This is a genomic window from Saccharopolyspora tripterygii (genome assembly GCF_054778355.1).
In genome coordinates this window covers 1-56,397 of record NZ_BAAGZP010000036.1, presented here as the reverse complement: position 1 = coordinate 56,397, position 56,397 = coordinate 1, and the positions used below count along the sequence as shown (strand labels likewise).

At 66.5% G+C, this 56,397-nt stretch carries 52 protein-coding genes and 1 tRNA gene (1 of these 53 only partly in view); 32 read left to right on the top strand and 21 right to left on the bottom strand.

Features of this window, described 5'->3' with window-relative positions:
• The 3 genes in view from ACYVF3_RS25335 to ACYVF3_RS25325 are tightly spaced (at most 19 nt apart) and all read left to right on the top strand, a layout consistent with a single transcriptional unit that may run on beyond the window.
• Positions 1–1,221, top strand: the 3' portion of a protein-coding gene (locus tag ACYVF3_RS25335) for an NAD(P)/FAD-dependent oxidoreductase (protein WP_461156741.1). It extends 24 nt beyond the left edge of the window; the window shows 1,221 of its 1,245 coding nt (coding positions 25–1,245); its start codon lies off the left edge, out of view; its stop codon occupies positions 1,219–1,221.
• Positions 1,218–1,379, top strand: coding sequence for a hypothetical protein (locus tag ACYVF3_RS25330; RefSeq protein WP_461156740.1), 162 nt, complete (start codon positions 1,218–1,220; stop codon positions 1,377–1,379). Before ACYVF3_RS25335 ends, ACYVF3_RS25330 begins: the two co-directional genes overlap by 4 nt.
• Positions 1,380–1,398: 19 nt before the next feature.
• A complete protein-coding gene (locus ACYVF3_RS25325) occupies positions 1,399–1,548 on the top strand; it encodes a hypothetical protein (RefSeq protein WP_461156739.1) in 150 nt (49 codons plus the stop codon).
• An 84-nt stretch (positions 1,549–1,632) separates the two neighbouring features.
• On the opposite strand, the gene ACYVF3_RS25320 is transcribed toward ACYVF3_RS25325, so the two are convergent.
• On the bottom strand, positions 1,633–1,899 hold the full coding sequence (locus ACYVF3_RS25320) for a hypothetical protein (protein WP_461156738.1): 267 nt from the start codon (positions 1,897–1,899) through the stop codon (positions 1,633–1,635).
• A gap of 220 nt (positions 1,900–2,119) precedes the next feature.
• On the opposite strand from ACYVF3_RS25320, the gene ACYVF3_RS25315 reads away from it, so the two are divergent.
• The 6 genes from ACYVF3_RS25315 (at position 2,120) to ACYVF3_RS25290 (ending at position 10,709) form a co-directional block, all read left to right on the top strand.
• Positions 2,120–3,922, top strand: coding sequence for a flavin-containing monooxygenase (locus tag ACYVF3_RS25315; RefSeq protein ID WP_461156737.1), 1,803 nt, complete (start codon positions 2,120–2,122; stop codon positions 3,920–3,922).
• A gap of 195 nt (positions 3,923–4,117) precedes the next feature.
• The gene (locus ACYVF3_RS25310; RefSeq protein WP_461156736.1) at positions 4,118–4,597 is read left to right on the top strand and encodes an Lrp/AsnC family transcriptional regulator; all 480 of its coding nucleotides are present in this window, start codon (positions 4,118–4,120) and stop codon (positions 4,595–4,597) included.
• 318 nt (positions 4,598–4,915) lie between these two features.
• A complete protein-coding gene (locus ACYVF3_RS25305; RefSeq protein ID WP_461156735.1) occupies positions 4,916–8,362 on the top strand; it encodes an indolepyruvate ferredoxin oxidoreductase family protein in 3,447 nt (1,148 codons plus the stop codon).
• Positions 8,363–8,386: 24 nt separating this feature from the next.
• Entirely contained in the window at positions 8,387–9,043 is a 657-nt protein-coding gene (locus tag ACYVF3_RS25300) for an SDR family NAD(P)-dependent oxidoreductase (protein WP_461156734.1), read from the top strand.
• A 77-nt stretch (positions 9,044–9,120) separates the two neighbouring features.
• Positions 9,121–9,495 (top strand): cupin domain-containing protein, encoded by a 375-nt coding sequence (locus ACYVF3_RS25295; RefSeq protein ID WP_461156733.1) that lies wholly within the window; start codon positions 9,121–9,123, stop codon positions 9,493–9,495.
• Between the two features lie 182 nt (positions 9,496–9,677).
• Positions 9,678–10,709 carry an aldo/keto reductase gene (locus ACYVF3_RS25290; RefSeq protein WP_461156732.1) on the top strand — a complete coding sequence of 344 codons (1,032 nt, stop codon included), beginning with the start codon at positions 9,678–9,680 and terminating at the stop codon, positions 10,707–10,709.
• A 281-nt stretch (positions 10,710–10,990) separates the two neighbouring features.
• Here ACYVF3_RS25290 and ACYVF3_RS25285 read toward each other — a convergent pair whose 3' ends face one another.
• Together ACYVF3_RS25285 and ACYVF3_RS25280 are read right to left on the bottom strand one after the other, a co-directional pair.
• Positions 10,991–11,947 (bottom strand): carbohydrate kinase family protein, encoded by a 957-nt coding sequence (locus tag ACYVF3_RS25285; RefSeq protein WP_461156731.1) that lies wholly within the window; start codon positions 11,945–11,947, stop codon positions 10,991–10,993.
• 25 nt (positions 11,948–11,972) lie between these two features.
• A complete protein-coding gene (locus ACYVF3_RS25280; RefSeq protein ID WP_461156730.1) occupies positions 11,973–12,968 on the bottom strand; it encodes a LacI family DNA-binding transcriptional regulator in 996 nt (331 codons plus the stop codon).
• 181 nt (positions 12,969–13,149) lie between these two features.
• Between ACYVF3_RS25280 and ACYVF3_RS25275 the strand changes: the two genes are divergently transcribed.
• Together ACYVF3_RS25275 and ACYVF3_RS25270 are read left to right on the top strand one after the other, a co-directional pair.
• Positions 13,150–14,148 carry a zinc-dependent alcohol dehydrogenase family protein gene (locus ACYVF3_RS25275; RefSeq protein ID WP_461156729.1) on the top strand — a complete coding sequence of 333 codons (999 nt, stop codon included), beginning with the start codon at positions 13,150–13,152 and terminating at the stop codon, positions 14,146–14,148.
• Positions 14,149–14,273: 125 nt separating this feature from the next.
• A complete protein-coding gene (locus tag ACYVF3_RS25270; protein WP_461156728.1) occupies positions 14,274–15,692 on the top strand; it encodes a sugar porter family MFS transporter in 1,419 nt (472 codons plus the stop codon).
• Positions 15,693–15,749: 57 nt separating this feature from the next.
• On the opposite strand, the gene ACYVF3_RS25265 is transcribed toward ACYVF3_RS25270, so the two are convergent.
• From ACYVF3_RS25265 to ACYVF3_RS25255, 3 genes are read right to left on the bottom strand one after another with little or no spacing between them, the layout of a single operon-like run.
• Positions 15,750–16,445: an alpha/beta fold hydrolase gene (locus ACYVF3_RS25265; RefSeq protein ID WP_461156727.1), complete on the bottom strand. Its 696-nt coding sequence runs from the start codon at positions 16,443–16,445 to the stop codon at positions 15,750–15,752.
• A gap of 16 nt (positions 16,446–16,461) precedes the next feature.
• Positions 16,462–17,499: an esterase/lipase family protein gene (locus tag ACYVF3_RS25260; RefSeq protein WP_461156726.1), complete on the bottom strand. Its 1,038-nt coding sequence runs from the start codon at positions 17,497–17,499 to the stop codon at positions 16,462–16,464.
• A gap of 55 nt (positions 17,500–17,554) precedes the next feature.
• Positions 17,555–18,406 carry an SAM-dependent methyltransferase gene (locus tag ACYVF3_RS25255; protein WP_461156725.1) on the bottom strand — a complete coding sequence of 284 codons (852 nt, stop codon included), beginning with the start codon at positions 18,404–18,406 and terminating at the stop codon, positions 17,555–17,557.
• 335 nt (positions 18,407–18,741) lie between these two features.
• On the opposite strand from ACYVF3_RS25255, the gene ACYVF3_RS25250 reads away from it, so the two are divergent.
• Positions 18,742–18,815, top strand: a tRNA-Pro gene (locus ACYVF3_RS25250).
• Positions 18,816–19,455: 640 nt separating this feature from the next.
• On the opposite strand, the gene ACYVF3_RS25245 is transcribed toward ACYVF3_RS25250, so the two are convergent.
• The 3 genes from ACYVF3_RS25245 to ACYVF3_RS25235 all read right to left on the bottom strand — a co-directional run bounded on the left by ACYVF3_RS25245 (position 19,456) and on the right by ACYVF3_RS25235 (position 22,328).
• Positions 19,456–19,704, bottom strand: a complete 249-nt coding sequence (locus tag ACYVF3_RS25245; RefSeq protein ID WP_406690584.1) for a hypothetical protein — start codon at positions 19,702–19,704, stop codon at positions 19,456–19,458.
• Positions 19,705–19,897: 193 nt separating this feature from the next.
• Positions 19,898–21,718 carry a cytochrome c oxidase assembly protein gene (locus ACYVF3_RS25240; RefSeq protein WP_406690585.1) on the bottom strand — a complete coding sequence of 607 codons (1,821 nt, stop codon included), beginning with the start codon at positions 21,716–21,718 and terminating at the stop codon, positions 19,898–19,900.
• Positions 21,719–21,827: 109 nt separating this feature from the next.
• Positions 21,828–22,328 (bottom strand): copper resistance CopC family protein, encoded by a 501-nt coding sequence (locus tag ACYVF3_RS25235; RefSeq protein WP_461156964.1) that lies wholly within the window; start codon positions 22,326–22,328, stop codon positions 21,828–21,830.
• A gap of 359 nt (positions 22,329–22,687) precedes the next feature.
• Between ACYVF3_RS25235 and ACYVF3_RS25230 the strand changes: the two genes are divergently transcribed.
• From ACYVF3_RS25230 to ACYVF3_RS25210, 5 genes are all read left to right on the top strand, one after another.
• A complete protein-coding gene (locus ACYVF3_RS25230) occupies positions 22,688–23,071 on the top strand; it encodes an ArsR/SmtB family transcription factor (protein WP_461156963.1) in 384 nt (127 codons plus the stop codon).
• Positions 23,068–25,029, top strand: a complete 1,962-nt coding sequence (locus tag ACYVF3_RS25225; RefSeq protein ID WP_406690588.1) for a heavy metal translocating P-type ATPase — start codon at positions 23,068–23,070, stop codon at positions 25,027–25,029. Before ACYVF3_RS25230 ends, ACYVF3_RS25225 begins: the two co-directional genes overlap by 4 nt.
• A complete protein-coding gene (locus ACYVF3_RS25220; RefSeq protein ID WP_406690589.1) occupies positions 25,026–25,529 on the top strand; it encodes a signal peptidase II in 504 nt (167 codons plus the stop codon). The genes ACYVF3_RS25225 and ACYVF3_RS25220 overlap by 4 nt, the downstream gene beginning before the upstream one ends.
• The gene (locus ACYVF3_RS25215) at positions 25,526–25,669 is read left to right on the top strand and encodes a hypothetical protein (protein ID WP_406690590.1); all 144 of its coding nucleotides are present in this window, start codon (positions 25,526–25,528) and stop codon (positions 25,667–25,669) included. Before ACYVF3_RS25220 ends, ACYVF3_RS25215 begins: the two co-directional genes overlap by 4 nt.
• Positions 25,670–26,516: 847 nt before the next feature.
• Positions 26,517–27,128 carry a M23 family metallopeptidase gene (locus ACYVF3_RS25210; RefSeq protein WP_406690591.1) on the top strand — a complete coding sequence of 204 codons (612 nt, stop codon included), beginning with the start codon at positions 26,517–26,519 and terminating at the stop codon, positions 27,126–27,128.
• A 265-nt stretch (positions 27,129–27,393) separates the two neighbouring features.
• On the opposite strand, the gene ACYVF3_RS25205 is transcribed toward ACYVF3_RS25210, so the two are convergent.
• From ACYVF3_RS25205 to ACYVF3_RS25190, 4 genes are all read right to left on the bottom strand, one after another.
• Positions 27,394–28,317, bottom strand: coding sequence for a cation diffusion facilitator family transporter (locus ACYVF3_RS25205; protein WP_406690592.1), 924 nt, complete (start codon positions 28,315–28,317; stop codon positions 27,394–27,396).
• Between the two features lie 136 nt (positions 28,318–28,453).
• Complete coding sequence (locus ACYVF3_RS25200; protein WP_406690593.1) at positions 28,454–29,728, bottom strand: Nramp family divalent metal transporter; 1,275 nt, start codon at positions 29,726–29,728, stop codon at positions 28,454–28,456.
• On the bottom strand, positions 29,725–30,165 hold the full coding sequence (locus tag ACYVF3_RS25195; protein WP_406690594.1) for a metal-dependent transcriptional regulator: 441 nt from the start codon (positions 30,163–30,165) through the stop codon (positions 29,725–29,727). Before ACYVF3_RS25195 ends, ACYVF3_RS25200 begins: the two co-directional genes overlap by 4 nt.
• A gap of 116 nt (positions 30,166–30,281) precedes the next feature.
• Positions 30,282–31,172, bottom strand: a complete 891-nt coding sequence (locus ACYVF3_RS25190; protein ID WP_406690595.1) for a M56 family metallopeptidase — start codon at positions 31,170–31,172, stop codon at positions 30,282–30,284.
• A 330-nt stretch (positions 31,173–31,502) separates the two neighbouring features.
• On the opposite strand from ACYVF3_RS25190, the gene ACYVF3_RS25185 reads away from it, so the two are divergent.
• Positions 31,503–31,955 carry a hypothetical protein gene (locus tag ACYVF3_RS25185; RefSeq protein WP_406693280.1) on the top strand — a complete coding sequence of 151 codons (453 nt, stop codon included), beginning with the start codon at positions 31,503–31,505 and terminating at the stop codon, positions 31,953–31,955.
• Positions 31,956–32,399: 444 nt separating this feature from the next.
• Here the strand turns inward: ACYVF3_RS25185 and ACYVF3_RS25180 are convergent, their stop codons facing one another.
• Entirely contained in the window at positions 32,400–32,810 is a 411-nt protein-coding gene (locus ACYVF3_RS25180; protein ID WP_406690596.1) for a hypothetical protein, read from the bottom strand.
• A 999-nt stretch (positions 32,811–33,809) separates the two neighbouring features.
• On the opposite strand from ACYVF3_RS25180, the gene ACYVF3_RS25175 reads away from it, so the two are divergent.
• Positions 33,810–35,096 (top strand): aminotransferase class V-fold PLP-dependent enzyme, encoded by a 1,287-nt coding sequence (locus tag ACYVF3_RS25175; RefSeq protein ID WP_406690597.1) that lies wholly within the window; start codon positions 33,810–33,812, stop codon positions 35,094–35,096.
• A gap of 69 nt (positions 35,097–35,165) precedes the next feature.
• On the opposite strand, the gene ctaD is transcribed toward ACYVF3_RS25175, so the two are convergent.
• Complete coding sequence (gene ctaD, locus ACYVF3_RS25170; RefSeq protein ID WP_406690598.1) at positions 35,166–36,887, bottom strand: aa3-type cytochrome oxidase subunit I; 1,722 nt, start codon at positions 36,885–36,887, stop codon at positions 35,166–35,168.
• Between the two features lie 539 nt (positions 36,888–37,426).
• Here ctaD and ACYVF3_RS25165 point away from each other — a divergent pair.
• From ACYVF3_RS25165 to ACYVF3_RS25125, 9 genes are all read left to right on the top strand, one after another.
• Positions 37,427–37,933: a C40 family peptidase gene (locus ACYVF3_RS25165; protein ID WP_406690599.1), complete on the top strand. Its 507-nt coding sequence runs from the start codon at positions 37,427–37,429 to the stop codon at positions 37,931–37,933.
• Positions 37,934–38,104: 171 nt separating this feature from the next.
• On the top strand, positions 38,105–38,884 hold the full coding sequence (locus tag ACYVF3_RS25160) for a DUF3105 domain-containing protein (RefSeq protein ID WP_406690600.1): 780 nt from the start codon (positions 38,105–38,107) through the stop codon (positions 38,882–38,884).
• A 56-nt stretch (positions 38,885–38,940) separates the two neighbouring features.
• Complete coding sequence (locus ACYVF3_RS25155) at positions 38,941–39,555, top strand: DUF305 domain-containing protein (protein ID WP_406690601.1); 615 nt, start codon at positions 38,941–38,943, stop codon at positions 39,553–39,555.
• 433 nt (positions 39,556–39,988) lie between these two features.
• Positions 39,989–40,669 (top strand): DsbA family protein, encoded by a 681-nt coding sequence (locus tag ACYVF3_RS25150; protein WP_406690602.1) that lies wholly within the window; start codon positions 39,989–39,991, stop codon positions 40,667–40,669.
• Between the two features lie 129 nt (positions 40,670–40,798).
• Positions 40,799–41,410, top strand: coding sequence for a TlpA disulfide reductase family protein (locus ACYVF3_RS25145; protein ID WP_406693281.1), 612 nt, complete (start codon positions 40,799–40,801; stop codon positions 41,408–41,410).
• Complete coding sequence (locus ACYVF3_RS25140) at positions 41,407–42,192, top strand: cytochrome c biogenesis CcdA family protein (protein WP_406690603.1); 786 nt, start codon at positions 41,407–41,409, stop codon at positions 42,190–42,192. The genes ACYVF3_RS25145 and ACYVF3_RS25140 overlap by 4 nt, the downstream gene beginning before the upstream one ends.
• A 194-nt stretch (positions 42,193–42,386) precedes the next feature.
• A complete protein-coding gene (locus ACYVF3_RS25135) occupies positions 42,387–43,019 on the top strand; it encodes a zf-HC2 domain-containing protein (RefSeq protein WP_406690604.1) in 633 nt (210 codons plus the stop codon).
• Positions 43,020–43,684: 665 nt separating this feature from the next.
• Positions 43,685–44,524, top strand: a complete 840-nt coding sequence (locus ACYVF3_RS25130) for a C39 family peptidase (protein WP_406690605.1) — start codon at positions 43,685–43,687, stop codon at positions 44,522–44,524.
• 409 nt (positions 44,525–44,933) lie between these two features.
• On the top strand, positions 44,934–45,593 hold the full coding sequence (locus tag ACYVF3_RS25125; RefSeq protein WP_406690606.1) for a class I SAM-dependent methyltransferase: 660 nt from the start codon (positions 44,934–44,936) through the stop codon (positions 45,591–45,593).
• 142 nt (positions 45,594–45,735) lie between these two features.
• On the opposite strand, the gene ACYVF3_RS25120 is transcribed toward ACYVF3_RS25125, so the two are convergent.
• Together ACYVF3_RS25120 and ACYVF3_RS25115 are read right to left on the bottom strand one after the other, a co-directional pair.
• On the bottom strand, positions 45,736–46,554 hold the full coding sequence (locus ACYVF3_RS25120; protein ID WP_406690607.1) for a M56 family metallopeptidase: 819 nt from the start codon (positions 46,552–46,554) through the stop codon (positions 45,736–45,738).
• Between the two features lie 26 nt (positions 46,555–46,580).
• Positions 46,581–46,949: a BlaI/MecI/CopY family transcriptional regulator gene (locus ACYVF3_RS25115; RefSeq protein ID WP_406690608.1), complete on the bottom strand. Its 369-nt coding sequence runs from the start codon at positions 46,947–46,949 to the stop codon at positions 46,581–46,583.
• Between the two features lie 504 nt (positions 46,950–47,453).
• On the opposite strand from ACYVF3_RS25115, the gene ACYVF3_RS25110 reads away from it, so the two are divergent.
• Both ACYVF3_RS25110 and ACYVF3_RS25105 read left to right on the top strand, forming a co-directional pair.
• Entirely contained in the window at positions 47,454–48,944 is a 1,491-nt protein-coding gene (locus tag ACYVF3_RS25110; RefSeq protein WP_406693282.1) for a UDP-N-acetylmuramoyl-L-alanyl-D-glutamate--2,6-diaminopimelate ligase, read from the top strand.
• Positions 48,941–50,404: a UDP-N-acetylmuramoyl-tripeptide--D-alanyl-D-alanine ligase gene (locus ACYVF3_RS25105; RefSeq protein ID WP_406693283.1), complete on the top strand. Its 1,464-nt coding sequence runs from the start codon at positions 48,941–48,943 to the stop codon at positions 50,402–50,404. The genes ACYVF3_RS25110 and ACYVF3_RS25105 overlap by 4 nt, the downstream gene beginning before the upstream one ends.
• Positions 50,405–50,644: 240 nt before the next feature.
• Here the strand turns inward: ACYVF3_RS25105 and ACYVF3_RS25100 are convergent, their stop codons facing one another.
• The 3 genes from ACYVF3_RS25100 to ACYVF3_RS25090 form a co-directional block, all read right to left on the bottom strand.
• On the bottom strand, positions 50,645–51,532 hold the full coding sequence (locus tag ACYVF3_RS25100) for a F510_1955 family glycosylhydrolase (protein ID WP_406690609.1): 888 nt from the start codon (positions 51,530–51,532) through the stop codon (positions 50,645–50,647).
• A gap of 378 nt (positions 51,533–51,910) precedes the next feature.
• A complete protein-coding gene (locus ACYVF3_RS25095; protein ID WP_406693284.1) occupies positions 51,911–52,552 on the bottom strand; it encodes a DUF305 domain-containing protein in 642 nt (213 codons plus the stop codon).
• Positions 52,553–52,628: 76 nt separating this feature from the next.
• Complete coding sequence (locus ACYVF3_RS25090; RefSeq protein ID WP_461156724.1) at positions 52,629–53,069, bottom strand: DUF6153 family protein; 441 nt, start codon at positions 53,067–53,069, stop codon at positions 52,629–52,631.
• A 236-nt stretch (positions 53,070–53,305) separates the two neighbouring features.
• Here ACYVF3_RS25090 and ACYVF3_RS25085 point away from each other — a divergent pair, with 236 nt between their 5' ends.
• Together ACYVF3_RS25085 and ACYVF3_RS25080 are read left to right on the top strand one after the other, a co-directional pair.
• Entirely contained in the window at positions 53,306–53,698 is a 393-nt protein-coding gene (locus tag ACYVF3_RS25085; protein ID WP_406690611.1) for a metal-sensitive transcriptional regulator, read from the top strand.
• A complete protein-coding gene (locus ACYVF3_RS25080; protein WP_406693285.1) occupies positions 53,670–54,188 on the top strand; it encodes a DUF4396 domain-containing protein in 519 nt (172 codons plus the stop codon). Before ACYVF3_RS25085 ends, ACYVF3_RS25080 begins: the two co-directional genes overlap by 29 nt.
• Positions 54,189–54,428: 240 nt before the next feature.
• On the opposite strand, the gene ACYVF3_RS25075 is transcribed toward ACYVF3_RS25080, so the two are convergent.
• Positions 54,429–56,397 (bottom strand): MFS transporter (locus tag ACYVF3_RS25075; RefSeq protein ID WP_461156723.1); only part of this gene is annotated, 1,969 nt, incomplete at its 5' end.

Genomic DNA, 56,397 nt, shown 5'->3' with positions numbered 1-56,397 from the left:
CCGGAATCGGTCGTCGTCGTGGGTGCCGGCGTGGTCGGACTGTCGACCGCGTGGTTCTTGCAGGAGCACGGCGTCGAGGTGACGGTCGTGGATCGCCGAGGCGTCGCCGCCGGCGCGTCCTGGGGCAACGCGGGCTACGTCGCCCCTGCCTTCAGCGTGCCGCTTCCCGAGCCGGAGGTGCTGCGCTACGGCTTGCGCTCGCTCTTCGACCGAGGCGCCCCGCTGTACGTGCCCCGGACCGTGGACCCCGGTCTGTGGGCGTTCCTCCTGCGCTTCGCGAGCAACTGCCGGCGCGGCGCCTGGCAGAAGTCCATGCGCGCCCTGGTCGGGCTCAACGACGATTGCCTCGACGCCTTCGACGAGCTGGCCAAGGGCGGGGTGACCGCTCCGACCCCGACGGCGCCGGTGGTCGCGGCGTTCGAGAAGCGCGAGCAGGCCGAGGAACTCCGCAGCGAGTTCGAGCGGACCCGCCGCAGCGGTCAGGACACGGTGTTCACCGAAGCGGCCGGGCTGGACGTCCCGCAGCTGTCCTCGCGGGTCGGCACCGTCCTGCAGATCGAGGGCCAGCGCCACGTCGACCCGGGCGAGTTCACCCGGTCCCTGGCTGAGGCCGTCGAAAGCCGAGGGGCTCGGATCCACTCCGGGTTCGACGTCCGCGACGTGGTGCGCGACGGCCGCAGGCTGATCGTGAAGTCCGCGCAGCACGAGTACGTCCAGGCGGATTCGGTCGTGCTGGCCTCGGGCGCCTGGTTGCCGGAGCTCGCGGCCGGTGCCGGGGTCACGCGGTCCGTGCGGGCCGGGCGCGGGTACTCGTTCACCGTTCCCACCGAGCAGCCCGTTCCGTGCCCGATCTACTTGCCTGCTGTCCGGGTCGCCTGCACTCCGTACCAGGGCGCGCTGCGCGTGGCGGGCACGATGGAGTTCCGCGGACCTGACGCGGATCTCGACCGGCACCGCATCGAGGCGATCGTGCGGTCCGCGCGCCCGTTCCTGCGGGGCGTCGACTGGGACGCCCGGCACGACGAATGGGTCGGCCCCAGGCCGGTGACCACCGACGGCCTCCCGCTGATCGGACCGACGAAGCTGCCCGGCGTCCACGTCGCGGGCGGGCACGGCATGTGGGGCCTGACGCTCGGGCCGATCACCGGGAGCCTGCTGGCCGAGCAGATCGTCACCGGCGAGCGTCCCGCCGCCCTCCGTCCGTTCGACCCGTTGCGATGACGACGGGCGAACTCTCCACGGCCGAACGCCGCGAGCTCGAATGGCTGCGCAAGGAGAACAAGCTCCTGCGCACGGAGAAGGACATGCTGCTCCGGATCGCCACCGAGTACGCGCTGGAACACCGCAAACCCGGCCTGCCGATCGAAGTCGACGGCTGACCGGACACCCATGGAGGTCATGTTGCCGGAGTGGACCTACCTCGGCCTCGCCGTGCTCGCGTTCGTGCTTCTGGCGGTGAACCACTGGTTGACCCGACGCGCCCACGGCCTGCGCGAGCGTCGGGCCGAATCCGATGCGGCGCAGTGGAAAGGATCGCGAGTCGGATAGCGAGGACTGAGAAGCGCTGCCCGGTAGCGCTTCTCGAAGTCCGCTGAGGATCGTCTCCTCAGCGGCCGGAACGCTCGCGGTCGTCTAGTCGCCGCCGTGCTGCGGAGCCGTCGTGCGCACCGGGGAGAACGCGGTTCGCAGTGCGTTCGGGTCGCCTCGGAACTCGCCCGCGGCGATGGCCTGCTCGACGCTGATAGCTCCAGCGGCCAGCGCGACGACCACATCGGGAGCGGCGGTGAACACCGAGGCGGGCGCGTGATCGGGCACGAATGCGCTCGGCCCGTCCTCGTCGACTCTCAGGACCGTGAGGAAGCCGCCCGCCTCGATGCCGAGTTCGACGGGACTCGACACGGTCGCGCCTCGGAGCTGCAGTAGCGGCGCGTGCAGTACGAGCAGTCCCGAGGGGTGTCGCAGTCGCCCGCTCGCCTCGCCTGGTCGGCGTCACTGGGTGCATGGACGCAGACGGCTAGCGCTCTTTCGTGGGGCGGCGTGCTAACTTGGAATAAGTCAGCTGATTTAAAACCAAGGCCGCCGCTCCCGTGGACGCAGGCGCGCAGCGAGAAAGGCCGCGATGTCGACGCATCCTCCCTCGATCCCCGACTTCTCCGACGCCGAGGTCGCAGCGCTGCGCGAGCGCTACAGCGCCGAGCGCGAGCGCCGGGTCCGGCCGGACGGCAGCGCGCAGTACCGCCGCGCGGAGGGCGAGTTCGGCTACTACGCCCAGGACCCCTACGTCGACGAGCTCACCAGGCAACCGATGCACGACCGCGTCGACGCCATCGTGCTCGGCGGCGGATTCGGTGGCTTGTGCGCCGGCGCGCGGCTGCGCCAAGCGGGCCTGGAGCGCATCCGGATCATCGAGAAGGGCGGCGACTTCGGCGGAACCTGGTACTGGAACCGCTACCCGGGCATCCACTGCGACATCGAGTCCTACGTCTACCTCCCGCTGCTGGAGGAGGTGGGGCACGTTCCGGAGTGGAAGTACTCGCCGGGCGAGGAGATCCGCCAGCACGCGATGGCGATCGGCCGCACCTTCGACCTCTACCGCGACGCGTGCTTCCAGACCGGAGTCACCGAGCTGCGCTGGGACGACGGCGAGTGGGTCGTGCTCACCGACCGCGGCGACGAGATGCGCGCCACCTACGTCGTGGTCTCCAACGGCACGCTCGACCACCCGAAGCTGCCGGGCATCCCGGGGATCGAGTCCTTCACCGGGCACACCTTCCACACGAGCCGCTGGGACTACGGCTACACCGGGGGAGGACCGGGCGGCGACCTGACCGGGCTGGCCGACAAGCGGGTGGCGATCATCGGCACCGGCGCGACGGCGATCCAGGTCGTCCCGCACGTCGCGCGCGACGCGGAGCACCTGCACGTCTTCCAGCGCACGCCGTCATCGGTGGACGTGCGCGACAACCGCCGGACCGACCCGGAGTGGGCGGCGTCGCTGCAGCCCGGCTGGCACGCGGTGCGGCGGGAGAACTTCCAGGCCGTGGTGACCGGGCATCGAGCGGACGAGGACCTGGTGGACGACGCCTGGACGGCCAGCGCGAACGTGCTCGGCAAGATCATCGCCACCGATGCCCGCGCGGACTGGGACGTCGCGGAGTGGGAGCGGGCCGAGGAGCTGCTCGACTTCGAGAAGATGAACCGGCTGCGAGGACGGGTGGAGGAGGTCGTCGAGGACGCCGCGACGGCCGAGCTGCTCAAGCCCTGGTACCGCTACGGCTGCAAGCGGCCCACGTTCAGCGACGAGTACCTGGGCGCGTTCAACCGGCCCAACGTCACGCTGGTCGACACCGCGGATCACGGTGGTGTCGAGCGGTTCACCGAGAACGCACTGGTCGTCGGCGGCCGGGAGTACGAAGTGGACTGCGTGATCTTCGCGACCGGCTTCGAGGTCGGCAAGTCCGACGTGATGACCGGAAGGCTCCCGGTGCGCGGCCGGGACGGCACGCGGCTGCTCGACTCCTGGCGCGCCACGGGCGTCCGGACGCTGCACGGCTTCTGCAGCAACGGCTTTCCGAACCTCTTCCACCTGGGATCGCTGCAGAACGCCCCTTCGGTGAACTACGTGCACGTCCTCGACGAGCAGGCCATCCACGTCGCGGCGGTCGTCGCCGAGGCCCGCCGCCGGGGCACGAAGTGCGTGGAGCCCACTGTGGAAGCCGAAACCGACTGGGTCGCCACGATCGAGGCCGGTTCGCCGGAGCGCGCGTGGTTCGACGCCGAGTGCACGCCGGGCTACTACAACAACGAGGGCTCGGCTCGCCCCCGCCGCACCTTCGGCCCGGGCCCTGCCGCGTTCCAGTGCCTGCTGCGCGACTGGCGCAACGGCGACGGCATCGACGAAGCCCTCGGCGACGCGAGCTGACCCCGCGGCCGACCGTCCTGTGCGGATGGTGATCCTCGCCTGGTTCTGCGAGTCCCTCGATCAGTGCGTCGGGGTCGTGCGGCTGCAGCGCGGTGACAACCGGGTCACTCCTGGGAATCGCACGTGACCATCTGGTACAACGACGCTGCGTGCAAGGACCGCCCGCGCGGGCGGTCGCGACCAGGAGGAGCCCGCATGTCGCCCTTCGAGCCGTTGGACATGGCCGTGCTCAGGCTGATCGCCGAGGAACCCCGGGCCGGGGTTCGCGAGTACGCCCGCAGGCTCGGCGTCGCCCGGGCGACCGTGCAGTCCAGAGTGGACAAGCTGCAGCACCTCGGCGTGCTGATCAGCTGGCAACCGCAGTTCGACCCGGCCGCGATGGGCTACCAGGGCCTGGCCTACGTCCGGCTCAACCTCGCGCAGGGCAAGCTGGATCGGGCGCTCGACGGCCTCGGCCGGATCCCGGAGGTCGTCGAGGCGAACGCGGTCGCCGGTGACGCCGACCTGCTGTGCCGGGTCGTCGCCAAGGACAACGCGGGGCTGGAGGAAGTCCTGCAGCAGATCATCGCGGTGGAGGGCGTCGAGCGGATCTCCACGGAAGTCGTGCTGAGCAGGCGCATCAAGCCGAGGATCTCGCCGCTCATCCGCAAGCTGCACGACGAGATCGGTCGCTGACCGCAGCCGCCCCGACGAGGGCGCGCAGACGTCCTCGGTTGCCGATGCGCACCTGGCCGAGCCGATCCCCGGACCAGTGGCGCACTTCGATCACGCTCCCGAGCGCCACGGCCGACCACCTGCTCAGCGCAGCGCGGGCTGACGTCCGGTTGTGCACCAGGAGCACACCGGACGCGACCGTTGGCACAGGCTCTGGATCGCATGTCACCGAAGGAGGTGGCCAGTGGCCCATATGTGAGCGAATCAGTTGAACAACCGGGCAAACGGTGCTTAACGTGAGCTGCGTCTCGTCTCCGAAGCGCAGGAAGAGGTGCCGGCTTGAGCTCGTCCATCGACACGCCGACTCGCGAGCCGTTCTCGCTCGACGCCCGGTACCTGACCGAGGACGGCCCGGTCTACCTGACCGGCGTGCAGGCGCTGGTGCGGGTGCTGCTCGACCGGAGCAGGCACGATCGGCGTCGCGGCCACCTCGGTTCGCTCTACGTCAGCGGCTACGAAGGATCTCCGCTGGCCGGTTACGACCTGGAGATCCAGCGGCGTGCGGCGCTGATGGCCGAGCACGGCGTCGTGCACGCGCCCGCGCTCAACGAGGAGCTCGCCGCGACGGCGCTGGCGGGCACGCAGCTCGCCGGACAGGTGGCCGAGCTCAACACCGACGGCGTCACCGGATTCTGGTACGGCAAGGCGCCGGGCCTGGACCGGGCGACGGATGCGATCCGGCACGCGGCGATGGTCGGCACCTCGCCCCGAGGTGGTGTGGTCGCGCTCGTCGGCGACGATCCCAGCGCGAAGTCCTCCAGCGTGCCCTGCTCGTCCGAGCCCGCGCTGGCCGACCTGCAGCTGCCCACGTTCTACCCGGCCGATCCGCAGGAGGTCATCGAACACGGCCTGCACGCCGTCGAGCTCTCCCGGGCGAGCGGGCTGTGGACGGCGATGAAGGTCGCCACCAACGTCGCCGACGGCGGCTCCACCGCGCTCGTCGACACGACCTGGACCCCGCCTGCGATGGATGGTCTCGCCGGCGGTCTGCGCGCGTACTCCCACGTCCCGCACGCCCGCCTGCTCGGCCCCGATCTGGCCGAGCTCGAACGCAGCCTCCACCAGATCAGGACGCCGATCGCGCTGGAGTACCTGCGGCGCAGCGGCGTGAACCAGGTGCTCGGCGCGAGGAGGTCGGCGCGGATCGGGATCGTGGCCGCCGGGAAGACCTACCTCGACGTCCGGCAGGCGCTCGACGAGCTCGGGCTGGGCGAGGAGGTCTGGGAGCGACAGGGCCTCCGGCTGCTGAAGCTGGGCGCGGTCGTGCCCGTCGAGCCCGAGGTCGTGCGCGAGTTCGCGCGCGGGCTCGACGAGATCGTGGTGGTCGAGGACAAGCGCGCCTTCCTGGAGGTCGCGATCAAGGAGGCCCTCTACGGCACGGCCCAGGCGCCGCGCGTCACCGGCAAGCGGGACCCGGGCGGTGCCCGGTTGTTCAGCGACGTCGGCGAGCTCGACCCGGACACCGCGGCCGCCGGGCTCCGTCGACGCTTGCAGGACAACGGGTTCCGCGATCTGTCCATGAAGGACGGAGTGCGCAGGGAGCGGATCATGTTGCCGCTGGCCGCCCGGACCCCGCACTTCTGCTCCGGCTGCCCGCACAACTCCTCGACGAAACCACCGGAGGGCGCGCTCGTCGGCGGGGGCATCGGCTGCCACGCGATGGTCCTGCTGATGCCGGAGGAACAGGTCGGTGCCGTCACCGGGATCAGCCAGATGGGCGGGGAAGGCGCGCACTGGCTCGGCATGGCGCCGTTCGTGCACGAGACGCACTACCTGCAGAACCTCGGCGACGGCACCTTCGCCCACTCCGGCAGCCTCGCCATCCGGGCCGCGGTGGCGGCCGGAGCGCGGATGACGTTCAAGGTCCTGTTCAACTCGACCGTGGCCATGACCGGTGGGCAGGACGCCGTCGGCGGCCGTGGCGGTCTGCCGCAGCTGGTCGAGACCGTGCTGGCCGAAGGGGTCGGCCGAGTCGTCATCACCGGCGACCGCCCGGAGACGGTGCGGAAGGCGTTGCGCCGCGCGGGTTCGGGCGATCGCGACCGGGTTTCGGTGCGGCACCGCGACGAGCTCGTCGCGGTGCAGACCGAGCTGGCCGGCGAGCCGGGCGTGACGGTGCTCGTGCACGACCAGGAGTGCGCCGCCGAGAAGCGGCGCAAGCGCAAGCGCGGCACCCAACCGACCCCGACGACCAAGGTGATGATCAACGAGCGGGTCTGCGAGGGCTGCGGTGACTGCGGGCAGAAGTCGAACTGCCTCTCGGTCCGCCCGGTGGAGGCCGAGTTCGGCCGCAAGACGCAGATCCACCAATCCTCGTGCAACCTCGACTACTCGTGCCTGGACGGCGACTGCCCGTCGTTCCTGACCGTCGTGCCCGATCCCGACGGGCGCGCGGCCGCGCGGGTCGCTCCACCGGTCGGCCCGCTGCCGGAACCAGATGCGCAGGTGGCGGCCGAGAACTTCACCACGCGCATCACCGGCGTCGGCGGTACCGGCGTGGTCACCGTGGCGCAGGTCCTGGCCACCGCCGCGGCGATCGAGGGCAAGCACGTGCGCGCGCTCGACCAGACCGGCCTGGCGCAGAAGGGCGGCGCGGTCGTCTCCGACCTCAAGTTCAGCACCGCGCCGGTCTCCCGAGCGGCCAAGATCGCCGATGGCGAGTGCGACCTGTACCTGGGCTGCGACTCCCTGGTCGCCACCGATCCGGTCCAGCTCAAGGCGACCAGCCCGGCTCGCACGATCGCCGTCGTCTCCACCGCGGAAGTCCCCACCGGCAGGATGGTCGTCGACCCGGCCTCCACCTTCCCGGACCAGGGCAGCATTCGCACCGCCGTCGACGAGCAGGTCGCGCGGGCGCACCACGTGGCCGCCGACCGGCTGTCCGCGGAGCTGTTCGGCGACGAGCAGTTCGCGAACATGCTGCTGGTCGGGGCCGCCTACCAGGCCGGGGCACTGCCGCTGCCCGCATCGGCGATCGAGGAGGCGATCCGGCTCAACGGAGCGCGGGTCGAGGAGAACCTGCTGGCCTTCGGTCACGGCCGACGCGCCATCGCCGGTGAGCAGGCTCCGGAACCGGAGGTGACCAGCCTCGACGAGCTGATCGAGCACCGGGCCCACGAGCTCACCGGCTACCAGAACGCGCGCTACGCCGAGGACTACCGGCGCTTCGTCGACCACGTCCGGGAGCGGGAGCAGGCGGCCGTGCCCGGCAGCAGCCGGCTGGCCGAGGCCGTGGCGCGGCACCTGTTCAAGCTCATGGCCTACAAGGACGAGTACGAGGTCGCCAGGCTCTCGCTCGACCCCGCGCTGCAGGACCGCGTGCGTGAGCAGTGGGGGCCTCGGGCGAAGCTGAGCTACCGGCTGCACCCGCCGGTGCTCCGGGCGCTCGGGATGCGGCGGAAGATCACGCTCGGACCGTGGATCCGGCCCGCGTTCCGCGTGCTGCGCGGACTCCGGCGACTGCGGGGCAGCGCCCTCGACCCGTTCGGCCGCGCCCACGTCCGCGAGGTCGAACGCGCCCTCATCGGTGAATACCGCTCGGCCGTCGAGGAAATCCTCCCGGTCCTGGGCAAAACCACGTTGCCCACCGCGGTCGAGCTCGCGGAACTCCCGGACGTGATCCGGGGCTACGAGCAGATCAAGCTCGACTCGGTGGAGGTGTACCGCGAGCGGATGCGCGCGATCCGCGGGACCCTGACGGCACTCCCGGCCGAGGTGCGGGTCTGAGACAGGGGTCGAGGGAGGCCAGCCATGACGATCGCGATCATCGGTGCCGGTCCGGGACTGGGTGCGGCCGTGGCGCGCCGGTTCGGGCGGGAGGGCCACTCCGCGGCGCTCCTCTCGCGCACGAAGGCCCACGTCGAGCGGCTGGCCGTCGAGCTCGCCGAGGAAGGGGTGCGGGCGCGCGGGTACGAGGCCGACGTCGCGGACCGGCGACGCCTGGTGGACGCGCTCGCTGCAGCCGACCAGGATCTCGGGCCGATCGAGGTGCTGCAGTACAGCCCGATCCCGCACCGCGACTTCCTTCGTCCCGTCCTCGACACCACCGTCGAGGACCTCAGCGCTGCTGTCGAGTTCTCCGTGCACGGTTCCGCGACCGCCGTGCGCCAGGTCCTGCCGAGCATGACCGAGCGGGGCAAGGGCACGATCCTGCTGGTCAACGGGGGGAGCGCGGCGATCCCCAACGGCGAGGTCGCGGGCACCTCCGTCGCCTTCGCCGCCGAGTCCGCCTACGGCGAGATGCTGCACGACGCCCTCGCGTCCCAGAACGTGCACGTCGGTCAGCTCGTCGTGCCCGGAGCCATCGGCGGAGGAGACCCGCTGTTCGCGCCGGACGCGCTGGCCGAGCGGTTGTGGACGATGCACTCGCAGCGCGGCAAGTTCCGCGTCACCGTCGGCCCCGCGTGACGGGCAGAAAGCCTCTGGCCGCCGGATCGCGGCGGCCTCACGGTGGTCGACGTCGGGTTGCGCGGAAGGAGTCGATCATGACGATGCACAGCACGCAGGCGGTCGAGAGCCGCGATTTCGATCGCCCTGATGACGTGCGCGAGTTCGAGCACGGCCGCGCCGAGGTCCTCGACATGGCCGGCGGCACCATCGGACGTTTCGTGCTGCACCCCGGGTGGCGGTGGAGCCAGGACGTCAAGCCGATGGCGGGGACCGAGTGGTGCGAAGCGCCGCACTTCCAGTACCACCTGTCCGGGACGCTGCACGTCCAGATGGCCGACGGCCAGGAGTTCGACGTCGAGGCGGGCTCGGTCAGCTCGCTGCCGCAGGGCCACGACGCCTGGGTCGTGGGCGACGAGGACGTCGTCATCGTCGATTGGTGCGGAGCCAGCGACTACGCCAGGACCGGATAGTGCTTCAACGCGCGCGGCGGGTTCGGCACGAGCCCGCCGCGTTCGCGCGTCCGAAGCTGTGAGCCCCGAGACGAACAGCTGCTCTCCGGCGTCCGAAGTGGTTGCATGACGGGTCGGCAGCCGGACCGCTCGCGAATGCGATCCGGCGCAGACGAACCCGACAGACCGGAGGAAGGGAACCGATGGGCCACGGGGCTTTCGAGCAGACCTACGCGGCGAGCGAGGACCGCTACGAGAAGATGGAGTACCGGCGCGCGGGGGCTTCCGGCCTCGACCTGCCGGCCTTCTCGTTCGGCCTGTGGCAGAAGTTCGGGACCGACTACCCGTACGAGACGCAGCGCGAGATCGTGCTGCACGCCTTCGACCTCGGGATCACGCACTTCGACAACGCCGACCGCTACGGTCCGCCACACCGCGCCGCGCAGAAGCTCCTCGGGAAGGTGCTGGCCAAGGACCTGGCGCCGCACCGCGATGAGCTGATCCTGTCGACCAAGGCCGGCAACCCGATCGGCCCGGGGCCCTACCAGAAGGGCGGTTCCCGCAAGTCGCTGCTGTCCTCGCTGGACCACAGCCTGCGCGATCTGGGCACCGACTACGTCGACATCTTCTACAGCCACAGCCCGGACGAGAGCACTCCGCTGGAGGAGACGGTGGGTGCGCTGGTCAGCGCGGTGCAGCAGGGCAAGGCGCTCTACGTCGCGCTGTCGAACTACCAGCCCGAGCGCGCTCACCAGGCCGCTGAACTGCTGCGGGAGGCGGGCGTGCCGCTGCTGGTCCACCAGCCGCGCTACTCGATCTTCGACCGCACGCCGGAGAACAACGGCCTGCTCGATCTCGCCGCCGAGGACGGCTTCGGGCTGGTGGTCTACTCGCCGCTGGCGCAGGGGCTGCTCACCGACAAGTACCTCACGGGTGTTCCGTCCGGGGCGCGCGCGGAGAACAGCGCCTTCCTGTCGCCCGACGTCATCGACGACACCTACCGGGAGCGGGCCTCCGCCCTCAACGAGCTCGCCGCGCAGCGCGGTCAGTCGCTGGCGCAGCTCGCCCTCCAGTGGGTCCTGCGGCGTCCCGAGGTCACCTCGGCGCTGATCGGGGCCAGCTCCGTCTGGCAGCTCGACCACAACGTCGAAGCCCTCCAGTTCCCCGCCCTCACCGACGACGACCTGGCCGTCATCGAGCAGTACGGAATCCACGGCACAGGCCTCAAGAAGTAGACCTCACCTCCCCATTTCCCAGTTTTAGGGGTCGTTGCAGAATCACCTTGCTTGGCGGTGCGGGTAGCGGAACCTCACACGCCGCCTGGACTCCGTGCACCACTCCTGATGTCTTCCGCTTACCCAGGGGTGGACATCGGCGTCGCGGCGTACTCATCCAGACGACGTGTGAGAACCCGCGGCGGTGCCAGCTGAGTCCCACACCTGAAACAGCGGCTCCGCCGCATTCTGAAACGACTCCTTAGTCCAAACCGAGGACCTTTCATGCCCGAAATGTCGGCTCAGTTCGGACTAAAACCGGGGGAGGGGAGCTCCTCCGCGGCCGGAGGTTGTGCGCCCGGGCGTGAGCAGGTGAGAGCTGCGGCGGTGGCCGCGTAGGTCAGAGCCTCCCGCCACCGGTTCGCTCCCATGTCCGCGACCGCGGCGCGCTCCAGGGCGTCGTTGTGGGACAGCCAGTGCAGCAGCGCGGCCTGGACCGTGTCACCGGCACCGATGGTGTCGACGATCGTCGCCTCGCGGCAGGCGACGTCAACGCGACTTCCGTCGGGGAGGACGACCGAGATCCCGTCGGCACCCCGGGTCAGCACCACCGCCGCCGGGCCCGCACCGGCCCACCGGCGCACCGCGTCCGACACCGGCTCGGCACCCGGGGCGAGCCAGTGGGCGTCCTCCTCGGACACCTTCAGCAGCCCGAGGTGGGGCAGCCAGCGCTCGAACCGCTCGCGGTAGGCCTCGGCGTCGTCGATGAGGTCCGCTCGCACGTTGGGGTCCAACGCCACGAACACCCCGCGAGCCGATTCGCGGCGCAGCAGCGATTCGTAGGCGCTGGCACCGGGTTCCAGCACCATCGACAACGTGCCCAGCGACAGCGCGCGCACCTGCGGTGGCAGCGCGCCGGGGTCGGTGACGAACCGGTCGGCCGTTCCCTGCACGTAGAAGCTGTACCGCGCCGACCCGTCGGAACCGGGGGAGGCGACGGCGAGAGTGGTCGGTTCGGGGCCGCGCTGCAGCAGGCTCGTATCCACACCGGACTGGCGCAGGCCGCTCACCAGGGCCTCGCCGAAGTCGTCGGTGGAGACCCGCGACAGCATCGACACGGACGAGCCGAGCCGCGCCAGCGCGATCGCCACGTTGTGCGGCCCACCGCCGGGGTGCGAGGTCCGCACCGGCAGGTGCCCTGCGGACACGGGCTCGGTGGCGACGAGGTCGATCAGCGCTTCGCCTCCGACGACGATCATGGTTCGGCTCCTTCTCGGGTGCGGTTCAGCGGCAGCCGCAGGAATCGCGGTGCACGAAGCGGGATTCAAGTCGGCGTTCCACGGGATCACGGGTGGGATCGTCGAGCCGGTTCAGCAGCAGGCGAAGTGCCTCGGCCCCGATCTCGCGGCTGGGCTGGGCGATGGCGGTCAGGCGCGGCGTGAACAGGTCCGCCCAGGGGAAGTCGTCGAAGGCCACCAGCGCCACGTCGTCGGGGACGCTGCGGCCGAGATCGCGCACGGCCTGCATGGTGCCGATGGTCATCGCGTTGTTCGCCGCGATGATCGCCGTCGCCGGGCTCGCTGAGGTGAGCAGGGCGGTCGCGGCGCGCCGGGCGGACTCCGATGCCGACGCACCTTCCTGGCACAGCTCCGGATCGGCGTCGATGTCGTTGCGGCGCATGCCTTCCCGGTACCCGGCCAGCCGCTCGGCGGTGGTGCTCAGGCCCGCCAGCCCGGACACGAAGCCGATGCGCCGGTGTCCGAGCGCGGCGAGGTGGTCCACCAGCGACGCGGTGGACTCGGCGTTGTCGGTGCTGACCTGGTCGTAGCCGGCCGCGACGACGCGGTCGGCCAGGACGGTGGGCACCTCGTGCTCGGCGAGGTAGCGCATCGTCCGCGAGGGCTCCGGCGATGGCGCCAGCACGACGCCGTCGATGCGCCGCTGGTGCAGGTGGGAGACGACGCTGAGCTCGTGCTCCGGGTCGTCGCGCGGGTCGGCCACCAGCAGGCTGTAGCCCCGATCGACCGCCTCGGCCTCGATGCCCTGGAGGATCTCGGTGAAGTAGGGATTGCTCACCGAGGAGATGGCGACACCGATGGACAGCGTGCGGGCCGTGGCCAGCGAGCGGGCGAGCGTGTTCTGGATGTAGCCGACCTGCTCGATGGCGTTGCGCACGGATTCGGCCGTCTCCGGCCGCACCTTGCGGGTGCCGTTGAGCACGTAGGACACCGTCGCCGAGGACACTCCAGCGACGCGTGCGACATCGGCGATCGTGGCCACCGGCGACTCCCTCGTTCCCAGTTCGGGTTGGGAATTTAACATGGAGTTAAGCGCTTGCCTAAGCGCTTAACCAAAGTTAGCTTTTGCGGCACATCGCGCCGGGGCGGCCCAGTCCGAGCACCCCTCGGCCGGTGCGGACCAGCGAGCGTGCGCCGAGGCACGCCGGACGGGATGAGTGATCGTGCAAGCCGTAGTGATCGAAGGACCAGGCAAGGCCGCAGTCGCAGACGTAGCGGATCCGACACCGGCGGCCGGGCAGGTGATCGTGCGAGTGCACGCCTGCGGCCTGTGCGGCACCGATCTGCACCTGGTCGACGGGGTGCTGCCCGCCGAGTACCCGCTGACCCCCGGGCACGAGTTCGCCGGCGAGGTCGTGGAGCTGGGCGAGGGCGTGACCGGTTTAGCGGTGGGTGACCGGGTCGCGGTCGACCCGAACCTGCCGTGCGGCATCTGCCGCTGGTGCCGGGCCGGCCGGGGGAACCTGTGCACGGTCTGGGACGCCATCGGCGTGAGCAAGGCCGGAGCCGCGGCCGAACTCGTCGCCGTGCCCGCGGGGATCTGCTTCTCGCTGCCCCCGACCGTCTCCTACACGGCCGCTGCGATGGTGGAACCCCTGTCCTGCGCGGTGCACGGCCTGAGCCGGTTGCCCCGGCTGCCCGGATCGCACTACCTGATCTACGGCGCAGGCACGATGGGCCTGCTGATGTCGGCGCTGGTGCGCCGCGCCGGGGCCGCGTCGGTGTCGATGGTCGACATCAACGACTCCCGCCTGGACTTCGCGCTGTCCTACGCCGCCGACCGCGCCACCACCAACGCCGACGCGCTGGAGCAGCCGGACGGCTACGACGTCGTCATCGACGCGACCGGTGCGGTGCCCGCGATCGAGGACGGCCTGGGGCGGGTCCGCAAGGGCGGCACCTTCCTGCAGTTCGGCGTCTCGGACCCGAACGCGACCGCGAGCTTCTCGCCGTTCCGCGTCTACCACGAGGAGATCGACATCCTCGGTTCCATGGCCGTGCACAACGGTTTTCAGCCGGCCATCGAACTGATCGCCTCGGGCACCGTCGACGTCGAGCAGCTCGTGTCGGCAACGCTCCCGCTGGCCTCCTACACCGAGGCGATCCAGAAGTTCCGCGCCGGAGAAGGTCACAAGATCCACGTGAGCCCCACCGCGCGCTAGGAGCGGTTCAGGCCGGTCCCCGCACCGGAACAGCGGCGCGCCCGGATCCCTGGTAGCTCCCCGACGTCCCGCCACGAGGCGCGTGGCGAGACGTCTTCTTGCAACATCGACGAAGGGTTCGTGCAATGACGCCAACCACCCCCGCGCCAGGGCGCTCGCGCACGCGCAACGCGCTGATCTGGATATTCGGGGCGCTCGGCGGCATCTTGTGGGGTTATGACACGGGAGTGATCTCCGGTGCCATGCTGTTCATCAAACAGGACATCCCGCTGTCCCCGCTCCAGCAAGGGCTCGTGGTCAGCGGGTTGCTCGTCGGCGCGATGGCGGGTGCAGGCGCGTCCGGCCGCCTCGCCGACGCGTGGGGCAGGCGACGGCTGATCCTCTGGGCGGCCGTGGTGTTCACCGCCGGAACTGTGGGCGCGATGCTCGCGACCACGGCGTGGATGCTCGTCGCCTTCCGGTTCGTGATCGGCATCGGTGTCGGCATCGCCTCGGTGGTCGTTCCGCTGTACCTGACCGAGCTCGCGCCGAAGCAGTCGCGCGGCGGGCTCACCTCGCTGATGCAGCTGCTGGTCACGATCGGCATCCTGGTCGCCTACGTGACCGACTACGCCCTGGCCGACCTCGGCGCCTGGCGCTGGATGCTCGGTCTCGGCGCGGTCCCTGCGGTCCTGCTGGGCATCGGCATCTACTTCCAGCCCGAGAGCCCGCGCTGGCTGGTCAAGCACGGTCGCGCCGACCAGGCCCGCGACGTGCTGTCCCGGCTGCGGGGAACCGGTGCCGAGGAGGTCGAGCAGGAGCTGGAGGAGATCCAGGCCGCCGACCGCGAGAAGGAAGCCGAGAACGCCGTCGGCGTGCGGGAACTGCTCACCCCGAGGCTGCGCAGGGTCGTGCTGCTGGGGCTGGGCCTGGTGTTCTTCCAGAACTTCATCGGGATCAACACGATCATCTACTACGCGCCGACGCTGCTGACGACGCTGGGATTCGGCACCTCGGGTGCGATCCTGGCCAACGTCGGCATCGGTGTGGTCAACGTGCTGATGACCTTGCCAGCGCTGCGCATGATCGACCGCGTCGGCCGGAAGTCGCTGCTGGCCGTGGGGAGCATCGGCATGCTCGTGTCGATGCTCGCCCTCGGCGTGGCCAACGTCGTCGGCGTCTCCTACGGTCCTCTGCTGGTCGCGGTGACGCTCGGCAGCATCCTGGTCTACATCGCGTCGTTCGCGGTGTCGTGGGGACCGGTGCAGTGGGTGATGCTGCCCGAGCTGTTCCCGCTGCGGATGCGCGGTTCGGCCGTGGGGATCTGCCTGGTGTTCAACTGGCTGTTCAACATGGCGGTCGCGCTGGTCTTCCCGGTGCTGCTGGACATCACCGGTCCCGGCGTGATGTTCCTGTTCTTCGCGCTGATGGCGGTGCTGTCGTTCTGGTTCGTCCAGCGCGGGTTGATCGAGACCAAGGGCAAGAGCCTGGAGGCCATCGAGCAGGAGGTCCTGGGAACCGCCGACCCGGCTCAGCCGGCCGAGAAGCAGGCCGCCCACGCCTGATCCCGTGAGAAGCGCGGCCCCGCGACCCCTCGGCGGGGCCGCGGGGCCGTCTCCGGACTAGCGGTTCTCGACGCGGTGGCCGAGCTCGTCGAGCGCGTCCGCGACCGCATCGGGGACCTCGTACATGGGGCTGTGCCCGGCCTCCACGATCCGCAGGGTGGAGTCCGGCGCGGCCTCGGCCATGCCCTCGGCGACGTCGACCGTCCGGACGGGGTCGAAGCGCCCGTGCACGATCGACACCGGCATGCGCAGCGACGACAGCTCCGGTTCGAGGTCGACCGCGTGCTGGCTGCGCAGCGCCTCCAGCGCGGCCGCCAGCGGGACCGAACGCCCGTAGTCCCGGAGTCGCCGCAGGTCATCGGGCGGGGGAGCGGTGCGGAACGACCGTTCGAGCACGGCATCCACGACCTCGGCCGTCCCGTTCCGCTCCATGCCCTCGATCAGCGCGGTGACGTCCCCGTGGCGCTTCATGTTCGGGCCGGTGTTGAGCAGCATCAACCCCGAGACGAGCTCGGGGTGCGTTGCCGCCAGCTGCAGCGCGATCGCGCCGCCGGTGGAATGACCCACCACGAGAGCGGGCTCCGGGATCATCCCGGCGACCCAGTCGGCAGCGCCGGAGAGGCTGCGGTCTTCCGCGTCGGTCATCCACGACAGCGCCCGGATTTCGAACCTCGGATCGAGCAGCTGCTGGAGGGGCTCGAACACCATCGGGGCGCAGAAGGTCCCGGGCAGGGCGAACGCGGTTCGTGGCATGGGTCCCCTCCCGCTGTCAGCAGCCCGCAGCGTAGACGTAGCAGCGCAGCCGGGGCTCGCGGTCGACGGAACGGCCGCCCACCAGGTTGACACCGGGCAGCGCGGTGCTGAGCAGCCCCGGGATCGCCGCGACCGGGTGCAGGTAGGTGTCCACCGAGGCCGGGTCGACGTGCGGCATCAGCGGCTGCCCGCAGACCGAGGCGTCGACCCGGGCGGAGTCGGCCGGGCCCGGGTTGTTCAGCGCGTCCTCGACCAGCGCGTAGGTGACCGGATCGATGGTGCCGACCAGCAGGTGCGACGAGGTGTTGGTGGCGCAGACGTCCTGGGTCGCGACGTTGGAGATCCACCCTCCGCCGGTGTGCAGCTCCGAGGACTCCGGAGGCGTCACCACTTCGTCGAACCGCGAGTACACGACGGTGTAGCTGATGCCCTCGAAGGTCTCGGCCCGGCTGTTGAGCGCCCGCATGAAGTCCGAACCGGCGAGCTGCTGCCACACCGCGGGCTCGCAGTCGGTCGGTGCGGGTCCGCAGCCCTGCAACGATTCGGTCCCGTGGTTGGACGGAGCCATTCCGATCACGTCGTCGACCAGCGGACGCAGGTCCGGCCAGAAGCGGAGCGACCAGCGCATGTTCATGCCGCCCTGGGAGTGCCCGAGGACCGCGATGCGCTTGCCGGTCAGGCGGTGCATCTCGCGGATCGAGTGCGCCAGGTACTCGCCTGCGACCTGGATGTCGCCCAACGTGCGCTCGGGCATCGTCACCGAGCACCAGAACCTGTCCTGCGCGGTGAAGGCCTTGGCGTAGGTCCAGGAGTAGTTCTGCTCCGGGGTGACGCTGGTGGCCGGGTTGAGCAGCACCGGCTGCTGCCCGCTGCCCGGGTCGCCGTGGCAGCGCAGCGCCTCGTGCAGCTGTTCGGGCGCGACGCTCAACTCGGGACCGGGGCGATCGACCGGGGCGAACCCGGAGGTGGTGCCGGCCTGCGCGGCAGGTGCCAGACCGAGCAGCAGGCCGAGACCGAGGGAGAGCACGACGGTGTGCGCTCGACGACTGATCATGCTGCGTACAACGACGAACCGGACCCGACGATGCGGCCCGGCCGGGATTCGACGGCTACGGCCGCTGCTTCTCGCCGATGCCGAACCACGCGTAGGGCCGCATCTTCTCCGCTTCCGCGATCGACTTCGGGCAGGTGATCAGGTCGGGACGCCAGTCCGGCAGCTGAGCCACACCCGGGGACAGCAGGCCCCACTGCTCGCCCAGTCCGGTGAACCAGTCGGTGAGGGTGTCGCGGTCGCGCAGCCACAAGGGGTTCGGCGTCACGTCGCACTCGGTCCGGAACCGCTCCATCGACGCGCGCGCCGCCGGATCGGGGACGTCGGAGGCGAAGTGCGTCACCGCGATCCGCGAACCGGGAGCGAGCCTGCCGGCATACCGCCGCAGCACCTCGGGCACGTCGCCGTCCGGGCCGATGAACTGCAGCACCGAGACCGCCAGCAGGCACACCGGCTGGTCCAGGTCCAGCAGCCGCTTGGTGGTGGCGTGGGCGAACACCTCGCGCCAGTTCAGCAGATCGGCCTCGACGACACCGGCCCAGTCGGTACCGCGCAGGTTGACGCGGGTGTGCGCGGTGGCGACCGGCTCGCAGTCGACGTAGACCACGCGAACCGGTTCCTCCGTGTGCTCCCGGAGGATCTCGTGCACGTTTCCCATGGTGGGGATGCCGGAACCCAGGTCCAGGAACTGGCGGATCCCTGAGTCGAAGGCGTCCACGACCGCCCGCTGCAGGAACGAGCGGTTCTGCCGAGCCACACCGGCGATCTCCGGCCACATGCCGAGCAGCCGCTCACCGAAGACGCGATCGATGGCCCAATTCGAGCTGCCACCCAGGAACCAGTCGTAGATGCGGCCCGGATTGGGGCGCGACACGTCCAGGTCAACAGCATCGCGGGACCGCTCGACCATGGACGTCCTCCTCAGCTCGGTGTGCTGGACGATCATCGCATGTCGAACGCGCTCCTCAGCGCTGGGACGCGCCACGAAAACCCCAGAGCGAGAACCGGAATCGCCAGGTCCGGATCCCGGGCGGCCGGTCGGGCCGAGGTCCATGTGGGTCAAGGTCCTCGAACGCAGGCCCCCGCTGGTCGGCGGAACGCTGACGAGCTCGCGCGAGCCGACGGCGATGCCTCCTGCCCGGCCCGATGAGAACGCCCGATGACCTGCGCAAACGCAACTACGCAGGGGGTCATGATCGCCGCCGGACCCGTGGGGTAAGCTATCGACACACCCCACGGGGTGGCCGGGACGTAGCGCAGCTTGGTAGCGCACTTGACTGGGGGTCAAGGGGTCGTGGGTTCGAATCCCGCCGTCCCGACCGGTTGAACAGCCCGCCGACCTGCACGTAAGTGCAGGTCGGCGGGCTGTTTTTGTTGCGGTGTCGATCTTGGTCGGACTGCTGTGCGGGCGCCAGGGGTCGGGTCTCCGCATTATTGGGAGGATTGTGGGAGTTGTTGATCTTGGGGTGTTAAGTGGGGTCGCGAGGTGGGAGTGGTTCTTGGTCGCCTGGATGGGTGATCTTTGGTTGGTGGGTTTGGGGTTTGGGGTGAGGTGTGAGATGCGCCGTCTACTGGGTGGCCCTTCGATGATCGGGCTCGGCGAAGCTGCGGTGTCGGGACGTGCAGGTTCGTGAGTGGCATCGGCGGGAGCTCGAAGGCGCTGCGTTGGGGTAGGCGCAGGGCAGTTGGGTTCGGCGCGGAAGGCGGCGAATGACGTGGTCGGCGCCGGCCTTGCTTCTCGACGACCCGATGGGCGCCTCGATCAGCGTGGGCAGGCGAACGACACCGCTGCTGTGCTTGGTGGTTGGCAGCCGTGGCACGATGGCGGACGGACCCTCCCGCCTCCCCGTCCGGCTCGATGGTCGTAGTTTCGAACAGCTCTACGCCGCTTGAATCCAAGCCCATCCGTGTTGTGGAGATCGCCCAGGTCCTGGCGCCGATGTTGAAGGTGGCTGATCTCTACGGGTAGGACCTGATTTCTGCGTAGCCGTGTGCGGTCGCGGCGAGGTCATCCACGAGCGTGTGATGGGCCTGGTAGGCCCGCTCTTGGGTCAGGCAGCGCCGGACGGGCTTCGGAACTCTGGCTCCGGGCTCGATGACCGCCGTCTCGTGTTCGTCTTTGCCGGTGACCGCGTCGGTCCCGATCCTCGCTGTGACGAACAGCCACGTCTGAGCGCCGATGGTGACCTCGGTCCGCAGCATGACCATGCATGGACTGTACGGCCGGATAGGTTGTCGGCCAGGGGCTATAGGCCTTCACTGATGGCCGGATCGTCTTGGAGCAACCAGTGGAACCCTGGCTCGCTCACTTCACCGACCAACTCGCCAGCACTGGACCGCCAGCCCCAATCCATCCTTCTGGAAGACCGCTGGGGAACTCCTCGACTCCCGCGCTCGATATCTACAACGAATTTCTGACGCAGGGCACTAACCGCCGACGTTGCGTGACGAGTAGCGCGATGACAACCACCAGGGCAGCGGTCGCTCCGGCCAAGAGCGCGATCGAGCCCGCGAGTTGTTGATCGGCGAGGGCTGTGCCGCCCCAGGGGCGGCGCAGTGCCGCGAACCAGCTTTCGCCGATAGAGGCTTGGGAATGCAGCAACGCCAATCCGAGGAGGGCGGGCACGGCGACGTAGGCGGCGAGCAATGCAATCCGATACCCGCCTCGGAGCCGGTGTGTGGCGTCGGCACCGTTGATGCTCGAGAGAAAGACGTACCCGGTGGCGGGAACCAGCAGGGACATGGTCAGGTGTGCGGCGTGGGAACGAAGCGCGAACTCGTAGAACCCTCCGAAATACATTGCGGCCAACACCGCCACCTGGATAGCCAGCGCAACGTCAGGACGCAGGAGGAACCGCATGGGGGGCCACTGCATCGTGCTATGCAGCCATTCGTGAGGACCGGGCCAACGGGGGTCCGAAGTCGCTGGGAGAGCACGCGACGCGAGTGCTGTGGGGCGCCCCAACAGGAGCAAGGCTGGTGCCACGATGGCGAGGGCGAGGTGCTGCACGAGATGAGCGCTGAACAGGACGTACCCGTAGCGGGCGAGGCCGCCATTGGTCAACAGGACGATGACGCCCCAGCCGGTGATCCACACCGCGGTTTGGCTCACCGGCCAGGACTCACCTCGGTGGACCAGACGTCGCACTGCCGCAAGGTAGAGACCGATGCCGACCGCCGCGGCGGCCAAGAAGATGGGCTCTGGCAGCCAGTCCACGAGGAGCGACTTCACATCGGGCGGGCCCGGCATGGGGAAGCCCAACAGCTCCGTGGCTCGGTCGGTTTCCGGTGCGCCAGTGGCGGGTGGTGGTGTGCGGGTAAGGCCGACAGCGAGACCGATGGTGGCCGCGAAGACGACGATCTCCACGGAGGCCAGACGCGCGAACAGGCCCCTGCGTCCGCGATCCAAGGTCGGGATCGTTCGTTGTCGATGCAGGAAGCCGAGGCCGCCCAGCATGCCCAGGGCAAGGATCTTCGCCACCACCAGCAGGCCGTAGCTCGATTCCCACAATGCGCTGGTCAATCCCAACCTGGCCACGAGGTTTACCGCGCCGCTCAACGCGACGACGGGAAGGCACCAGCCGGCGAGCCGCGAATACCGGTGGACCGAACGGCCAAGATCCGAAGTGGACAGCTGCCACGAGAGCAGAAGCGCGAGCAGACCGCCGGTCCACACCACGACACCGATCACGTGCAGCAGCATGCCGGAGACCGCCAGTTGGTGGTTGCCGGATCCAGCGGAATGGCCACCGAATGCGGGAGGTAGTGTGCCGAGGATCGCGAGCACGAACAGCATCGCTGCACCGCGCACTGATAACACCGCGCGGCAGCCCACCACTAGAACCGCCGAGGCCGCGACGACCCAGAGAAGCACCTGCACCGGCTCCAGGTCCAGCGCGATGGTCCAGGCTGCCGTGCTGGTCGCAAATCGACCGACCGGTTGCCCCAGAATGTCCGACACGGTGTAGACGACGCCGAGTACGGCTGAAAGCAACCACGCCAAGCTGGTCCAACCGGCTGCACGGACCCATCGATAGGCATGCGGGCTCAACAGCCAGCGTTCACTCGCCGTGTTGCGCCGGGGAGCCAGCATCGCGGCTGCCAGGAGCAAACCGACGGTCGAGGCTGCGGACAAGTCCATCAAGACTCGAGTCGTGGGCAGCGCCAACTGGGTGACTGGGCCGGGGTCGGGGAGTCCCAGCAGCGCTCCCCGTTCGGTCACACCTCCACCCCACCAGAGTGCGAGGCCGCCGACGACCACGGCGGCACCAAGAGCGGCGACCATGGCTCGCGTTCCTACGTCACTGCGGTCGGATGCTGAGCGAGTTCGGTTACTCATCAGATTTCTCGTCCGGACGCCGCCGCAGCGCGACGAACACAGCACCGCCGAGTAGCAGCACTGCGACTGCCATGCCGCCGAGCCACCATGCTGCTTGCGTGGATGCGTTGTCATCAGGTGTTGCCGGGCCAGGGGTCGACGTTTCAGGGGAGGACTGGCCGGGTGCCGAAGGGAGTGAATTCTGCGCAGCTGTGCTCTGTTGCACGGTGAACCGGATTGCTCCGCTAACCGAATGACCATCCTGTGATAGCACGCGATAGGCGACCGCATACTCGCCGGGCGCGTCGGTCGGGAAGGGGAGGCTCACACTGTTTCCGGTAACGGTGGGGGGCTGTGTAGGCACCTGGCGTCCCGCGTCGTCGTTGAGGACGACCGTGGTGAACCCTGTCTGTAGTGGATCGCTAAAGGTAAGTTCCACCGCCTGTGGTCTAGACGGTACCGAGGTGCCGTCAGTCGGCGTGCTTCCGATCAGCTCCGTGTGTGCGGCCGCCACTCCCGGAAACAGGGCAGCCCACGCCGAAGTGGCCACGCAGACCGCGCTCGTCAGTACGGCGGCCGTTCGCACATCAACCTCCCATGTTGGTCAGTCAACCAGGCTACTAACCTTCCTCGTATAGCGGGTTTCCGGGTGGCCTTGCAGTGCTCGCGAGGTTTGATCGCAGCTGGCGCGATTTTTGCTTGTGGCCGCCGGTGCAAGATCGGGGCGCCCGCCTCGCTCGTGTTGAAGGGTCTGCAGCGGATCTTCTAATCGGAAGGCGGTTCGGAGCTGGACTCCGGTGCCTCGTCGACTTCCTGGGCGTGGTTGGCGACACTTGATTCATCGCCAACCTAGGCTATCATCGCCATGTGACGATGAATAACACTGCGGGATGCCTGGCCTCGAGTGGTACGGATGCGGCGGTGGCGTTGTTCCACAGCCTGTCGGATGGGACGCGGTTGGCGATCGTGAAGCGGCTGGCGGGCGGGGAGGCCCGAGTGGCCGATCTGGTCGGCGAGCTCGGACTGGCGCAGTCGACCGTGTCGGCGCACGTGGCCTGTCTGCGCGACTGCGGGCTAGTCGCCGGCAGAGCGGAGGGGCGTCAGGTGTTCTACGCGCTGGCGCGACCGGAGCTGCTGGATCTGCTGGCTTCGGCGGAGACGCTGTTGTCCTCCACCGGCAATGCGGTGGTGTTGTGCCCGAACTATGGCAACGGTTCCCAGGCCGAGGCTGTCGAGAACGAGGAGCTTGCGCGGTGAGTGACGCGTGCTGCGGCGGAGACGAACCCCGCGTCGACGAGGAAGCTGAAGAGCGGGAACCCGAGCGACTATGGCAGGTCCTTGAGCTCCAGGCCGCTGCGGTGTCCGGTGTCCTGCTGCTGGCTGCGTGGATCATCGACTGGACCGCAACGTCCGACATCGCCGCGAGCGTGTTCGAGTGGCTGGCGCTGGCAGCCGGCGCCTACACCTTCGTGCCGGGAACGCTGAAACGGCTGGTCAAGGGCAAGATCGGTGTCGGCACGCTGATGACGATTGCCGCCGTCGGAGCCGTCATTCTCGGCGAGGTGGGCGAGGCCGCCATGCTGGCGTTCTTGTTCTCCATCAGTGAAGGGCTGGAGGAGTACTCCCTGGCTCGCACCCGCCGCGGCCTGCGTGCGTTGCTGGCCTTGGTGCCCGAGCAGGCGACCGTGCTCCGGGACGGGAGCGAGCAGGTCGTTGCGCCTGCGGAGTTGCGGGTCGGGGACGCGATGCTCGTCAAGCCAGGGGAGCGGATCGCTACCGACGGCGTCATCCGTACCGGCCGCACCGCGCTGGATCTTTCGGCGATCACGGGTGAGTCGATGCCGGTGGAGGTCGCGCCCGGTGATGAGGTGTTCGCCGGGTCGATCAACGGCACCGGGGTTCTCGAGGTCGAGGTCACCACGACCGCTGAGGACAACTCGCTGGCCAGGATCGTGCGGATCGTCGAGGCCGAGCAGTCCCGCAAGGGCGCTAGTCAGCGCCTCGCCGACCGCATCGCCAAGCCGCTCGTGCCCGGGGTGATGATCGTTGCGGCGTTGATCGCCGGGATCGGCAGTCTGCTGGGCGATCCGGCCACCTGGATCGAGCGGGCCCTCGTGGTGCTGGTGGCCGCCTCACCGTGCGCGTTGGCGATCTCGGTGCCGGTGACCGTGGTGGCCGCGGTCGGCGCGGCCAGCAAGCTCGGCGTGCTCGTCAAGGGCGGCGCGGCGCTCGAAGGTCTCGGCAGGTTGCGTGGGGTGGCGCTGGACAAGACCGGCACCCTGACCCGCAACCGGCCCGCCGTCATCGACGTCGTGACAGCCAATGGCGCCACCCGTGAACAGGTACTCGCGGTAGCAGCCGCGTTGGAGGCCCGCAGCGAGCATCCGCTGGCGAGGGCCATCCTCGCCGCCGTTGACGAGGTGACGCCGGCCGGCGACGTTGAGGCGGTCACTGGAGCGGGGCTGACCGGTAGCCTCAACGGATCGACCGCGCGGCTGGGGCGGCCCGGGTGGCTCGATGCCGGTCCTCTGACCGACGAGGTGCAGCGGCTGCAGCACGCCGGTGCGACCGCCGTTCTCGTCGAACACGACGGGACGCTGATCGGGACGATCGCCGTGCGCGACGAGTTGCGCCCGGAGGCTCGCGAGGTCGTCGACCAGCTGCGCTCGGACGGATACCACGTCGCGATGCTCACTGGAGACAACCACGCCACCGCGGCCGCCCTGGCGGCCGAGGCCGGGATCACTGATGTGCACGCGGAGCTGCGGCCCGAGGACAAGGCCCGCCGCATCGAGCAGCTGCGCGGCCACCGCCCGACCGCAATGGTCGGCGACGGCGTCAATGACGCCCCTGCCCTGGCCACCGCGGATCTGGGGATAGCGATGGGAGCGATGGGCACGGATGTGGCCATCGAGACCGCCGACGTGGCCCTGATGGGGGAGGACCTGCGTCACCTGCCTCAAGCCCTGGACCACGCTCGCCGCGCGAGGCGGATCATGTTGCAGAACGTCGGTTTGTCCCTGGCGATCGTGATTGGCCTCGTGCCGCTGGCGCTGTTCGGGGTGTTGGGCCTGGCTGCAGTGGTGGCTGTGCACGAATTGGCGGAAGTCGTCGTCATCGCCAACGGTGTGCGCGCCGGTCGGGCCCGGCCTCTTGGAGCAGCGGCGCCGCAGCGGACGAGCACTACCCGCCCTGCGGTGGGAGCCCGCGCATGACCAGCGCAGTCAGCGCTGTGGTGAGGGCGAGTCACACCAGGCTCGCCCTCACCAGCGTCGCGCTGATGCTCGCGTTGGCAGACTTGGGCATCAAGACGCTCGCAACGAGCACACTCGCCGATGGGCCCAACGTGGATCTCGGCGTGCTGGAGCTGCGACTGGCCTACAACCCGGGCGTGGCGTTCAGTCTCGGTGACACTCTGCCCAGCGCGATAGTTATCGCCGCAACCGCACTGATCATCGCCGGTATCGGCGTCCTCGCTTGGCGAACAGCACCCACGACACCATTACTCGGACGGACCGGGTTGGCGGCAATCCTTGGCGGCGCTGCGGCCAATCTCGTCGACCGAGCGATGGATGGCGTAGTGACTGACTACTTGCACACCGGTTGGTGGCCCACCTTCAACCTCGCCGACGTGTTCATCACCTGCGGTGGTGCGCTGGTGGTCCTGGTCCACCTTCGGTCGCCGGCAGGAGATCGGGAGGAGGTTGCGACGTGACCTCGGCCGGTGGGCAGACCGCGTTGCGGCAGGTCTTGCGGTCGGTGCCGGATCTGGTCATCGGGCCTATGCTCCTCGCGGAACTGGCCAGCCGGGTCGGACTTTCAGCCAGCAGGCTCGGGCATCTGTTCGCCGACTAGCTGGATCTACCGTAATTGCCCGTATCAGCATGCCCGAGTTCTCCTATATGTGGCATTAGGTCTTGAGTGAAAGACCAGCGTCAGCCGTCCTTGTCGCGTGAGTGGGGGCGATTGCGCACTGCTGTCGAGGTCAACGTGGCCGCGCAAGAGTATGGGGATACAGGTGGGTCAATAGCCGAGGGCTCATTGGCTTACATTGCCGCATGGTTTCGCCCCATGGAGGCATGTTGTTCCTGGTCGGGACTCTATTGTGGACCATGTGGGCTGGTCTACTAGGGGAGGTCGTAGACAGGTCGTCGGTGATGCCGTAATCTTGCCGCGACCTTCCGCGGGTTGCACTCGGTAACGGTTTCGGGGGCCTTCCGGGTGAGCTGCGGCTGTCGAACGCTAATCCGTTTAACAGAGGGTCACCACGTAGGGATCACGTGCGTGGCGAGTGCCTGCCACGCCGTCACCAGAACGAGGGCGGTTGTGTTCAGCGTGCGGAGACAGCAGCGATGCGGCTCAGCCGATGTCGACTGCGGGCTATCTCGCGCCGCTTGTCGGCGGTCGCGCTTGCGCGAGCACAACGCCTGCAGCACTCGGAAGGCAGTACGTGAATCAGCGTCGGTCAAGTCGCAGCATCCCCGTGTCCAACCTCCGTGCCGATCACTCGGGTTCGGGCTGCGGAGATCAGTCTGATCTTGCGGATGCAGAGTCAGGTGCGGGTGTGCGGTCGCGCCCATCCAGTTCGGTACGGACCTACGCGACGTTTCTTGCCGTGTTGGGTGGGGCTGTAGCCGCCGCGGGCCTCGCGACAGCACATGAGGCGCAGGCGACCGGGCACCCAGATGCCAGCGCGGATGACATGGTTACCCCGCTCGCGTCGATCAGTCATGTTGCTTTCGGGGAAGGAGAGCAACAGGCAAGTACTCCCTCGTCTTCGACGCTGCTTCCTGCGCAGGAACCTACTCGTGGTGCGTCGGAGGAGCTGGGCGAACTCAACAAGAGCGTCCGCCTTGGCGAGGAGCGAGCTGCGGCGGAGGCCGATGCGGCCCGGCAACGAGCAGCAGCAGAACGCGAGGCCCGGCGCAACCGAGTGGTGTGGCCGGTGGAAGGTCGTGTGACGTCGAAGCCTGGTGCCCGCTGGGGGCTGACGCACTACGGCCTCGACATCGCGAACAGCATCGGCACCCCAATCCGCGCGGTGAAGCGTGGCACCGTCATCGATGCCGGCCCTGCCAGTGGGTTCGGCCTGTGGGTTCGCCTCCAGCACGATGACGGCACGATCACCGTCTATGGGCACATCAATCGCGCGTTGGTCAGCGAAGGCGAACGTGTGGAGGCGGGCGACGTCATCGCCGAGGTGGGTAACCGAGGCCAGTCAACGGGCCCGCACCTGCATTTCGAGGTGTGGGACGCGGATAGCCGGAAGGTCAATCCGTTGACGTGGCTGCAGAAGCACGGTGCGCAGTCGTGATGGGGTCCGGATTAAGTCGGCCTGGACGAGGCCAGGACGCTTGACAATTCTCCGTGCTGGTGAACGGCATTGACACGACCGATCCCGGTAGTAGACGGCTCGGCTCCGCGGCATGCGTCGAGTAATGCGACGCCCCCGAGGAAGCCGATGATGTTCAGCACAAGCCCCGGAAGCGGGGCAATGCGCTGGGCCAGCGCCGCTGGCGGAGCCAAGGTGCCAGTACGAGGTCGACCGGGCATGGCAGATTTTCTCCGTTTCTCGGTGCTCACCACTCTGCTCCCGGGCAATCCCGGTGATCGGTGGGCTCAATCTGAACAGTTGGGTGCGGGATGGCGTAGTCCTGGCGAAGGAGGTGCTGAGCGCGGTCGAGCACGGCGTGATGGTCGCTTCGCCTTTCGACGGTGAGGTGGGCAGAGGCCACTTCCATCTCGGAGGTCAGTGTCCACACGTGCAGATCGCGAACCTCCTGCACGCCAGGGATGTTCGCCAAGTCAGAGCGCAGCGCCTCGACGTCGACGTGCGAGGGGGCAGCTTGGATGAGCACGCGCAGCGCTTGCACGCCGAGTCGGATAGCGCGAGGCACGACGAAGAGTCCGACCACGGCGCCGATGACGGGGTCGACCCAGGGCCACCCGGTGACCATCATCAGGAATCCACCCGCCAGCACGCCGAGGGAGGTGAACATGTCGGCGACCACTTCGAGGTAAGCGCCGCGCACGTTGAGGCTTTGATTTGCGCCGGCTCGAAGCAGGCCGAAAGCGACCAGGTTGACGACGAGGCCAACCCCGGCGACGACGAGCAACGGGACCGAGGGCACTTCGACCGGATTGGCGAGGCGGTCGATGGCCTCCCACAAAACGTAGATCCCCACGCCGGTTAGGAGGACTGCGTTGGCCAGTGCGGCGAGGATCTCGAGCCGGTACAGGCCGAAGGTGTGGCCGCTCGAACTCTGGCCGCGATTGGCCACTGAGATTGCTGCAAGTGCCATGCCGAGGCCCGCTACGTCGGTGAGCATGTGCCCGGCATCGGAGAGCAGTGCGAGCGACCCCGTGGTGAGCGCCGTGACCACTTCAACGATGAGAAAGGCTGCCGTGAGCCCAAGCGCCATCCGCAACCGGGGCAGATGCCGAGCGCCTGCGCTGGCGGCTGCCAGTCCGTGACCGTGACCGTGGCCCTGCCCCCGGCTCATCGTGCGTCTCCTTTGCTCACCAGATAATCGTATGCACACATCGCAATGTGTGTATAAGAATGCCGGGCGGTAATGCTTGGGTCAACACAGATGCGCCGGAGAGCCCGCGGTCTACCGACGGCGCGAGCTCACGGGATCAGCCGAGGAACTGGTCGTAGAGCAGATAGCCGTTGAGGCACACGATCACGGATGTGATCACTGTCATGAGCATCGTCATCCGTCGAGAGTTCGAGAAGGAACCCATGACGGCCGAATCTCGCGTAATGAGCACGAGCGGTATCAGTGCGAACGGGACACCGAAGCTGAGGACGACCTGGCTGAAGTTCAGGACGTCGGTGGCGTTCATGCCGAGTGCGATCACGAGGAGTGCGGGCAGCATGGTGATCAGTCGGCGCAGCAGCAGCGGGATCCGGAAGTTCAGGAAGCCGGCCATGACGACCTGGCCAGCGAAGGTGCCGACGCTTGACGACGAGATGCCGGACGCCAAGAGCGCCACGGCGAAGATCAAAGCTGCCGTGCCTCCGGCGAGCGTGACGAGCCCGGCATGGGCGTCTTCAATACTGCCGATGTCGGTGTTCCCGGTGCTATGGAACAGCTTTGCCGCAACCATGAGCATCGTGAGGTTGATGGCGCCGGCCAGACCGAGGGCGACGATGACGTCCCAGCGTTCGAAGCGGAGGACTGTCCGTCGTTCGGTGTCGTTCGAACAGGAAACGCGGCGGCTCGTCAAGGCCGAGTGGAGGTAGACGACGTGGGGCATCACGGTGGCGCCGATGATCCCAACCGCGAGGTAGGCGCTCCCGGATCCTGGAAGCGTCGGCACCAGCCCGGCGAGGGCCTCGCCGGCGTCGGGGCCGATGTGCAGAAGTTCGTAGGTGAAGCCGCCGATGATGAGCAGCAGCATGGCTGCGATCGCCCGTTCGAACGGACGGTAGCCGCGTGCCTGTAAACCGAGAACGATGAACGCGACCACGGCCGTGATCAGCGCCGCGGGCAGCATGGGCACCCCGAACAGCAGGTAGAGCCCCAGCGCGGCGCCGACGAACTCGGCGACGTCCGTGGCCATGGCGACGATCTCGGCCTGCAGCCATAACGCCCACCTGACCGGGGCCGGATACCGGTCCCGGCACACTTCAGGCAACGTTTTGCCAGTGACGATGCCGATCTTCGCGGAAAGGAACTGCACAGGCATCGCCATCAGGTTCGCCAGCACCACGACCCATACCAGCGCATAGCCGAACTCGGCGCCCGCACTGATGTTGGTGGAGAAGTTGCCGGGGTCGACATAGGCGATCGCGGCGATGAAGGCCGGGCCGAGCATCGCCACCACACCGCGTAGGCGTCCCCTCGCGAGCACTTCACCCACGGCCACGGTCGCGTGTTCGGCGGCCGGTTCCTGGGTCGTGCTCATCGCGGCTCCACGATACTCAAGGAGGGTGCTGGGGCAGGCGTTATATCTGGGGGAAGTTGCTCGCCGAGCTGTTGAGCAATCCGACTGATCAACGTCTCGGAAGCCGCATGCTCCAATGCGGCGGCGTCGTCATGTGCGCGCTCTCTGCGGCAACCGAGTTCGCGGTGCAGGTACAGCTCGATGAGCATGCGGCGCCGCAGCACGGCCAGAGTTGAGCTCATACCTAGGTGGGTCATTGATATGGATCCGTACGGCGCATGCTCGACCAGCCCCCGCTCACGCAACTTGCTGACCATGGCGCTCGCCGAGGACGGGCTGACTCCGAGCTCGCGGGCCAGAACTGTCGTCGTCACCTTGTGGCCGTTCTCAGCCAAGTCGAAGATCGCGCGCAGGTAGTCCTCCGGCGCATGCGAGCGACCTTTCGGCGAGTCGGGCATGGAGTTACGGTACACCGAAAACCCAACTTCGTAACTACCAACTTGGGTATCTGGAACTGCGCGCTGTATTACGAGGTCGAGGCGACAGGGTCTGCTGCTCGGGTGAGTCGCTATGGTTACGGGGCCAAGCTCAGTTCGCAGGCAAGCGTCAGCAGCGTCACTGGTCCAACGGCGGTGACCACAGCGATGAGGAGCCAGGACACCAGCGTTCGTGCGCGCAGGCGCGGGGAGCTGGCTGGATCGAGCAAGTAGGACATCCGGGTGTCAAGGCTTCCGCCGGTGGCCGCCAGAGCGGTGCCCGGCACACCGTGGTCGACCATCCGTGCCAGCGCCGAGGCGACCTGGCCCCGCCCGCACTGCGTGCTCGCGATCTCGTCGGCCGATCGCTCGAGCAGCAGCTCGATCTGCTCGGGCAACGCGCGGAAGAGGGGAAGCGGGACCGCGCGAGCGAGTCCTCGTGACAGTGAGGTCAACGCGTGATGATGTCCAGAAAGGTGCGCGCGTTCATGGCTCAGCACGGCTTCCACTTGGCGCGCGGTGAGCAGCTGCAGCGCACCCGAGCTGATCACGGTCCGCGGTGTCCCGTCGTACAGGCAGAAGCACACCGGTTCCGCGTAGGGAACGACGAGTGCGCCAAGGCGGGCGTCGTGGTGCCCAAGCCGCTCGACGGTACGCGAGTAGAGACGTGTCTGGTTCCGTCGCTTGGCCCGGTTCCTGGCCAACACGAAGGCGACGTAGACCACGAGTGTCGTGGCCACGAGCGTGGCGGTGAGTGCCGCAGCACCCGGTCGATGCAGCACGCCGATGCACCCTGCCAGGAAAGACCCGCTGAAGGACTTCGTGCGGGCCGCGAGCCACAGATGCGCATCGAGAAGGGCCAACGGTCCCGCGGCGAACATCATGCCGAGAGCGACGCCGGCAGCACCTAGCCAGGCGATCAGGCCGACGGTGGGCGCAGCGAGCATGCCCTGATACCTGCGGAGCAGGGCTGGTGCCGTGGTGGCCACCAGTAACGCTCCGCCCATCAGTCCGATAGCCGGTGGTGTCATCTGGCGCCTGCCTGCGTTCGAATCGGCGCGACGGTTCCCCCGTCGTCTGGTCCTGGTGCCCAGCGCTGTGGCGTACGGCCACGATAGCGGTTCGCGGCGAGGGGGCGACGGCGCACATAATGTCGAATTCGAATCCCCGGGTTCCGCTGCTGGAAGGCAGGAGGCCGGCGCGCGGTCGGTCGTGTACTAGAGTGCGTAGTAATGATGCCGGGTTGAGCTGCAACGATTCGCGGCGTCCTTGTCGATGTGGAAGGTGGTCGTCACGTGAGCTCGTCAGTCCAATCCTGGATGCTGACGCCGCGGACGTCCGCGTTCGTGGTGGCCGTTGTGCTGCTGGCTTATCTGGTGCTCATGGGTGGCCGGGCAGTCATCATGATCAGCAGTGGGCACCCGGTGTTCATCGTGCTCGGGTTGGCTGTTTTCGTCCTGCCGGTGCTCGGTGCCGTGCTGGTCGTTGACCAGTTGCGGTTCGGTGTGAGCACTGAACGGCTCGCGCGACGGCTCTACGCAGAGAATGCGATGCCGGACGTCTCGTGCCTGCCGCGCCGCCCGTCAGGCCGGGTCGAGCGGGAGATCGCCGACGCGTGGTTCGATGAGAAGCAGGCGGAACTGGAAGCCGCACCGCAGGACTGGCGCCGGTGGTTCGCCTTGGCCCAGGCCTACGACCTCGCCGGCGACCGCAAGCGAGGCCGCAAGACGATGCGCCACGCAGTCGAGCTCGAGCACCGAGAACGCCGGTGAGCTATGACTGGCCGTGGTTCGGCCTCGGCGCCGTTGCCTCGGCGTGGCGTCCTCTGGCTACGTCGGTCCGAACGAAGGGCTGAGGCGACGTAGCACTCGGCAAAGCTCGACCTGGCGTTGCTGGGGTAACCCGTCTTTTGGCTCACGGCGGGTTCCGTGTGCAAGGAACCGACACCGGGCACCGCGGCGAGTGGGTGGGGTTGGGCAGGGTGATTCTGGAGCCGATCGATCTTCGCGGCTGCCGACGAATACGCGAAGCAGCAGCTGGCGTTGGGCGTGGTTGCGTTGTTGATCAGCTTCCGAGGTCGGCCTAGGCGCGCCAGGGCATGACAGCAAGAAGTGGTTGATATGCAGGCGATTGCCGGTATGCGACGGTGTGGCCTCTAGAGATTCCACGTCGCTAGAGGCCACCACCGTCTCCGTCTGTTGTAGAAGCTGCTCCTGTCAGCCGGCTGCGACGGCGGGTTGGAGGCTCAAGCGTTGGGCTCGATCGAGCGTGCTGATCCCAGCAGCGCAGAAAAGACCGATGACGATCATGGCAACCCACGGCAGCATGGCGACCCCGGACGTTCGGGCGGCATCGAGTGCACTTCGTGTCAGCAGGTTGCCGAGCATGATTCCCACTCCGCAGACCGTGTTGTAGAGGCCGTAATAATAGGTTGCAACGAGCCGGTTTCCTGTCAACGTCACGATCGTGTCCATCTCGAAGGGAAACACAATTACCTGACCGACCGCGAGAAGCGCCGCAGACAGGAGCAGTGGGGCAGCTCGGGCGATGACGTCCCCGAGAGAAGTGTGCCCGGTCGCGCTCGGTGCGGTGGCGGTGAACAGCGGTGGGATGAAGGCCGCGCTCATCAATAGCAGGCCAGCGGTGAGGCAACGGTCAGGTCCCCATCGCCGCTTACACCCAGCAGTGATCCGAACTTGTCCTGCGATCGCGAGGATTCCGGACACCGCGAACAACGCGGCCTGAAATTGTCCCTCGTGATCGCGTTTCGGCACACGGAAAGTTCTCGTCGCACGGCGCAAAAGTCATGCCGAGAAAGAGTTTGATTCAGCTGAGACGAAGCGAGGGATTCACGTTCGTGACGTGCTCGACAAGAGGAGGGTTTCACGGCCTCCCAGCGATCTGGCCGGATGGGCGGAATACGAGATCGGCGGAATAGGCCGCGCCGTAGCCAGCTGGGCAGCAACCGAGGGCGCGTCAACGCTGACCGTCAGTTGCACCGGGAGATCCGCGCACGCAGCATTAAAACGCATCGAAGACCAGCAGTGATGGTCTCCCGGGCAGTGCTCGGTGTCATCGTGGTTTTCACCATGTCCGGTGTCGTTGCCGGAGCACGAGTCGTCACCACCGACCGAGACCACCGAGTCTGGGACGCATGTGTGTGCGGGTGAGCCATTGCTGGTCGCAACCATCACGTGAACCGCAACGAACGTGGCCAGGGCCAGGAGAGCAAGCGACAGCTTCCCAGTACTGATGATGCGGTCAGTGAAGCAATCGGCACCCACGGTGGCCAACATGCCGGTTGGGGCCAGCGTCGGCTCTGCAGGCTCTTCGCGTCCTTCTTTCGTGCGAACTCTTGTCCTTATGGTGCAACGCGTTTGAGTTGTCATTGGATCTACAGTGGACCTGTGTTCGAATGGGTCCGGATCATGGTCAGCGATATGTGACTCAGCTGGTGGCGCTTGTCGATTCGGAAGATCCCACGGATGTCCCAGGAAGCAGTTGGACATCGGTGGGGGTCAACGCTCCAGTTCGTTGGCGGCCGAACCTGGCTTCCGCGGCGTTCGGCCGACCCATCCACGCGCCCTGTTGAAACCGGAGGATCGATGCCCATTTCACGACGTAGCATGGTCGGTGCCATCGGAACGTTGGTGCCCGCGCTGGCCGCCTCTCCCGTTCGTGCAGCATCGCCCTTGGCTCCCGCCCCGTCGAAGGACAAGACACCCGGCGAGATCGCAAAGGACGAGCGTTACTGGCGCAACGTTGCCGAGCAGTTCAACGTCACGAACGACTTCATCAACCTGGAGAACGGCTATTACGGGATCATGCCCGACGCCGTCCGTCAGACGTTCCACAGCAACGTCGATCTGCTGAACAGTCGTAATTCACGGCTTCTACGCACTACCTACAAGTCTGAGGCTGACAAGATCAGGCAACGGATAGCCGACCTCCTCGGTGCTCAGCAGGGCGAGATCGCCCTGACCCAGAGCGGGACCGAAGCATTGCAGAACCTCATCGGTGGCTACAACGAACTACGCCCAGGTGACGCGGTCATGTATGCCGACCTCGACTACCCAGATATGCAAAATTCCATGGACTGGTTGAAGGATCGCCGCGGTGTCAAGGTCGTGACCCTCGCGATACCCGAACCCGCTACTCGACAGGCCGTCCTTGACGCTTACGCTGCGGCGTTTCGCGACCATCCTGCGGTCAAGCTCTTGCTGCTGAGCCACGTGAACAATCGCACCGGCCTCGTCCTGCCTGTTCGCGAGATCGTGAGCATGGCACGTGACCACGGTGTCGATGTGATCGTCGATGCGGCCCATTCCTGGGGGCAACTTGACTTCACGGTCGCGGACCTAGAAGCCGACTTCGTCGGCTTCTCCCTGCACAAGTGGATCGGTGCCCCATTGGGAACCGGATTCCTCTATGTTCGTCAGCATCGGTTGAATGCTATCGACCCAGCGTTCGCCGACCGGTCGTACCCGCCGGACGATATTCGGTCTCGAGTCGTTTCTGGGACCCGGGACGTCGCTTGTGTCCTATCGGTGCCGTCTGCTTTGGACCACCATGTCTCGTTGGGAAGCACCGTCAAGCACGCGAGGCTTCAGCACCTGCGCGACTGCTGGGTCAAAGCCGTCAGCGACATCGACAACATAGAGATTCTGACCCCTGAGGACCCGTCGATGTACAGTGCGATCACGAGTTTCCGTATTACGGGACGGATCTCCAAGGCGGACAACGAAGCGATCAGCAACTACCTCTTCGATCGATACCGCATCTTCACAGTTGAGCGGGATGGTCCTGTCAAGGGAAGTTGCGTCCGTGTGACTCCTGCGTTGTTCACTCTTCGTGAGCAGGTGGATCAGTTGGCGGCCGCGCTGCACGATGCCGCCGAGCGGTTCCGCGCATGACGACGCAGGCATGGCCGAACAGCGATCTTCGCGGGCTGTCGCACATCAGCATGGCCGGCTTCTCCACGATCATTCGTTGTTCGGTCCGTGTTTGTGGGCGAGGGTCTTGCCGGTGAGGGACAGGTGAGCTTCGAGCCGCATCCGCTCGGAGATGTGCGGGTAGTGCAGCTCGAACGCCGGACGTTCGGAGCGGATGCGCGGCAGCTCGGTGAAGTTGTGCCGCGGCGGCGGGCAGGAGGTCGCCCACTCCAGGGAGTTGCCGTAGCCCCACGGGTCGTCGACCTCGGCGACCTCGCCGTACCGGTAGCTCTTGAAGACGTTCCACAGGAACGGCAGCATCGACGCACCGAGGATGAACGCGCCGATGGTGGAGATCGTGTTCAGCGTGGTGAAGCCGTCGGACTCCAGGTAGTCGGCGTAGCGGCGCGGCATGCCCTCGTTGCCCAGCCAGTGCTGGACCAGGAACGTGGCGTGGAAGCCGATGAAGGTCAGCCAGAAGTGCAGCTTGCCGAGCCGCTCGTCCATCATCCGGCCCGTCATCTTCGGGAACCAGAAGTAGATGCCGGCGAAGGTGGCGAACACGATCGTGCCGTAGAGCACGTAGTGGAAGTGCGCGACCACGAAGTAGGTGTCGGAGACCATGAAGTCGATCGGCGGCATGGCCAGCAGGACACCGGTGAGACCGCCGAAGAGGAAGGTGACCAGGAAGCCGACGCTGAAGATCATCGGCGTTTCGAAGGTCAGCTGCCCCTTCCACATGGTGCCGATCCAGTTGAAGAACTTCACGCCGGTCGGGATCGCGATCAGGAATGTGGTGAACGCGAAGAACGGCAGCATGACGGCGCCGGTGGCGTACATGTGGTGCGCCCACACGACGACGGACAGCGCGGCGATGCCCAGCGTCGCGTAGACCAGGCCCGTGTACCCGAACAGCGGCTTGCGGCTGAACACCGGGAAGATCTCCGAGACGATGCCGAAGAACGGCAGCGCGACGATGTAGACCTCGGGGTGGCCGAAGAACCAGAACAGGTGCTGCCAGAGGATGACGCCGCCGTTGGCCGGGTCGAAGACGTGGGCGCCCAGGTGGCGGTCGGCCATGAGCCCGAGCAGCGCGGCGGTCAGGATCGGGAACGCCATCAGGATCAGCACGCTGGTGACGAGGATGTTCCAGGTGAAGATCGGCATCCGGAACATCGTCATGCCCGGCGCGCGCAGGCAGACCACGGTGGTGATCATGTTCACGGCTCCGAGGATCGTGCCAAGGCCGCTGACGAGCAGACCTGAGATCCACAGGTCAGCTCCCGCGCCGGGCGAATAGATCGCGCTCGACAGCGGGGTGTAGGCGAACCATCCGAAGTCGGCAGCTCCACCCGGGGTCAGGAATCCGGCCACGACGGTGATGCCGCCGAACAGGTAGAGCCAGTAGCTCAGGGCGTTCAGCCGCGGGAACGCGACGTCCGGCGAGCCGATCTGCAGCGGAAGGATGTAGTTCGCGAAGCCGAACAGGATCGGGGTCGCGTACAGCAGCAGCATGATCGTGCCGTGCATGGTGAACAGCTGGTTGTACTGCTCCTGCGAGATGAACTGCAGCCCGGGCTTGGCGAGCTCGCCGCGGATCAGCATCGCCATCAGGCCGCCGACCATGAAGAACGCCATCGATGTGACCAGGTAGAGGATGCCGATCTGCTTGTGGTCCGTCGTGCGGAACATCCGCGCCAGGAACGACCCCTTAGCCATCTTGCGGTTCGGGGAAAGCCGGGTCGGGGCCGGTTGTGACGCCACCGTTGTCAACGTTGCCTCCTGACTATGAGCCGGCCGCTCAAGCAACCGAGCAGTGCGCCCAGCGCTGCTGTAGCCACACTATAGATGAACTACTACCGGTCATCGTAAGGGTGTACTACTGCGTCTAGTAGAAAGCTAATCCCGGGTCGAGCAGGTTTCCCGTCCGAGCTGCGGGGAGCTTGCGTTGACTGCGCGAAGGTGAGCCGCTGGGGCGGCGAGGGGCCTGCTGCACTGGTCTGACCGTCAGTAGGAGCTCATGAAGACGAGGGAGAACGGTCCAACGTGACCTTACGTCAGGTGAAGCGTTCGTTGCGGAGTGCGATCTCGGCCTCTGTGGTGACTGTGGCGGCTGTCGCGGTGACTGCACCCGCGCTCGCGCAACCGTCGGACCCGTTGAGTGGTTCCGACGCGATGCGGAGCTACAAATAGCTGAGCGAAGATTCGAGCAAGGCGAATGAGGATGTCCTCGTCGCCCAAGATGGACTCACCAAGAAACAGGCTGAGCTCGACGCAGCCAAGCTAATACGGCAGCCAAGCTCCTTGCTGACGTGCGTCAGCGCAAGAAGGACCTGGGAAGCCAGGTCGAGGACTTGCGCGAGGAGATGGGCGAGTTGAGCTCCGATGAAAAGGCCGGGTTGCGTGGGCCGGTCGATTCCGGCAGCTACCTAGGGCCCGCCCGGTGCGGCGAACCCTGCCCTGCAGGCAGCCCCGTCCAAACGGGGTCGGAGTACGTGTGGGGCTCCAAGGGGCCAGCGACGTTCGATTGCTCCGGCCTGACCAACTGGGCACACAAGCAGCCCGGGATCACCATCCCGGGCAACAGCAGGGCGCAGTGGGGTGCCGGTAGAGCGGTACCGAAGGACCAGTTGCAACCCGGAGATCTGATCTTCTTCGACGACGGCAGCGGCGACCCATCCACGATCCACCACGTTGGTATGCAGGTCGGTGGCGGGAAGATGATTGACGCGCCGACCGAGGGACCGAGGGACAGCTGGTGGTCGTGGTCAGCGAAGGGCGACGGGCACTATATCGGCGCTCATCGGATCGTCGTGTGAACTCGTTAGGGGCGGTCCAGCGCCGGGCGGCCTCATTTCCTCGGGCGCCATTGCTGCGGCCTGTTCCTCCTGAGGTCCCTGTTGCGGTGAGCCCGGGCAATCCGAGTAGAGTCCGGCCTCCGGGATACGTACTATCGATGCTAGTAACCGACGAACTCGAGGCGGACGAGGATGGCGAGCAAGAAGCAGCCCGGTAAGAACAGCGTCGCAGCGGCGCGGGGCAGTTCCGTTCCCTGGATCATGATCGCAGCGGTTACGGTCGTCGTGGTATTCGCCGGCGGTATCTTCGGGTATGTCTACATGCGGTATTCGGCGAACACTGAGCGCGAGGCAGCGGTCGCCCCGTGGACGCCCTCGGACTCGAATCGTGATCCGGCGCGGAACATTCCCGGCGTCACCTTCAAGGACTACGAGGCAGGCAAACACGTGCAGCCTGCTCAGCGGGTCAAATACGAGGCGAGCCCGCCGTTCGGTGGTCCGCACGACGGAGCCTGGGCCGCCTGCAACGGCGTGGTCTATGACAGTCCCGTCCGGACGGAGAACTTCGTCCACTCACTCGAGCACGGTGCTGTGTGGATCACCTACAACCCCGAGCGCGTCGATGCTACTGGGGTTGAGGCGCTGCGGAAGGCTGTCGACGGCCAGCAGTATCTGACGATGTCGCCCTACCCGGGCCTGGACAAGCCGATCTCGTTGCAATCGTGGGGTCGTCAGCTCAAGGTGGATAGTCCCGCTGACCCGCGGGTCGACCAATTCATCCGAGCCACTCGCGCAAACCAGTACACCCATCCGGAGGTCGGCGCCTCGTGCGATGCGCTGGGGCCGGGGCAGTTCGACCCCGACGCGCCGCCATCCTTCGATCCGAATCCGCCCGGCCCGGATGCCGTGCCCATGGCCGCTAGCAGGGGATCACGGGCAGATCAGCAGCTCGGTCAAGACAACTGGATGTGAGTGAGATGGCCTGGAAAGCAACCTCACGTCCGCTGAGGGGCGCCCTCATCGCAGGTATGCTGCTTGCCGTTGGACTGCTCGTTGCGGCAGCCGTGTTGTTCCTCGCGACACCTGACCGGGAGGAGACGAAGGCCTCCGGCTCGGTGGACGTCGGCTTCGCCCAGGACATGAGCGTGCATCACCTGCAAGGCGTGCAGATGGCCAACATCGCGCGCGAAACGAGCAGAGATCCGGCCGTGAGGCAGTTGGCCTTCGACATCGAAACATCCCAGCTGGAGCAGGCCGGCCGGATGAAAGGCTGGCTGAGCTTGTGGAACCAGCCTGACCTCCCGCCTGGCGCATACATGACCTGGATGCGTCAAGATGCATCGCACGAGCAGCACGGTCAGGGTGCGAAGGCTCCCGCCATGATGCCCGGCATGGCGTCTGCTGAGGACCTGGCGAAGCTACGTGCTTTGGCCGAGCCCGAATTCGACACCTACTTCCTCCAGCTCATGATTCGTCACCACCAGGGAGGAGCGCCTATGATGCGTGAGGCCGTGGATCGCGCTGACCAGCCCCAGGTGCGCAACCTGGCTCAACAGATGTTGAACGCGCAGAGCTCCGAGATCGACGTCATGACCCAGATGCTCGCGACGCGCGGAGCTCGCCCACTACCGATGCCGAACTGATCGCGGCGCCTTGACAGCTGACGCATGCCGCCGACCCGGCGAGGCCGCCGCCTAGACCGCGAGCAGAGGTTTAGACGGCTATCTGCGCTGCAGTTTGCTTGTCAGCTAGCAGATAACGTCTTGTCAATGCTGGTTGTGCAGCTGAGAACGACCTGTGAATGAAGGTGTCCCGGGCCAGTGGCAATTCAATAATTCTCCATCATGTTCTGGCAGTCACATTCGTCGGAAGTTTCTCGTTTGCCCGGTAGAGGAAGGTAGTGCGCGTCGTCATGGGCGGCTGTTGCAGACCCTTGTCGTTGAGGCTGTCCGCTGTAGCCCAACTCCCGGCTAATTCGAAGCGGCGAGGTCCTCTTGTGGAGCCCCCCACTTGGCCTGGTTTGTCGTCCGTTACCGTTTTGTCCAGGATTTGGTACGGCGGAATGGGTGTGAGCACGTGACGACAAACTTGAAACTCAGTGTGTTAGTGGCGACCGTCGCCACGATCGTGGTGGCGGTGCTGTTGGTTGCCACTCGTCCCAGTGGGCCCTCTGGGCAGGTTGCTGAGCCCGCGCCGTCAGCTCCGGTGCCGGCCGAGGTGTTGGTTCGCCCGGACAGTCACAAGCTTTCGACCGCGCCCGATGGTGCGGTTACCGTTGTCGAGTTCCTCGATCTCGAGTGTGAAGCGTGCAGGGCTGCCTTCCCGGTCGTGGAACAACTTCGCCAGGAGTACGCCGGGCGGGTCACCTTCGTGATGCGCTACTTCCCGATCCCCAGCCACCGCAACTCCGATCTCGCGGCGCGGTCCGTCGAGGCTGCGGGGCAGCAGGGAAAGCTCGAAGAAATGTATCGGAAGATGTACGAGACGCAGGCGCAGTGGGGCGACCAGCAAGTCGATCATCGTGCGACATTCGTCGGATTCGCTCGTGAGCTCGGACTCGACGTCGCGACATTCGAAGCAGCGCTCGACGCCCCAACGACCGCCGAGCGCGTCCAGGCAGACTTCCGCGAGGGCATCAACATCGGAGTTGAAGGCACCCCAACGTTTTTCGTAAACGGGCGCCACCTGTCCGCGATGCCGACGTACGAGACGCTCAGGGCTGCCATTGAACGAGAGCTCGCAACCTCGCCGCGCTGAGATCAGGGAGGCGCTGGCGATCTTGTTGTACCGGAACGGGATACCCCGAAGAAGCATCCTCATCGCTTCAAACTACCCTGCCTAGTAGTCCAGGGTTGGGTGTGACGAAAGGGTGCGGTGCTGCGAAAAATGCGTGCGAGGCGTTCGTGGTCCCTCCTTGGCGTCGTTGCTCTCCTCTTGCTGGCGGGTTGCGGTTCTGGTGCGGACTCCGGGCAGGCAAGTGGGTTCACCTTCGTTTCGCCAGGGGGTCAGACCAAGATCTTCTACGATCCACCCGGGTCACGAGGAACCGTCTCCGCTTTGGCCGGTGAAGACCTGCTCGAACCGGGCAAGCAGCGTTCGCTCTCCGAGTTCGCGGGCAAAGTCGTCGTAATTAACGTGTGGGGTTCCTGGTGCGGACCATGCCGGAGTGAGATGCCGCACTTGCAACGTGTTTACGACCAGACCAAGGGCTCCGGAGTCGAGTTCCTCGGGATCGATGTACGGGACGGGATGCGCAGCGGGCCAGTTGACTTCGTGCGCAACCGCGGCATCACGTATCCCTCGATCTACGATCCATCGGGCCGGTCGTTGATGGCGCTCAAGGGGTATCCACGCAGTGTGGTGCCGTCCACGATCGTGCTCGACCGGCAGCACCGCGTCGCAGCTATCTATCTGACGCAGATCCTCGACTCCGAACTGCTGCCAATCGTCCAACGGATCGCGGCCGAACCGGACGGATCGACAGGAGGACGGCCGTGAACCTGACCGACCTGGCAATCTCGGGGCCTCTGCTGCTGGCTGCCCTGCTGGCTGTCACTGCGGGGGCCGTATCCTTCGCTTCCCCGTGCTGCCTACCGCTGGTGCCGGGTTACCTCGCTTACCTCGCGGGACTGGTGGGAGCCCAGTCGCCGCCAATCGACCTGGCCGACCGGGAGCGGCACCCGGTGCAGGGGCGGTGGCGAGTAGCTGGCGCCGCGTTGTTGTTCGTGTTGGGATTCACGGTCGTGTTCGCGGCGACTACGGTCGCTGTCCTCGGCTTCTCGGATGCCGTCCTGGCCAACGAACAACTGCTGCAGCGGATCGGCGGCGTCATCACCGTTGCGATGGGCCTGGTTTTCCTCGGCCTCGTACCGCAACTTCAGTTCAGCGTGAAGATCCGACGCCCGCCGCGGCCGGATGGTCTGTGGGGTGCGCCGCTCCTGGGTGCTGTCTACGGCTTGGGCTGGACGCCATGCCTGGGCCCCACGCTGACCGGGGTCATCGCGGTGGCGAGTGGCACCGACGTCGGTCCCGCCGCAGGTCGAGGTGTGCTCCTCATCGCGGCTTACTGCCTGGGCCTCGGGTTGCCGTTTATCGTGCTCGCGCTCGGGGCACGGTGGGCGGTTCGTGCGACGAGCTGGCTGCGCAGGCACGTGCGGCGAGTGCAACAGGTCGGTGGCGCCTTCTTGATCATGATCGGTCTCGCGTTGGTGACGGGCATGTGGGGCGAGTTGATCTCCTTGTTGCGTGGCCCGATCGCCGGGTTCACGCTTCCCATCTGAGTCGGCCAGGGCCCTACAAGCATGCTTAGCCTGGACCACCGGTGGATCCAAGCTTAGTGCTCGGAACGGAGTGATGTGGGCCTCGAAATGATCCGCAGTGTTCCGGCACCTCGGCGGCTATACCTGTCAGGCGGCTTCAGCCGTGATGGAGAGAAGGCTGGAACTTCTCCCAGTTCTCAGGCGAGAGTGTGAACGTGGACTGTTACACCTGCCGCGAGGCGCTGTCAGCACGACTGGACGGCGAGGCGCCGCCGCTGCCAGACGAACAGCTCGTGGGGCATCTCGCGGAGTGCGCCGATTGCCGATTCTGGCAGCACCGCGCCACCGAACTGACCCGGGCGCTGCGGGTGCGTGCCGTCGAACCGACACCAGACCTCACCGTGCCCGTGCTCAACGCCGTACTGCCCTTGCGTGACCGCTTCCTGCGCAGGTGGCCCCGGATCCTGCTCGCCAGCGTCGCACTGGGCCAGATCGCGCTGGGGAGCGCGCAAATGTTCGGAGTCGGCCACGCTGAATATGATCACCTCATGGCCAGGCATCTGTTCAATGAAAGCAGCGCATGGAACCTGGCACTCGGCCTGGGCATGCTCTGGACCGCGTGGCGAGTCCGCGCGAGCTCCGGATTACTGCCCGTGCTGGCCGCATTTCTCACCGTGTTGAGCGGATTCAGCATCCCCGAACTCATCAACGGTAACGTCCCGATCAGCCGACTCGTCTCGCATGGCCTCTTGGTGTTCGGGCTTGCCTTGCTGCTCGTCGTGCAAAGTGATTTCTCTCGCTGGAGCCCTCGTCCCGGCAACACAGAACCCGGAAACGCGTTCGATTAGGCATTCCAACTCGCCAACAGCACAGACCTCCGGACCGGAACCCGAACAGAACCACAGGCACCTGGGGCCTACGGCACTCCGACGATCAGCTTGACCGTGCGACTCCGCACCGACAATTTTGCGGTGATGACGGTGGGGCGGGCGGTTGGGCACGGAGCGTTGTGCCGGGGGGAGCTCGTGCGATGTTGATTAACTATGAAGCTGACGGGAGCCTCCTCCCTGGTCACCCGCCTGCCGAGATTACCGGCGCGCTGAGACCTGAATGACCGCTTGAGAAGCCCTTCCGGAAGCGGGCCATCTGCGACCAGCAGGCCGCCCGCCTCGCGTGCGCATTCGCGGTCGTGTGCGCCGAGACTGGAAATCCTTGCTGGGGCGCGGATTCAGCGAATGTGACTACCACGATCGCTCCAGTGGAGCCCGGCTGCCGCCAGCATGACATACCGAAAGTGATCACCAAGCGCAGGTGACGCCCCCCACATCGGCACTACTCCGCGGAGTCAACGAGAAGAAATTAGATGACCTGAACGGGTGACACGTTGAAGTATTCATAACCGTCAGTTACGTTGGTGGTGCTACATCACGATTTGGTCACGACGCCTCGCTCGAGAGGCCGCCGCATCCCCGGCGGTGGTGGCCGGATCTTTCCCCGACTCCGGAAGGCGCACGTGTACAAGCATCGAAAGACGGACGGCCAGGCCCCGAATGCGGCAGTCCGCGCACTCACTCAAAAGCTCAGCTCACACTCGGGTGGTGACGCCCGTAGCAGCAAGGTGTCAGGCAAGGCTCTCAGCGCGGCCATCGTCGGCACCGCCGTCGTGGCGATTGGTTACCCAGTAGTAGCGGGCGCGGATCCAGAGCCTGCCCCGGTCTCCTCGCAGGTCTTGCCTGCCGCCCAAGCAGCTCCGGCTCCGGCGCTACCTCCTGGGCCTGCTGCTGCTCCGGCAGCGGTGGTGCCGAGCGCTCCCGAGGTCCGCCCGCAAGCCGTCACCAAGTCGCTCGCCGTCGACTACCAAGCGCAGGAAACCGGATACTGGTGTGGTCCCGCTGCGGCGCGCATCGCCCTGTCCGCCATGACGAAGGATCTGCCGAGTCAGGCCGCGCTGGCCACCGAACTCGGTACCACCGAGAACGGCACCGATCACATCAGTCAGTTCATCGATGTGCTCAACAAGCGGCTCGCCGGGAACCGCGCGCCCTACGTGGTCAAGGAGTGGGCTGGCCGTCCGATCACTCCTGAGATGAAGAACGAGTTGTGGTCTGACGTCATCCGCAACGTTGATGCCGGCAAGGCGACGGTGGCCAACATCGTCGCGACGCCTGACAACCAGCCGCCTGGATATCCTGCGGACCAGACGATCTACCACTACGTGTCGGTCATCGGTTACAACGCGGAGAACCAGACAGTGCACATTTCCGATTCGGCGCGATTCAGCGGAATCACGGAGCACTGGCTGAGCCTCGATCAGCTCGCGTCACTGATCCAGACCAAGGGGTATGCCGTCTGATCGACAGCATCTACTGAAGAGCAGTTGAAGGCCCGCCGAACTTCGGCGGGCCTTCGGCATGCTGGACAGCTGATTCCGATCTCGCGCTGTGCCGCCGCCCAACAGCCGCAGGTGCAGGCTGTTGGGCACGGGGAGCATGTTGCCGAGGGTCATTGCCGGTCGGCATCAGTGGATTGAGCCGCCCGGCCGAAGTCGGCGGCAGTCTGGCGAGGTTGTCGGCAAAGGCCCAGATCGGGTTTCCCGTGGCGGCGTGATTCGGCGAGCGGGATGGTGTCGACCGCGGCTTCGCAAGCTGCCCCCTGGTGAGGGTCAGATCGCCGACTCCGACTGCGATGGCGGCGTGGTCAACAGCCAAGAAACCTACTATATTTAGTAGTAGTCTTGGAGGTCATCGGATCGAGCAGGGACGGTGGACGTAGTGTCGGCAGAATCGAAGGACCTCGAACTGCGGCGGCGGCATTGGGACAAGCATTCTCGCAGCTATGACAAGCAGATGGGGTTCATGGAGCGCAAGTTCTTCGGTGACACCAGAAAGTGGGTGTGCCGTCAGGCTAGGGGCGAGGTGCTCGAGGTAGCTGTGGGTACCGGGTTGAACCTCGATTGGTATCCGGACGAGACGCGGTTGACGGGCATCGACCTGAGCTCGCGCATGCTGGACCTCGCGCGTCGTCGAGCGGATGCCACCGGTCGCGTGGTTGAGCTGAGCGTTGGCAACGCGCAGCAGCTGGAGTTCGCGGACGAGTCATTCGACACCGTGGTCTGCACCTTCTCCCTCTGCGCGGTTCCGGATGACCGCGGGGTGGTCGACGAGATGAAGCGCGTTCTGAAGCCCGGTGGTCAGTTGCTGCTTGCAGACCACGTCATCAGCACCTCCTGGTCGGCGCGGATCGTGCAACGGATGCTGGATCTGGTGACCGTCCCGACAGCTGGGGAAAACTTCCGTCGTCGCCCCATCCGATACGTGCGGGCAGCCGGCTTCCTCATCGAGGAGCACGAGCGGTTCAAGCTGGGCATCGTCGAAAGGATGGTCGCTCGCAAGCCGATCCCTGATGGTCCAGGAGTTTCCTGATTGATTCCTGGATGCGTGCTTCGGTCGGTTGCGGATGGTCGTGATCCCACGCCGACGCTGTAATGACGGCGGACAGCCTCGGATGAGCTCTTCGAGTGGCGCGGCATCTGCCACTCGGATCCTTACGAGGCCCGACGCTCCGTCATTGCGTTGGGCAAACGTGAGGTATGAACAGGCACGACCCGACGACTGCGGTCATGAAGGCGAGCACTCCCACCGCGGTCCACGCCGAGCGAAGCGGTGAAATCGGTGCCCGCCGCGGTGCCTGACCGGATTCAAGCTGAGCGATCCGTGCGTCCAGTAGGCCGGGTTCCGCGAACGGGGCCACGAACTCGGGTTTCGCGACTGGAGACAACACGCGCAGTAGCGCCCCCGCGAGTGCCGATCGTCCGCAAACGTTCACCGCATGGCGATCGGCTGCCAGTTCGTAGTCGCGCCGGGCACGGGACCGCATGTCCTGGGCTGCTGGCATGAACCACAGGTGGGCAGCGAGCAATCGTCCGAGCAGCGCGCGCAATGGATCTCTCCGTTGCACGTGCGCTTGTTCGTGGGCCAACACCGCGTGTAGCTCAGCATCGTTCAAGCTCTCTGCCAGGCCGGTGCTGATCACAATCGAAGGTCGTAGGAGTCCGATGGTTACAGCTACCTGCTCCTGAGTGTCTACCACTGTGACCCGTTCAAGCTGCCTGAGTTCGGTCACGACAGCGTGGACGGAGGCGGGCGTCGATACTCGCCGGCGAGCGACCAAGGCATGGAACCGGTGGGTCTGCAGCAGTCCGAGCGCCACGGCACGCACTGAGTTGCCGACCGCAACCGTGCCGGAGAGGACCAGCAGGATCGAGGAAAGCGCGCCGGGATGGCCCGCGATACCGAGGGCGCGGGCGTCGGGGTTGATCGTGAAAGCCGCGATCAAGCACCAGGATAGGCAGAGCGCGGGATAGGTGGCCGTCGTCGCGACCACCAGTGCCCACAGTGGACGGTCCGCCTTCATTGCTCGTCGACCAGGCGACGTAGCCGTGCCCGCAGGTGCTCATCTTCGCTGACGTGGTCGACGAAGGACACGAGGGCTGCTTCGCCGTAGTCGTTGAGCAGGCGTCGTACCCCGATCTCAGCGGCGCTGCCAACAGCTGGTAGGTAGGCGTACCCGCGGCCAGCCCGCTCCCGCTGTGCTACTCCTCGCTTGGCCAGCCGTGAGAGCACAGTCATGACCGTGGTGTAGGCCAGCGCCGGATCACGACCGCTATTGAGCTCGGCCAGTACCTCGCGAACTCGCATTGCCGAATCAGCCTGCCACAGCACGGCCATGACCTCTGCCTCAAGCGATCCGAGATCAGACGTGCCTGCCGGGCGTCCCACGGTTCAAATACTACCCTGCCATCGTCGTAGAGGGTGTGCGCCACGGAGGTCGGCGAAGATATCTGGATCAACACTCGATCTGACAAGCTCGAGCAGCGGTTGTCGCTACGAACGTCGTCATACCGGGGCCAACGCTGAGGCCGTGTCCATCTCGTCAGCGCCTTCTGAGTCGGGGACGGGAGCCTGCTTCAGTCTACGATCAAACATAGTACGATCTAGAGTCGTTATGTTCGATCGGTGTTCACCTTGCCCAGATCGGCGGCGGCTCGAGCCCGCGCCGGTTTCTGGATGGGTTGGACTCGGCTGCTGTTGCCGCACTGCGATTCGCGGCTCAGCGGCAGGAGACCCACACTGTTCCTCGTGCCGGTGGGCAGCGAGCGTCGCGCCCAGCAGGTACCAGGCGGATGTAGCCATGTCGGTTGAAGCAACAAGTGTGGTCGTCCGGGAAGTTCATGGTGGTGGCGAATGGAATGCGGTTGCCAACACGGCGGGGTCAGCTTGTCGATGGCCGTGCGGGGACTTCCTGAGTTCGAACTGCGCGGCGATGCCGATGTCGTTGATGTCAGCGGTGACAGCAGGCTTGTACGACGTGGTGGTCTGTTCTGCGCTGTGCCAGGAACCCGGCAGGATGGGCATGCCTTTGTGGGCGAGGCAGCGGCCGCTGGCGCCAGTGCTTTGCTGGTGAAACGCTTTGCCGACGTGCCCGTTCCCCAAGTGCGGGTGCCGTCGGTGCGGTCGGCGGTGGGGCCGGTTGCTGCGGCGGTGCACGGACACCCGGCAGATGAGCTCAGGATCGCCTCGGTGACCGGAACAAACGGCAAGACGACCACGGTTCACCTGGTCGAAGCGGCGCTAGCCGCAGCAGGCTATCGCACCGGCCTGATGTCCACGGTCGAAACGCGTGCCCCAGGGTGGCGGAGCCCGGCGACGTTGACCACTCCGGATGCCGCGGAACTGCATCGGACGTTATGCCGCATGCGTGCGGCTGGCGTTCAGGTGGCAGCTATGGAGGTGTCTTCGCACGCGATCGACCAGCACCGAATTGATCCCGTGATGGCCGAGGTCGCTGTGTTCACGAATCTCAGTTCGGAGCACCTAGACTACCACGGCACTGTGGAGCAGTACTACGCGACGAAGGCGGCGTTGTTCACCCCGGACCGCTGCCGCAAGGCGGTGGTCAACATCGATGATCCCTGGGGGCAACGGTTAGCGGCTCAGTCGCAGGTGCCGACTGTGACCGTAGGGCACAACTCGAAGGCGGACGTGCGAATTGATGTGTCCACTTCTGCCCTCGACGGGGCGCGTCTGACCGTGCACGAGGGGGACCAACCAGTGGAACTGGCCATCTCCATCGCCGGCGGAGGTCACGTCACGAACCTGGCAGTTGCCTATGCCACGGCTCGTCTGATGGATGCATCCCGAGACGATGTGGTTGCAGGCCTCGAGGCCGCTCCGCCGCCCGGCCGGTTCGAACACGTGGACAACGGCCAGCCGTTCCTGGTGGTGGTGGACTTCGCGCACACACCGGCGGCATTGGCCGAAGTGCTCGCGTCCGCCCGTGCGGCGAGCACAGGCGGTCGAGTCCACTTGGTCGTGGGGTGCGCGGGGAATCGAGACCGGTTCAACCGGCCTGATATGGGACGTGTGGCTCTAGCGGCGGATACCGTGCTCTTCACCGCCGATGATCCCTACGAAGAGGACCCTGAGGAGATCATCGCGCAGATGCTCACCGGCACGATCGGTTGTGAGGGAGCGGAGGTCGAGGTTGAGCCAGATCGCAAGCAGGCGATCGGCGCGGCGATCAGGCGTGCCGAAACCGATGACGTCGTGCTTATCGCTGGACGTGGCCACGAGCGCTACCAGACGACCAAGGGGATCCGGCATCGGTTCAGCGATGTTGACGTTGCCAGGTCGTCCCTAATGGACCAGGGCTGGGAAGAGCGCTCCACACAACAGCAGGCGGGATCTTCCGAGGCGCTGGGGGCGTGGCGATGATCAAGCGCACTATGAGGGAGATCGCGGACGCAATCGGCGGGCGTCTTCACCGCACCGACGGTAGCCCCGTGGTGACCGGCAGCGTCGAGTTCGACACACGACAGGTCGGCCCCGGTGATTTGTTCGTCGCCGTGCCAGGGGAGCGGGTCGACGGGCATGACTTCGCCGAAGCCGCGATGCGGGCCGGCGCGGTCGGCGTGCTGGCAACCCGGGAGGTCCCGGCACCCGCCGTGATCGTTCCTGCGCTCGATGGCGACACCACTCCACGTACAGACGGACCTGGTAAAGCACCGTCGGTGCTGGCGGGGTTGGCGTCCCTGGCCCGCAGCGTCGTTGCCGACCTCGGTCGTTCCGGACGAATGCAGGTAGTCGGGGTGACCGGCTCCTGCGGGAAGACATCCACGAAAGACCTGATCGCCCAGGTATTGGAACCAGTGGGGACAACCGTGGCCCCGCCCGGCTCGTTCAACAACGAACTCGGCCATCCGTGGACGGTGCTGCGCGCCGACGAGGCGACCCGCCATCTCGTGCTGGAACTGGCTGCCACGGCTCCCGGCGATATCGCCGCGCTTTGCCGGACCGCACCGCCCCGAGTCGGCGTGGTGCTCAACGTCGGCAGCGCACACCTCGGCTCGTTCCGCTCCCGTGACGCCATTGCACAGACCAAGGGAGAGTTGGTGGAAGCCCTGCCCCCAGCAGCGATGGGAGGTGTTGCGGTGCTCAATGCGGACGACCCGCTGGTCGCGGCGATGGTCGAGCGGACATCGGCCAAGGTGGTGCGTTTCGGCACGCACGCCAGCGCCGACATCCGCGGAGTCGACGTGATACTCGACGATCAGGCGAGAGCCAGGTTTCGGCTGGTCAGCCCCGCCGGGGAGGCGCCAGTTATGCTCCGTTTGCATGGCGCGCACCAGGTGGCCAACGCACTGGCGGCCGCCGCTGTGGGGATTGAGCTGGGTGCAGGCGTTGACCAGGTTGCTGCGCTGCTGTCCCAAGCCCGTCGGCGATCCGCGCACCGCATGGACGTGAATACCCGTGCCGACGGGGTCACAGTGATCAATGACGCCTACAACGCCAATCCCGAGTCCGTGCGCGCGGCGTTGGAGAGCCTCGCCGCTATCGCAGGAGCGAGGTCGCGACGGTGTTGGGCCGTCCTCGGTCCGATGACGGAACTGGGCGAAACAGAAGCCGAGGAACATGCCGAGATCGGACGTCTCGCTATGGCGCTGGGTATCAACCACCTGCTGGCCGTGGGCGATCGAACGACGGACATGTACCTCGCAGCTTGCCGCGAAGGTTCGGACCGCGGGGACGCAATTCTCGTGCCGGATGCCGACGTCGCCACCGCTGTGCTCGATCAGCGACTTGGTGCAGACGATGTCGTGCTGGTCAAGGCGTCCAACACCGCGCGGCTGTGGCGGGTCGCCGAGGCGTTGCTGCCGACAAGGTCGGGCGATTGACGTTGCGCGGGAATGTGGTTACGGGCGCCGTTCGCTCGCTTCGGTGCAGCGCGGACCGGGGCGTGCAACTTCTCGATACTTCAGTCAGAACGGGCGATCGAACTCGGTCTCACGAAGCAGTGAGCGGCCCGGCCGCCGCCCTTGCGGACCTGAAACACGCCCGGTTCCGCGAGGTGTTCTTGGCGCAGTTTCTTACCGCTGTCTGGAATGACGGGCAGCGGTGTTGCGCAGGGCGCTCGGTCAGGTGAAGGGCGTTCGCGTTGTGAAGGTGCGTCCACCGTCCGAGGACACCAGCACCGCGTTCGCAGTCGCGACGTACCACCGGTCGCGGTCAACAGTCATGGCCTGCGGGGTGCTTCCGAGCTGTCCGCGTGCTTCCCACGTTGTGCCACCGTCGGGGCTCATGAAGGCGCGACCCCGGGGATCCAAGCCGTGGAGCTGATCCGGTTTGGACCAGTCGAGGAGGTACAGCAATGGTGTGTTCGGGGTCGAGGTGAAATTCCGGCCGCCGTCGGTGCTGCGGATTGGGCCTTGCTCGGTGGTTGCCACCAGTTCCTCGGGGGAGGCGGGACTCACCGTGAAGTCGGCTAGCGGCGCGGTTGCCAAGCGCTCCCAGGAGGTCCGATCCTCGCTGGACAGCAGAGCGCCAGCCGTTCTGCTGTGCCCGACGACCTTCCCGTGTTTGGCTTCCAGGCTGTGGAAGTCGACCTGTCCGGACAACGACAGGGGGTGCCAGGTGCGTCCGGTGTCGGTGCTTTCGATCAGCCCGAGGTTTGCCTGTGCCTCGCCTGTGCGGGGATCCGGGTGACCGCTGCCGAGGAAGTGGCCGGGCCCGACGACAGTGAAGCTCATGGTGTCCTGTCGCAGGTCACTGACTCGCTCGGGCTTGCCTCCTTCGGGCAAGCGGAACAGTCCGTAGTGGGTTGCGCTGTAGAGCATTCCATCTGCGGGGTCGACGCCCAGGCCGTGCACGTGCCCGAGGGGCTCGGTGGCGGGACTACCGAGGCCGCGTTCATGCCTGTTGTAGCTGGTCCAAACCGTGGCAACAGCCACAGCGATGATCAGCAGCGCGGTGGTCGAAAACAGCACCGTGCGTCGCGGGTTGTTGCTCGATCGTCGAGGTTTCATGTGGTTCCTGCGCGATCGGTTCTGTCGGTGTGGCAGAACCGGTAGTCCTTTGTTCTAGCGACGATGCGTTGCCTCCAGCCGGCGGTTTGCTGCGAGGTAGTTGGGCGCGATGCCTCCGGAGAGCCACACGTGCGGTCCGGGTGGGTGGCGCGCACTCGTGGAATCCGCAGGATGCGGATCTTCTCCGATGAGACGGCCGGCCTCGAACTGACACGGCGGGCAGCGCTCGTCTGGAGAGCCTTTAGCCGGCGGGATCATGCCGTCGCAAGATTTCGGACGGCTAAATCGGCCCAACTTGTTCTGAAGACCTTGTGCCTGTTGCCGATGTGAGCCGCCAAGGATGGGGTGGGCGTGAGAACCCACCCCATGCCTCATGCGTTATCCCTGGAGCAGCTTGTGCATCTCGTCGATCTCGGCCTGCTGGGAATCGATGATGCGCTGGGCGAGTGCCTTGGCCTCGGCGTTGCTGCCCTGGCTCAGTTCGACCTTGGCCATGTCGACGGCGCCCTGGTGATGTTTGATCATCATCTCGAGGAACAGCTTGTCGAACTCGCCGTCCTTGGCCGCCATGAGCTGGTTCATCTCGTCCTGGCTCATCATGCCCGGCATCGGCGCGCCGGACTCCATGCCGGGCATCGAGCCGTGGTCCATTCCCGGCATGCCGGTGGGGGGCGTCTGTGCTCCCCATGCCTGGAGCCAGCCGGTCATCTGCTTGATCTCGGGGTCCTGCGCCTGCTCGATGCGGCCGGCGAGGTCGAGCACCTGCGGGTTGGATGTGCGGCCCTGGACCATCTTGGCCATGTCCAGTGCCCCCACGTGGTGCGGGATCATCTGCTGGGTGAAGGTGATGTCGGCCTGATTGTGGTCGCCCTGTTGCGCGGTGCCGGGTGCCGGGGCGGCGGTCGAGGGGGCCATGTTGCCCATGTCGTGGCCGCCGCCAGTGTTGCCGCTGCATCCGGCGAGTACAGCCCCTGCCGTCAGAGCGGCAAAGGTGGTTGCGATCAAGGTCTTCTTGCGCATGGGTGTTTCCTCGTCGTTCTGGTTCACCTGAGGTTGGATGTGCTTCGGTGTCGCTGCAGACCGTGCAGCTTGCCGGTCACAGCCGGAGAACGCAGATCGACGAGAGCAAGTCCGGGCCCGCGCGCGCCCGCGCCGGTCGATGAGGGGAGGCCTGTGCCGGGAAGCGTCCGGTCCCTGGCTCCTGGAGGTGCTTGCTGCCGCGGAAGATCAGCACTGCCCCGGTGAGTGCGGTGATCGCGCACAGCACCGCTAGGCAGAGGTGCATGAGGTTGTGGGAGTCGGATCCGTGTCCGCCTTCTGCCACCTCTGACCCGATGCTGGTCCTGGGGGTGCAGCAGTCACTGCGGTGAGAGTCTTCGCTATGCGCAGCCGCCGATGTGGTCGTGCTGCTCGATGCGGTAGTGGCGTGCGTGCCGGCCGCGCCGTTCGCGCTGAGGTGGTGCATTCCGAGCAAACCGAGGAGCAGCCCGCAGAGCAGCGCCCACAGCAGGGCTCGACGGCTTGCGTGCGTGCTCACGAGGTTCACGATAAACGACTATTCGGCTGCGGTTGTGCTGGCGTGCGGGAGGCCACGGCGATCCGGCGCCGGACGGCTCATGTGGACGTGATGCGTGAACACAGTGGCCATCCTACCCTCAGGGGGTATTTGCGTCGAGGCGGGCGACTGATGGGAGTCACAGCAGTGCACGGCAACCCGGAGGCGGCTCCAACACCTCCGGGGCACCTTAAGGGCCGGTCCGAGGCGTCGACCGCATGGTCGAGGAGGACAAGTACTGCATCGATGTCCTCGCCCAGGTGTCCGCCGTGTTGCGGACGCTCAAGGTCGTGTCGATCGGTCGCCTGGATGTGCACCTGAGGCACTGTCTCGCTGAGGTGACTGCCAGTAATGACAAGGAGGCCGAGGTCAAGGTCTCAGGGCAGCGAAGCGTTAGCGTGCCTCGCGCTTCAGTCCGGGCGGCACACATCGCTTGTGGGGCCCGGCGGGGCCGATACGTTATCGTCGGGCCTCTGCGTCTACCCCCACGGGGTACGCAGAGTGCAGCGGCGCAAGCGGATGCGAATCCGCCTCCTACTTGTTGGGCGTTTTCTTCACCGGGGAGAAGTCATGGACGATCACATGCAAAGCCGCGACCAGTTCCATCATGACCGCGTGCACGAGGGGCATGAGGAAGAGCACGATCACCGACCGCTGGAAGGTCGCGCGCTGACCCGCTCGGCAGTGTCGGCCACCGCGCACTGCTTGACCGGGTGTGCGATCGGCGAGGTGCTGGGCATGGTGATCGGCACGGCGTTGGGCCTGTCGAACGCCGTGACCATCGTGGTGGCGATCGTGCTGGCGTTCTTCTTCGGCTACAGCCTGACCATCCTGCCCGTGTTGCGCTCCGGGCTGGCCTTCGGCGCGGCGCTCGGTGTCGCGCTCGCTGCCGACACCCTGTCGATCACCGTGATGGAGATCGTGGACAACCTCATCATGGTGGTCATTCCCGGCGCGATGGATGCTGGGCTGGACAGCGCGCTGTTCTGGGGTGCCCTGGCGGTCTCGCTGCTGATCGCATTCGTGCTGACGGTCCCGGTCAACCGGATGTTGATCGCCCGGGGCAAAGGGCACGCGGTCGTGCACAAATACCACCACTGACGAGGCCGCTCAGGAGCCGCAGCGAACCTGGCAGCTAACGTGCTGGGACACGGTACTTTTCGGGATGTTTCGGTAGCGAGGTCTTCACACTCCTTTCCTGCGGCAGGAGTTCGACGCAGCAACACAACGGCGACAGTAAAGAAATCTCGACTGCCGAGGTCGTCGACTGGCCTCCCAGCGAACCTAGGAGGCCAGTCGGGGTGTCCTGTGGATATCTTCCAGATTCCCTGAAGGACTACCTCACGTGAGCTTCCGGAACTGGCTCACGGGTTCCTCGAGAGTCCGGAAAATGAGGCCAGGGTGAGGCTTCGGGCCGAAGGACGTGGACTTGCGGGGTAAACGCACTCCTGCCGCGGCTGCCTTCACGAGATCCTCCTGCGCAGGAGGATTCGTGAGCACCGCGACACCGCCGTTGCGGCGTACCTGTCGTACTGCCTCGACTGCATTCTGCTCGTAGCGGATGTCTTCTGGTGAATCGTGAATCTGCCACAGCTGATCTATCAGAGCTGTGTGCAGGACCGCAACGTGCATGTTGCGGATTGCGGGTTGGGTGTCGCGCATCGCCGCATCCAGGAATCCCGGCTCAGGATCGCTCACCAAGAACCCCCCTTGCGGGGTCGCGAGTACGAAGGCCGGGCCTCTACGTGCGTGGTGTTTGAGAACTGTAGCCCAATGTGGGAGCTCACCACGTAATGGTTGTACCCGAAACCTGGTGCGCGATGCCTTGAGCGCCAGTTGCGGGTCAGCGAAGGGTAGTACCCGGTGGATCGGCGCGAGGCGCAGCGGACTGGCCTTGACGTCGACGAGGAGACCTGGCAGAAAATCCCACGGGCCTGGCCCGTGGCCTTCCGCGTAGATCGAGCGCCGCAGCTGTCTGGTGGCAGCGTGGCGGTGGTGGCCGTCGGCGATGTATGCCGCGCGAGCATCGAGCTCGTCGATGATTTCGTCCTGGTCGGCGTAGTCGGTGATGCGCCAAAGCCGATGCGACTGTCCGTCGTTGGCCAGCACCTCCGTGACAGGTGCTTCCTGCGTGGCATCTGCGATGCGTTTGGTCGTCCGCCCATCGCCCGAGAAACCGAGTAGGACCGGCTCGGGGTTGACCTGCCCGCCCTGCAGTACCTCGATGAGGCTGTCAACCCGCTCCGGGATGACGTCCTCGTGGGGGAGAAGACCACTGTCGAGGTGCACCGCGGCCAGGATGCCGCGAACAGACCCGTGCGGTCCGGATTGTTCGTAGACGTAAAAGGCCGGGCGACGATCCTGGATGACCGCACCACTCCGCTGCCACGCGCGGAAGGTGTGGTCAAGCCCAGCAGGCGTTCCGCTGTTCTTGCCCGACAAGGTCGCATATTGGGACGCAAGGGAATCGAGGTGGCGTGTGGTGATGCGCCAGCCACGGAAGGGCACGACGCCGACACCGTTGCGTGGCGTCCTGAGGGCAGGGAATGGAGCGGTGGTCTCGGTACCTGGCTGGTCGCCGTCTTGGTGGTCGTCCCCGTGCACATCGTCTTCGGCCAGCCTGTGCTTCTCAGCCCGCGCGGGCCCGAGGGCGAGGAAGAAACCGAGTGCGCACGCTGTCGCCATGACCAGAATGACGCTGGGCACGGGCATGATCCCAACCATTGGACCGGCTAGCAGCGGACCGACAGATTGGCCGACGAGCAGGTAGCTGTTGGCCGTGCTGACGAATGAGCTCTTCTGCGTGCCAGGCGCGTGCTTGCTGAAGTGCAGGAACAGGGACTGGGCGAGCGCAGCGAAGGAGAAGCCCTGAACCAGGCGGAACGGGATCATTCCGAACGGGTCCAGTGGGAGCGCGACGATCGCGATGCTCGCGGCGCAACCACCAGCGGCGACCGCGAACGTGCGCATCGGGCGCTGCGTGAGGTCGTTGTGCTTGCCCCACCAGAATGATCCGATCAAGGTCGCGCCCCACATCACCGCATGGAGCACACCAACCCACAGGCTTGCCGCGGCGTGGTCCGCGACGACTCGCTCCACCTGCTCGGCGTAGACAGGGATGAGCCCGTAGACGCCGAAGTAGGCACCGATTGCGGCAACCGCGAGCAACGCCGCACCCGGAACCTGCATGACCGACGGGCGTTTCCTGTCGTTCTTTGCGGACGTGTCGACGTTGTTGGGAGTATCGCGCTCGGGTTCGTGTAGGCCGATTGCGCATGCGATGGCTAGTAGTGTTGCGGTGCCGGCGATG

What these genes read in the sequence shown, in the direction of transcription:
- ACYVF3_RS25330 (WP_461156740.1), top strand. Translation starts at nt 1,218, where the DNA reads ATGACGACGGGCGAACTCTCCACGGCCGAACGCCGCGAGCTCGAATGG.
- ACYVF3_RS25325 (WP_461156739.1), top strand. Translation starts at nt 1,399, where the DNA reads ATGTTGCCGGAGTGGACCTACCTCGGCCTCGCCGTGCTCGCGTTCGTG.
- ACYVF3_RS25315 (WP_461156737.1), top strand. Translation starts at nt 2,120, where the DNA reads ATGTCGACGCATCCTCCCTCGATCCCCGACTTCTCCGACGCCGAGGTC.
- ACYVF3_RS25310 (WP_461156736.1), top strand. Translation starts at nt 4,118, where the DNA reads ATGTCGCCCTTCGAGCCGTTGGACATGGCCGTGCTCAGGCTGATCGCC.
- ACYVF3_RS25300 (WP_461156734.1), top strand. Translation starts at nt 8,387, where the DNA reads ATGACGATCGCGATCATCGGTGCCGGTCCGGGACTGGGTGCGGCCGTG.
- ACYVF3_RS25295 (WP_461156733.1), top strand. Translation starts at nt 9,121, where the DNA reads ATGACGATGCACAGCACGCAGGCGGTCGAGAGCCGCGATTTCGATCGC.
- ACYVF3_RS25290 (WP_461156732.1), top strand. Translation starts at nt 9,678, where the DNA reads ATGGGCCACGGGGCTTTCGAGCAGACCTACGCGGCGAGCGAGGACCGC.
- ACYVF3_RS25285 (WP_461156731.1), bottom strand. Translation starts at nt 11,947, where the DNA reads ATGATCGTCGTCGGAGGCGAAGCGCTGATCGACCTCGTCGCCACCGAG.
- ACYVF3_RS25270 (WP_461156728.1), top strand. Translation starts at nt 14,274, where the DNA reads ATGACGCCAACCACCCCCGCGCCAGGGCGCTCGCGCACGCGCAACGCG.
- ACYVF3_RS25265 (WP_461156727.1), bottom strand. Translation starts at nt 16,445, where the DNA reads ATGCCACGAACCGCGTTCGCCCTGCCCGGGACCTTCTGCGCCCCGATG.
- ACYVF3_RS25260 (WP_461156726.1), bottom strand. Translation starts at nt 17,499, where the DNA reads ATGATCAGTCGTCGAGCGCACACCGTCGTGCTCTCCCTCGGTCTCGGC.
- ACYVF3_RS25255 (WP_461156725.1), bottom strand. Translation starts at nt 18,406, where the DNA reads ATGGTCGAGCGGTCCCGCGATGCTGTTGACCTGGACGTGTCGCGCCCC.
- ACYVF3_RS25245 (WP_406690584.1), bottom strand. Translation starts at nt 19,704, where the DNA reads ATGGTCATGCTGCGGACCGAGGTCACCATCGGCGCTCAGACGTGGCTG.
- ACYVF3_RS25230 (WP_461156963.1), top strand. Translation starts at nt 22,688, where the DNA reads ATGAATAACACTGCGGGATGCCTGGCCTCGAGTGGTACGGATGCGGCG.
- ACYVF3_RS25220 (WP_406690589.1), top strand. Translation starts at nt 25,026, where the DNA reads ATGACCAGCGCAGTCAGCGCTGTGGTGAGGGCGAGTCACACCAGGCTC.
- ACYVF3_RS25210 (WP_406690591.1), top strand. Translation starts at nt 26,517, where the DNA reads ATGGTTACCCCGCTCGCGTCGATCAGTCATGTTGCTTTCGGGGAAGGA.
- ACYVF3_RS25205 (WP_406690592.1), bottom strand. Translation starts at nt 28,317, where the DNA reads ATGAGCCGGGGGCAGGGCCACGGTCACGGTCACGGACTGGCAGCCGCC.
- ACYVF3_RS25200 (WP_406690593.1), bottom strand. Translation starts at nt 29,728, where the DNA reads ATGAGCACGACCCAGGAACCGGCCGCCGAACACGCGACCGTGGCCGTG.
- ACYVF3_RS25195 (WP_406690594.1), bottom strand. Translation starts at nt 30,165, where the DNA reads ATGCCCGACTCGCCGAAAGGTCGCTCGCATGCGCCGGAGGACTACCTG.
- ACYVF3_RS25185 (WP_406693280.1), top strand. Translation starts at nt 31,503, where the DNA reads ATGCTGACGCCGCGGACGTCCGCGTTCGTGGTGGCCGTTGTGCTGCTG.
- ACYVF3_RS25180 (WP_406690596.1), bottom strand. Translation starts at nt 32,810, where the DNA reads ATGAGCGCGGCCTTCATCCCACCGCTGTTCACCGCCACCGCACCGAGC.
- ACYVF3_RS25175 (WP_406690597.1), top strand. Translation starts at nt 33,810, where the DNA reads ATGGTCGGTGCCATCGGAACGTTGGTGCCCGCGCTGGCCGCCTCTCCC.
- ACYVF3_RS25160 (WP_406690600.1), top strand. Translation starts at nt 38,105, where the DNA reads ATGGCGAGCAAGAAGCAGCCCGGTAAGAACAGCGTCGCAGCGGCGCGG.
- ACYVF3_RS25155 (WP_406690601.1), top strand. Translation starts at nt 38,941, where the DNA reads ATGCTGCTTGCCGTTGGACTGCTCGTTGCGGCAGCCGTGTTGTTCCTC.
- ACYVF3_RS25145 (WP_406693281.1), top strand. Translation starts at nt 40,799, where the DNA reads ATGCGTGCGAGGCGTTCGTGGTCCCTCCTTGGCGTCGTTGCTCTCCTC.
- ACYVF3_RS25110 (WP_406693282.1), top strand. Translation starts at nt 47,454, where the DNA reads ATGGCCGTGCGGGGACTTCCTGAGTTCGAACTGCGCGGCGATGCCGAT.
- ACYVF3_RS25105 (WP_406693283.1), top strand. Translation starts at nt 48,941, where the DNA reads ATGATCAAGCGCACTATGAGGGAGATCGCGGACGCAATCGGCGGGCGT.
- ACYVF3_RS25100 (WP_406690609.1), bottom strand. Translation starts at nt 51,532, where the DNA reads ATGAAACCTCGACGATCGAGCAACAACCCGCGACGCACGGTGCTGTTT.
- ACYVF3_RS25095 (WP_406693284.1), bottom strand. Translation starts at nt 52,552, where the DNA reads ATGCGCAAGAAGACCTTGATCGCAACCACCTTTGCCGCTCTGACGGCA.
- ACYVF3_RS25085 (WP_406690611.1), top strand. Translation starts at nt 53,306, where the DNA reads ATGGTCGAGGAGGACAAGTACTGCATCGATGTCCTCGCCCAGGTGTCC.
- ACYVF3_RS25080 (WP_406693285.1), top strand. Translation starts at nt 53,670, where the DNA reads ATGCAAAGCCGCGACCAGTTCCATCATGACCGCGTGCACGAGGGGCAT.